Here is a 56,370-nt window from a genome sequence, read left to right on the forward strand (position 1 = left end):
TGAATCTGATTTGCCAACCAAGGGGAATCCCTAGGTCGATTAAATTGTCACTACGACCTAGACAATTCGGCTTCCTGATCCAATGGGCTGGCGGCGGTCGGTGTGGCTCATACCATAGGAGCGCTGGGTGATGTTTTTTGCTCGCAATCCTGATTGCCCGTCGGTACGATCAGAAACGGAGATTTCTCTTCTTGCTTATCCCCTCCCGCCGTCTTGACCCGCCTGTAGACGAGACACGCGACCATATCCTTGGCGCTTCCAACGCTCCAATTACGCTGGTCGAATACGGGAGTTACGCGTGTCCCCATTGCCGAGTGGCCAACGAGACCATCGCCTCACTGCGTGATCGCTTCGGCGACCGCATGCGGTACGTGTTTCGGCACCGTCCACTCGCAAACAACGACCTCGCCCGCCGAGCGGCGGAAATCGCCGAGCACGCAACGCCCGAGCAGTTCTGGAAAATTCACCTGGAACTGATGACGCGTTCGTCGGAATTGACCGAAGGCGATCTCGTCGCGGTCAAGACCGAACTCGATCTCGACTCTGCGGAAATCTCCGAGAAAGCGCGGGCGCGTGTTGATGAGGACGAACGCTCAGCCAATGCCAATGGCGTGCTTTTTACGCCGACGTTCTTCATTAACGGGCGGAGGTACGACGGGCCATGGGACGAAGTCACGCTCGGCGATGCAATGCTCGGTACGCTCGGCCATCGTGTCAGGGCAACGACGCTCGATTTTGCAAGCTGGGGTCCGTCTGCGGGTGTCCTTCTGCTCATTGCGACCGTGCTGGCACTCGCATTCTCGAACTCACCAGTTGGCGGTGCCTTCGCGGAATTCTGGCACCGGGAGCTCAGCTTCGATCTCGGCGGCTGGCACTTCGGTATGTCACTGCAGCACTGGGTCAACGACGGTCTGCTCACGATCTTTTTCCTGGTCGTCGGTCTCGAGATCAAGCGTGAATTTACCGTTGGCCACCTGGCGAATCGCCGCTCGGCGGCGCTCCCGATCGCGGCTGCGATCGGCGGGATGATCGTTCCAGCACTTTTGTATCTGCTGCTGACACCAACTGGTCCATTGTCACGTGGCTGGGGTGTGCCCATGGCAACCGATACAGCTTTCGCGATAGCGCTCGTAGCCATGATGGGCCGACGGGTACCAGTGGAATTGCGGGTCTTCCTGACGGCCGCCGCAATCGTCGATGACATCGGTGCGATTCTGGTCATTGCAGTGTTCTATGCGTCCGATCTCCACATCGGCTACCTTGTTGCCGCGGCGGCTGCATTGGTAATTCTGGCGCTTCTCAATCGCGCGCGAGTCTATCTGGTCCTGCCCTACATCCTGGTTGGTGTCGTGCTGTGGGCCTGCATCTATTCTGCAGGTCTGCACGCGACACTTGCCGGTGTGCTCCTGGCCTTGTTCATCCCGACACGCCCGCCGGCGAATCTGCACGCGCTTATGAGGCAGGCCGATGCCATTCTGCTGGAAGAAGCAAAGCGCGGCGGTGAGGTTCTCCGTCACGGGCCTTCTCTCCCCGCGCTGAACGCCCTTGATTTTATTCACGAGCTCCTCGAATCACCGGCAGACCGCCTGTTGCGACGCTCCGGCGCACGATCCAGCTATTTTGTGCTTCCGACCTTTGCGTTGGCGAATGCAGGCGTCGTCCTTTCCGCAGACGTCCTTGATGGCCGCGGTCCCCTTGTCCTGGCGATCATGGCGGGGCTGGTTCTTGGCAAGCCGCTCGGCCTCGTTGGGGCCTCCTGGATCGCGGTAAGGATCGGTATAGCCGAGAAACCAGAAGCCTATAGTTGGCGTCAGCTCGCGGGTGCCGGCGCGCTTGCGGGCATCGGCTTCACCATCTCGCTCTTCATCGCTGGTCGGGCTTTTCCGTTTGCCGACGATTTTGCGGCCGCCAAAGTCGCTATCCTTGCGGCATCGTTCTGTGCCGGAACCATCGGCACGATCATCCTCTGGAACGCAAAATCGCCGAGCGAAGCATAAAGGTGTTCGGGTGCCCCTGGGGCGGTTTCCGTCTCTCTGTAATGGCAACGGAGTCCGGCCGGGTCTGAAATAGCTGACCGACGTCGCTACCCCTCTTCACGCCGCTATCGAGGGCATCGATATGGCCGAGATCTGCATCACCAGTGGCATCGACATCCGAGCCGAGGAAGCGGCGTCCGGCGCTTTCGCACAGCAGAACGCCGAGCGCGTCGCCATCGATCTGCGCTCATGTTAGGAGCTCGTGGAACGATCCTTCGGCTGCGCTACGGACTCCGATGGCGGCAGCTCGGTATGACCGCCAAAGCCATGTCGCATCGCGGAAAGAACTTTCTCCGCGAAGGTGTGATCCCTGCGCGAGCGAAACCGTGCGTAGAGTGCAGCCGTGATCACATCCGCCGGGATGGCCTCCTCGATCGCCGCGTTGACAGTCCAGCGACCTTCACCGGAATCCTCGACAAATCCCGAATAACTTTCCAGCGCTTCGCTCCTGGCAAGAGCCGACGCGGTCAGATCGAGCAGCCACGAGCTGATGACGCTTCCCCGTCTCCACACCTCGGCAATGTCCGGGATATCGAGATCGAACCGATATTGTTCGGGCAGCGCCTCGACATTCGCGTTCTTCAGGATATCGAACCCTTCCCCGTAAGCCTGCATCAGGCCGTACTCGATACCATTATGGACCATCTTCACGAAATGGCCGGCGCCACTTGGCCCGGCATGGAAGTAGCCTTGCTCGACCCGGGGGTCGCGACCATCACGGCCCTCAGTTCGCGGAATCAGGCCGATGCCGGGCGCTAGCGTCGCGAAGATCGGGTCGAGGCGGTCGACGATCGCCTTGTCGCCGCCGATCATCATGCAGTAGCCGCGCTCAAGCCCCCATACACCGCCGCTGGTTCCGACATCGACGTAGTGGATGCTTTTCTTGCGCAGCTCTGCGGCTCGACGGATATCGTCCTGCCAGAATGTGTTGCCGCCATCGATGATGGTGTCGCCGGCGCCAAGCAGATCGCCGAGTTCGGACACATGATCCTCGGTGACTGTGCCGGCCGGCAGCATGAGCCAGATCGTCCGTGGCGCCGCGAGCCTGCCGACCAGGTCCTTGAGCGACGAGCCTGCCGTTGCGCCCTCTTGGTGGGGAGCTTCGACCGCGTCCGCGTTCCTGCCGTACACGACCAGGTCGTGCCGACCACGGGCGATGAGCCTGCGAGCGATGTTGCCGCCCATGCGGCCCAATCCGATCAATCCGATTTGCATCCGACAAGATCGGCGTCAGATCTCGAAGGCCTTGCCGATCTCCGGCACGAGCGCCTTCGTTCCGGAACCTTCCAGGCCGGCTACGAACTTGTCCGCCGTCTGATCGATGATCGGAAACGAACCGTAGTGACACGGGATCACGGTTTCGAAATTGAAGAATCGCCGGCAGGCGAGTGCTGCCACTGCGCCCCCCATGGTCAAGCGATCGCCGATCGGCACAATGCCGATGGCCGGCTTGTGCAATTCCTCGATCAGCGCCATGTCACCGAAAATGTCCGTGTCGCCCATATGGTAAAGCGTCTTGTCATCGGGGAAATTCAGGACCAGGCCGTTCGGATTGCCGAGATAGACATTCTGCCCGCCCTCCAGACCGAATGACGAGGAATGCAAGGCATTGACGAAAGATGCCGTGAAACCGCCGCCGTCCACCGTGCCGCCATGAAGGCCAGGATTAACCTTGTCGCCATTGGCGCCCTGCCCAGCCAAGTAGTTGCAGATCTCGAAATTGGCGACGAGCATGGCATCCGTCTTCTTCAGGATCGCCAGCGCATCCCCAAATGGTCGTTGTGACCATGCGTGATCAGAACATGCGTGACACCCTCCGCGGGTTCTTCCCACCCCTTGTCCCAGGACGGGTTGCCGGACAGGAACGGATCGATCAGGAGCTTGGCCGCGCCCACCTCGATGCGGAATGCGGAATGGCCGTACCAGGTCATTTTCATCTGAATGTCTCCTCGCTCGTTTGTCTCTTTGCCGGAAACGCAGCGCCGTCTCGCTGGTTGATCGATGCGGCCTTGCTCTCTGAGCTGCTCGAAAGCCTCTCGGCGTACTCAAGGGGATCGGCAGCCGTGATGCCGTGTTTTCGCAGCACGGGTCGGCGTTTTCCAATTGCCGGCAGGTATCGTTTTCATAGCGACTGGTAATTGGCCGGCGACGACGAAGGGAGCTAATGAAAGCGTCGAACTTCATGGTCGCGGTTGGCGCCGCAATCGCCCGTGTCCCGGATCGAACTTGGAGATGTGCGCGGCAACGCTGCTGAACGTCACCGCTCAAGCGGCTATCGCCTGGACAGGTCCGAACCACACGAACCGAAAAGAGATTCACGTGATCCGCTTCTATTTTCATCCAACGCCGAACCCCGCGAAAATCGCACTCTTCCTGGAAGAGGCTGGACTTGCCTATGAGGTCATCCCGGTTGACACCAGTAAGGGCGAGCAGCACTCGCCTTCGTTTCGGCTGATCAATCCGAATGGCAAGGTTCCGGCGATCGTCGACACCGACGGCCCGGGCGAACCCGAGGCGCGGGTTTTCGACTCCACCGCGATCCTCATTTATCTCGCTGAGAAGACCGGGAAGTTCCTGGGCACGCCCGAGGATCGACCTGAGTTGCTCTCCTGGCTGCTCTTCATCGCGTCTGGCCTCGGCCCGTTCTCCGGCCAGGCCGTGCACTTCCAGTTCGCCGCACCCGAAGGTCTCGACTACGCCGTCAACCGGTACCGCCGCGAGGCGGAACGCCACTATCAGGTCTTGAACGACCACCTTGAAGGTCGAAGGTTCATCGTCGGCGAGACCTATACAATCGCCGACATATCGGCCTGGGGCTGGCTCGACCGCGCCTCACGCGTAAGGAAGGGTGCCGAAGATCCGCTCGCGCCGTTTCCGAACGTCAAGCGCCTGTTCGAGACTGTTAACGCGCGCCCCGCCGCGGGGCGCGCCCGTGAGATCGGAAAAGACCATCCGTTTAAGCGTGTGAACGACGAGGAGACGAAGCGCGCGCTCTTTCCATCGAATTTTCCGCCGGCGGCCTGACCAGATTCCGCGAGGAGGGCGTTATGAGCGATAGCGGTGAATACATTCCCCCGAAGGTCTGGACCTGGGAGACGGCCAGCGGTGGCAAATTCGCCTCGATCAACCGTCCGATTGCCGGCCCGACCCCCGACAAACAACTACCCGTGGGTAAGCACCCAATGCAGCTCTATTCGCTCGGCACGCCGAACGGCCAGAAGGTCACGGTCATGCTCGAGGAGTTGCTGGCGCTTGGCTACAGCGGCGCCGAATATGATGCCTGGCTGATCAAGATCGGCGAAGGCGACCAGTTCGGCTCCGGCTTTGTCGAAATCAATCCCAACTCCAAGATCCCTGCGCTGATGGACCGCAGCGGGTCGATACCGATCCGAGTCTTCGAATCCGGCGCCATCCTGATGTACCTCGCTGAAAAGTTCGGCGCCTTCCTGCCGACGGATCGGCCGACCCGTGCCGAGACGCTCTCCTGGCTGTTCTGGCAGATGGGCTCGGCGCCCTTCCTCGGCGGTGGATTTGGCCACTTCTATGCCTATGCACCGACCAAGCAGGAATACCCGATCAACCGCTACGCCATGGAGGTGAAGCGCCAGCTCGATGTGCTCGATCGGCGTCTTGCCGACAACGAGTTCATCGCCGGCTCCGATTACACGATCGCCGACATGGCGATCTGGCCATGGTACGGCGGACTCGTTGAAGGCTGGTTGTACGACGCGGGCGAGTTCCTCTCCGTTCAGAATTACAAGAACGTCGTGCGCTGGGCCGATCAGCTCTTGGCACGCCCAGCCGTCGCCCGCGGCCGAAAGGTCAACCGCACGAGTGGCACCCCTTCGAGCCAGCTTCATGAACGACACGACGCCAGCGACTTCGATACGAGGACGCAGGACAAGCTCATGGGAGAGCGGGTATGAACATCGCCGGCAAGCGCGTCCTCATCACCGGCGGGTCGAGCGGCATAGGCTTATCTCTGACTCGGATCCTGTTGGCGAAGCACGCGAAAGTGGCCATCAGCGGACGCCGTGCTGAAGTTGTCGCCGAAGCCGTTCGTTCTCTGCAAACCGAAGGCGCTGAGATCCACGGCATAGCGGCTGATGTGGCCACGACCGAAGGGCGCGCCGCGACGCTCGAACAGGCTCTTGCTGCGCTGGGCGGCCTCGACGTCCTCGTGAACAACGCCGGAGGGGTGCGAGCCGGTCGCCTGGAAAACACGGACGAATCCGAGCTGCAGACCATGATCGACGTCGGTCTGACCGCCCCGGTCCTCCTCACGCGGGCGGCGTTGCCGGCCCTGCGCAAGAGTGGCGATGCTATGGTGGTGAACGTTTCCTCCGGCATCGCGCTGGTCGGTGTGCCGTTCTACGCGACCTACGCAGCGGTCAAGGCCGGGCTTGCTCGTTTCAGCGAAGCGCTGCGGCGCGAGTTGAAAGGAGAGGGTGTCCATATCCTGATCGTCTATCCCGGCGGCACGGACACGCCGATGATGAAGTCAAACCATGCCGGACCCGAACTTGGCTTCTCGCGTGAGTCCGTGACCGCCGTTGCCGACGCAATCGCTACGGGAATCGAAACGGGGGCATTCGAGGTGATCCGGGGCGGCGAGACCCGTGCGCAGATGATCGCACTCAATCGCGACGACCCGGCCGCAGTTGACGAGCGCTTTCTCGGATTGAAGCCGGCGCTGGAGGAAGCGGTGAAGGACCACTCCGCGCTCTGAGCGTGATCAGTCCAACGAGGACGCAATTGCAATGCGGCAAATGGCGACGCCTTTCCGTCCCTGCCGGACGGCGTTTCAGGACTCGTCGGCCACCTGAAATCTTCGGCGACAAACAGAGACAACAATCGTCTGGGCATTTGTAAATCAATTGGCACGCGCGCTCTGGAACTGGCGCGAACCAAGGCAACACGGGAGTATATCATGCGACTGACTAACAGGATTCTCGGGGCCCTTGCGGCGCTGGCAATGACGGCAACTACGGTTCAGGCCCAGGTCGTGGTTTCTTCTAAGATCGATACCGAAGGCAGCGTGCTGGGAAACATCATCCTGGAGGTCCTCACGGCCAACGAGATCCCCGTCACCGACAGGATCCAGCTCGGCGCCACCTCGGTCGTGCGCGAAGCCATCACTGCGGGTCAGATCGATATCTATCCGGAGTATACGGGCAACGGCGCATTCTTCTTTGACGAAGCCGACAAGCCCATTTGGAACGACGCGCAGCAGGGCTATGACGAGGTCAAGAAGCTCGACTACGACGCCAACAAGATCGTCTGGCTGTCGCCCGCTCCGGCCAACAATACCTGGGCCATCGCCCTGCGCGACGACGTGGCGGGGCCGAACAACCTCAAGACGCTCACCGATTTCGGCGAATGGGTCGCGGGCGGCGGCGAGGTCAAGCTCGCGGCCTCTGCGGAATTCGTGAACTCGCCAGCCGCACTTCCGGCGTTCCAGTCAACCTATGGCTTTGCCCTTGAGCCCGAACAGCTCATCACCCTTTCGGGTGGCGACACCGCCGCCACTATCGCGGCGGCTGCCCAGCAGACCTCCGGCGCCAATGCGGCCATGGTCTATGGCACCGATGGCGGCATCGCGCCCTCCAAGCTCACGGTGCTCGATGACGACGAAGGCGTGCAGCCGGTCTATGCACCTGCGCCCGTCGTCCGCGAAATCGTGCTCACGCAATATCCGCAGATCGCCGAGCTTCTGCAGCCCGTCTTCGCCAAGCTCGACCTCGAGACCTTGCAGGATCTCAATGGCCGGGTGCAGGTGGCGGGAGAACCGGCAAATGCCGTGGCGCTCGACTTCCTCAAGACCAACGGCTTCGTCAAGTAAGCTGGACGGCAGATAACCTCCGGTAGGGCGGGGCATTATCGTCCGGCCCTACCCATTGCCGCAATAGACCGTCAGGCGCGATCGAGCTGGTTTCTAATCGCGGCCCGGAGAGCGGGGAGCAGATCCGCATCGAACCAGGGATTGCGTTTCCGCCACCCGACACTGCGCCACGATGGATGTGGGGTCGGGAAGATCGCGGGAGCGAAGCGGTCGAAGCCGCGGACACGGTCGACGAGGGTTTTTCCAGCATCCTTGGGAAGATAGTATTGCTGGGCATAGGATCCGACGAGAAGCGTCAGACGGTCAGCCGGAAGGAGTTCGAGTATGAGATTGTGCCATCGCGGTGCGCACTCCGGCCGTGGTGGCGCGTCGCCGCCTGCCGCTTTTCCGGGGTAGCAAAATCCCATAGGCACCAGGGCTACCTTTGCGGGATCGTAGAATTCGTTCGGCTCGAGTCCAGTCCACTCACGAAGCCGATCACCGCTATCGTCCTGCCAGGGAATCCCACTCAAGTGCACCTTTGTTCCTGGCGCCTGGCCGATGATAAGGATCCGGGACGTCCTGCTGAATTGCAGGATCGGCCGAGGGCCGAGCGGCAGGAAGGGCGCACAGATCGTGCATCCCGAAATTTCGCGCAAAAATGCGGTGTCTGGTTGTGGCATGATTTGAGTTTAGCTCGTGGAGCCCCTCACTTGCAGCCCACGCTGGACTATCTGCCTTTCCCGAGACCTCACGGACGAACGCGGATGATCGTCTTCCCCTTGCGTCGCTCGGTCGGGTTGAATGCGGCAACAGCATCATCGAGGGACGAGATATTGCCGATGTTCGTGCGTAGCCGCCCGTCACGCACTCGCCGGATAATCTCACCGAGCTGTGCGCGGTCAGCCACGAGCACAAAATCGATCGCCAGTCCGCCTGCGGGCTTTGCTTCTGCTGGCCCAGCGATGGTCACGAGTGTTCCCCCGGCCCTGATCAGGCCTGCGGACCGTTTCCCGATGTCGCCCCCGATGACGTCGAACACCAGATCGATTTCGCCGAGGTCCTCGAGCATGTCGTTCTCAAGATCGAGGAAGTCCTGAGCACCAAAATCGAGCGCCTTTTGACGATCGGCGGCGCGTCCGGTGCCGATGACGTGAGCGCCGGCCTCACGCGCCAACTGCGTTACCATCGACCCTACAGCACCAGCCGCACCGTGGACGAGGAGGCTCTGTCCCGCCTGAAGACGACCATGCACGAAAAGTCCCTGCCACGCGGTCAGACCAGGCATCGCCACGCTCGCGCCGACCGTGAAATCGACGTCCCCCGGCAGTGGCGCGAGGTTGCGCGCCTCGATGGCGACGTACTCGGCAAGTGTGCCGGCACGATACGAATCCGAGAGGCCGAAAACCCGCTGACCTATCGACAGGCCCGTCGTGCCGTAGCCGAGAGTGGTAACAACGCCGGCTACCTCCTGCCCTGGAATCGATGGCGTTCGATCGCGATCGTGGCGATCTGTCCAGGTCGACGGCCAGGTCAGTTCGCCAGACGTAAAACCTGAGGCATGAACCTGAACAATGACGTCATTTATGGCAGCCGGCGGCTCGGGCTGATCCACCAGCTTCATTCCAGCCGTTCCCGCGGCTTGGTCCGTCACAACGATCGCTTTCATGAATCCCCCTCGGCTGGTTTGGTTGCTCGGGACCTAGTGCGAAAGAATCATTTGTGAGCTTCGGCGAGCTTCTCGCTGGTGGTGCTAGCAGATGTATCGCTGCCAGGATTTTGTGCCGCAACGAGCGTGAACAAGGTGGCGACGAGAGCAAAGCCGCCATATCCGAGAGCAATCTGCGGCAGCGAGAAGGTGTGGGAGAGTTCGCCGGAAATGAGGCTGGGGAAGGTAGCGCCGCTGTAGCAGATGAGATAGATCGCGCTGAAGATCGGTGCCCGATCCACGAGAGTGCTGCCGTTGAGTAGGCCACGGGTGGCGGCGCTGATAGCGATGCCCTGGCCTGCGCCGGCGAAAACTGTTGCGATGATGAACATTGTCAATGCCCCGGCATTGATCGCGGCGATGATGCCGACCATTCCCGCCAGGAAAGTGACCATGCCGATGCGTTGGGCCCCTGCTGGGGTGAACTGGCCTCCAATTGGAGCGCCGAGAACGCTGGGAGCCATATAGGCGGCAAACACCAGTCCGAGAATGAGCGGGCTATTGGTATGAAGCTGGTCCTCGACGAGGGCGGGCACAAAGGCTTGGTAGAATGCCCCTGTTGCCCAGGTGGCCAAAAACACTGCCGCCGCGACAGGAAGGAGATGCACGACACGCGCCGGTACGCTGACCCTCGGTCTTAACGACCGCCAGGCGCCCGGCGTCGGCGCAGCGGTTTCCGAACTGGTCATGATGAGTACGGCAGACAAGAGCAGCAAGCCGCAGCAAACCAGGTAGATGAGCTCGCGCGGCCAAGGCCCGAATTGAACCAGGCCGCCGGAGGCGATCGCTCCGACGGTAAGTCCGAGCATTGGCCCCTGGCTTGAAGCGACGGAGGCCAACCATTCTGGCTTGGCCGGTGCGGCATCGACGATGTACGACGTCAAACTGCTGCTAGCCAGCCCGGTACCGAGACCGACAAGGAGCCGAGCGGTCAGCAAGGTGCCGATGTCATGCACATTCAGCAGCAAGAGACAGCCTGCCAAAATCAATCCAAGACTGGCGATCGCTGTAATGCGACGGCCCAGGTGATTGGAGAGCCGTCCCAATATCAGCAATGCGGTCATGGTCCCGACGGAGTAGGTGACGATGGCCATGGAGATGCCGAAGTTGGTAAAGCCCTCCTCCGCTCGATAGATGTTGTATAGGGGAATCGGCGACGCAGCTGCGGCGAACGTGGCCACAAGGGCGAGCACGGCAGAAGAGAATGCGTGCCTGCGGCCGCCGCCATCGACCGGATTGATCACTTGAGCCACGCCTTGCATCCAGCGTCCCCTTCTTATGCGCAATTGCAGTGAGTTCCGCGCCAGGTTGCGCCGGGTGCTACTCGATAAATTCTGCGACCATGATGGCAATTGATCAGCGCCAGCTTGGATTTTCCAATAGTCGGCGCATATCGTATCCATAGCGGCGGGGAATAGTCGCGCGTCAGTCGTTTTCGCGTTTTCGTCATCGGTATGCCTGCCGTGACATCGAAGCCTTGTAGGACGCGCCCCGAAGCGGCTTTTCGCCCTCGCATCGAGGATTCCTACGTTGAACTTTCAGCTGGCTCGAACTGGGTGCTCCGCTTGGCTTCAGCCCGGTATTCGGATGGGTCGGTGCCATAGTGCCGGCGAAAGGTTCGCGTGAAACTGCTTCGGCTTTGGTACCCCGCCTGCATCGCCACCTGGTCTATCGAAATCGCGTTCGCAGCGAGCAAGCTGGCAGCGTGACGCATCCGTAGGCGCCTCAGGACAGCCATCGGCGACTCGCCAAACGCCGTAGTGAACCGGGCCATGAATGCGGAACGACTGAGAGCCACCGACTGGGAGAGAGAATGCACCGTGTGCTGGTCAGAGGGCCTATTCGCCATTTCGGCGAAGGCCCTCGCGATTGGTGGGTCATTAAGAATTGAGAACCGTTCGACCCACGGGTTCGTCGATATAAGGCATCGCCTCAGGAGTGACAGAAGCACAAGCTTCAACAGGGCTGCAGACATCGGCCCTCCTCCCACTTCCTGCGAAGCCAGTTCCGACATTGCGTAGTTCATCACCTGGTCCAACTGGTCGTGCGCATCGAACGTCTCGACGATCGGCACCGGCTGAGAGGCGAACAGGTCGAGCCCCGCGGCGTAGAGTGCGACGAACGACCCGCACACTACCCGCAGCACAGGTTCGGCTTCGCCGATTGTGTGACGCGGCGAGGCGCCGGGAACGAAAATGACTGCCTGCTCTCGACCCGGTGACCGTGTCAGGGCGCCACTGGCATCGGGCGCAATGATCGTCGTCGCCTTGCCTGCGGGAACGACGACGAGGGTGTGGGCGCAGAAATCGACCGGCGGCTCTCCCTCGACGAGGATTACGCCGGAACCGGCAAAACCGTAGTGGATCGTCGGGTGCTCACCCCGCGCGATTTCCAGGCGCGTACCCGCCGCCATCGCACACTCTGACAGCCTGACGTGGCTGACCTCCAACGTCGTCATCAGCCTGTCGAGATCGGCGCGCGAGATACGCCAAATGGGTTGAACCGTCACGTCCAGGAGCCTCGTGGTAGCGACCCCACATCAGCTCGGCGTTTGGGACAACGGAACTGGTCCCAGACTGCGCGGGCAACGCCGACAGTCCAGGATGAATGGCTCTTCCGCACTCCAACCTGGTGTGGTTGATCGTCAGTTCGTGTGTGCACTCGCCTTGACGGGACTGCCTTCAAACAATCACCCAGATGCGCGCGGCGGAGTAGCCCTTGGGGCCGAATTTGATAAATTCAGCCAGGACATGAATTCGCGAGAAAAACCGTCACGATATAACGTGAGATCCATGAATGGAGGCGTCGTCTGACACGACGAACGCAGAAGCGCACCGCCTGCCTTCCGAACTCTCCGAAACGTGCACTACCACCCGACCATCGACGCCAGCGAAAGCCCTGGCACCTACGTGGACGCAGTTGCAGGAGCCATCGAGATCGTCAGAGTAGGAGCGGCGAAGATGCTGCGAATCCACGATGGGTCTCCGTTCGTCCAGATACGGTTCGCCTTGGTGCTCGGAGCGAATAGGGGCGCAGACAGTTGAAACGCGCACCGATACGGTGGTTGACGCTCGTTCTATTGACGCTGTGGGAGGCACAGAATGGACGCCGAGATCATAGACAATCCAGAAAAGCACCGTTTCGAGCTGCCCCTCGACGGTGGTGCGCTCGCGGTCTCCTATTACAAGGAGGAAGACGGACGGGTGGTCCTGCTCCACACCGAGGTACCACAGGAGCTTTCGGGACAGGGGATTGGGTCGCGCCTCGCCCGCGGCGTATTCGAATCTCTGCGAGCCAAGGGACGCCGCGTGATCGCCAAGTGCCCATTCATGGCGGCATATGCTTCGCGGCACCGGGAATATCTCGCCATGCTCGACGGCTGACCGCTCAAGGAAGATCCACCAGGACATTGAGCCTGTAGCCTGGGCGAATTTCCAACGCGGGCTGGACTTTTAGGTTGCGCGTGACTGTTTGATCAGAGATCTGGCCGAACGTCTGGGCGAAAGCAACGAGGAAATCGGAAACGGCCACTGCCCGGTGTCCAGTTTTAGGCTTTTCAAGAGAAATGCTCGTGCTCAAGATCGGTGCGGTCGAAGGACAGGTCGATGTCCTCGGAAAAGCGCGCGATGATGCCGAAGGCCTTCGACAGAGAGGTTCCGCCCTTGAAGACCAGGCTGGCCGCGGCTCCGTCTTGAAGACCGAACAGGCGCTTCAAGGTCCAGCAGACCCAGAAGTCTTTTTCGATGATGGTATTGGCGACGCCACGACCGACGCCGGTCTCTCCGAAGAGCGCCGCCCTATCGCCAGCCGGGAGAAGAGCGACTTCATCCATCGGCCGAACTCGCGGCTGTACTGCCGATCGAGATCAGCGTGGGGCGCATCCAGGCCGGAGCCTGGATGGCACTGGAGGCGAGCACCTTCTTGTCGTTGGCCGACAACTGGCGTGCGGCAACCTTGACAACGTCGGCAGCACGCCCCGCACCCACGTGGCGAAGCGCCTGAACGACCGTGCCGGCCGGGCTACCCGGTGCGATCAGGTGCTTGGGGGAGGCGTGACGCAGATCGACCACGCGTTTGCCCAGCACGATCCGGCGCGAGGGTCCGTTCGTCAGATAGAGGCTCTTTGCCGGAACCTGGGTCGACAGGCCAAGCGCATTCGCAGCGTCCGCGCCCGCGATCTGGGCCTGCGAGCCGGTCTCGCGCGCTAGCGCTCTGGCAATGTCGTCGGGAGCCGGGGAAAGTGGGCCCAGCTTCGGATGGACTTTCGGGAAATCGTAGAGACCACGCGCCAGGCGACGCATCTTCCCGCTCTTGACCAGACGCGAAAGGGCCTGATCGACTGCGGCACGCCCCGCCACATCGAGGAAATCACTTGGCGTAAAGACGCCGCCGCGCCCGCCGGCGCGGGCACGCTGCATGATCCGATCGGGAACCGATGCCATCGTCGTTTTCATGTGTCAGAAAATGGTATATGTTTTTCTGACATTCAAGGCGCTTTGTTTCCCGTCAAACCGAGTCCCCCAAACCGCTCTCGAGGAAGCCATGTCTGGGCCGTCAGCCTCTCGGCGGGCAATTGACTGTTGATCAGACGGGTTCGCCGGCTTCAACCGGGGTCGCCCCTTGGGCGAGCTTGAGCCGCGTCCAGACATTCATATTGATGATCACCGCGGCGATCTCAGCGATTTCAACTTCGCTGAACTGCTTCGCCACCTCATCATGTGCAGCAGCAAACGTCGCCTGGTTGAAGATGGTCAGGGCTTCACAATAGGCAAGAGCGGCGCGCTCGGCATCGCTATAGAGCGTGCTTTCCCTCCAACTCGGCAGATTTGCGATGCGTTCGGGTTTGATGCCCTGGTCCGCCGCCACCCGGCTATGAAGGATGAGGCAATACGAGCAGGGGTTGAGTTGGGCTACTCGCAATCGCAGCAACTGCGCAAGCTGGCCGTCGATCTCCAGCTTTGCCGTGTAGCCGACCGAGGCCGCCATAGCCTTGGCATGCTGATGAAAGTCCACCAGGTCTGGGTTGAAGCGGCGATCCTCGAACCTGATCTCTGAACCCACGCTACATTCTCCGGATCGAAGATTTTCCACTGGCAACTGACCCTCGGCTCCGCCCTTGACGGGCGCCGCGACAGGAACGGCAACGCACGCTATAACGCAACAGGTCCGGTCGATTTAAGAGCGTCGAACGCCTTCATGATCCGATCACGCGTTTTCTTGTCCGACGCGATTTCCGACATAGCGAACAGGCTTTCCCTGGCGCCCGCCACGTCGTTGAATCCCAGTTGCAAACGCGCAAGTTTTTGCCAGGCATCGAGCACACGCGGCGCGACCTGCGTGATCCGCTGATACACTGTCAGCGCCCGGTGAGGGTCGTTTCCATCTTCCGCGCGAACAGCCTGGTTGTTCAACAGCCGGGCCAGTACGTCACGGTTGCTCATCCGAAGGACGCTGAGCGCGGAAGCGTCGCCTTCCTTGCCAAGGCAGGCCCGGGAGATCGCCGCTATCTTCTCTTCTGACATCAGGCCGCCACCCGCGAAGGGATCGCTCACCACGGGGCTCTTCTCGCCGACCTGGACCAGCACATGGCCCGGCAGATTGAGCACATAGGCGCTCCATCCCGCCCGGCGGGCTATCGCGACATAGAGGATCGACAGCGCAATCGGCAGGCCGCGCCTGCGATCGAGCACCTGGATGAAATCGGCGTTCTCCGATTCATCATAACTGTCGACGTCGCCGACAAAGCCAAGCTCTCCATGCAGGATGCGCGAAAGCACGACGGCTCGTTCTCTCGGAAGAACCGCGCTCCGACCTTCGTCGCACACCCGGTCCTCGATCTCTTCGAGCTTTTTGAGATATGGCGCGATATCAGTATTCTCGTGATCCAGGTGGCTCAGCGCAAGCGAAGCCAGGTCGAGCAGGATATCCTCATCGTCGATGAGGCCGATGGTAGCGACATCCATGATCAATTCTCCTTCCTAATCGAGCCAAGCTCAGCCACCAGCGCCGGCCAGCTCTGGCGAATATCCTGGCGATAGGTGTCGTCCCCGCTCGATCGCTGCAGCTCCGCATCGGCAAGCCATGCGGATTGCTGCGGGCTGAGCAGGCACGCGAGCCAATCGCGATAGGGCACAGCCAAATTGATCCGTGTACGCTGAGCCGGCGTTAGAGGCAGATGGCGGGCCACGTTTTTGCGCAGGTAATACTGTGGTTCACCGTCAAGCTCGAAACCGACAGCGTCGGTCGGGCTGAACAATTCCGCATGAGCATAGGAATCCAGATCGGACCGCGAGACCTCGCGCGGATCGAAATACACCTGCACCACTTCCTCACCATCGATCCAACCGGCGTCGGTCGTGATGACCGCCGGATGCTGGGCGAGGCTCGTTTCGCCAGACCAGAAGCATGGCGTTGTGTAGGTGACACATTTGCTGAGGCCATATTCGACCAGCAGATCGCGCCCCAGCAACCGGAAATAGCCGGGGACATCATCGCCGAGCATCTCGAGGACGGCGGTGATCTTTTCGTGGAGCCCCAGCGCATCGTAGCGATCGGCCAACTTCGGCAGGAGCTCGGCTCCATCAGGCCCGAGAAACCGCACGACGGGGTTGTTCCACGATGGCTCGTCGTAGCGGCGCAGAATCTCGGCGTCTGTACCGGGATGGTTGTTGAAGATTGCGACCGGCACGAACCGATCGGAGATCAGTTCCACCATCAGAGGATGCGTGAGGACGTCCTGCCCAAAGCGCACGCAGGTCGAACACCCGGGCACCTCCTGAAACAACAGCAGAACCGGTTTGCCCATTTCGGCCGCCAGGGCCAGGCCGCGATCGTGATCGCGCAGCCACGCAACGTCGCCGAGCTCACGATGCTCGCGAAAGGAGGTTACATTTTCTTGCATGCCCAAAATATGGTGAGCCCGGTTCGTGATCACAATAACGGTTGGCGGCTAGTGCACTCTCGGATCGCTGAGCGAAACGGGTTGACCCGATCTCACTTTCAGGTCCTGGGGCTCGACCGCCTTCCTCAACTACCCGACGGTGGCGGGCGCTTCATGATCAACAGGTCTCTCACATCGTGCAGATCTTCTGCCGACGAGATGGCAACTGTCAGCCATTTCCCGTCGATGTATGTTTTGGCCTCGTCGTAGAGCTTGACCAATTGCGGGCGCCAGACATAGCGCCTCTCTTCAAACTTCTCTCGTTCTGCCCCTCCCATGACCACCACGGTCGAAAACCGTCGATACTCGGGCACCAAGGTGGTGAACGCCTTGGTTTTCTTGTAGCGAAGGGACCAACCACGGCTCTTGCCGCCGTAGAGCCAATCAGGCGCGAAAACCCCAGGGTAGAATTCATCGATCCACTTGCGCAGCTCAGCCCAACGCTCGAATGCCTCGGGTCCGATCCAGCTGCGGATGGCGGTGTCGTCGGGCGGCGCTGTTTTGTCAGTGATCCTGTCGCCGATCCGGGGAACTGTCCCCTCGGCAGTACCAATGGATGAAATCATCGAAAAACCTTTTTCATGACCCGGGCGGACGCCGGAGGGTTACGATACGGGCGCCAACGACCTGCGGCGTGCGCACGAAGAGGCGACGACAGATCGAAGCTTGGGACTGCGACGGCGCAAAGGAAAATCACCTTTGGCCATAGGATCGATAGCCGAACGTTATGGGACCGGGGTCGGTCGGGCTGGTCGCATGAGCGAAGGATCACGGGCCACGCCCGCTTCTCGAAGCGCGGCAAAGATTTCGACCGGCAGCGAGCCCTCGGCGCGGCCGACTCGCCGGGGCGTGGATGCTCTTTCGCTTGCAGGCCGACCATAGACCGAAAGAAGGTCTTCCATAACGGTCAGGTCGATAGCAGCGAGAGCGTTCTCCCTCGCCACCGAAATCTGGTCCCGGTCGAGGAATGCAGTGGCCTGCAAGGGAAGGAACTGCAGGGTTTTCAATCCAATAGAGTTCAATGCCAGCGTCAAATAGGGTGTGAGAAAGTCCGGTTGGTTGGCTCGATCGCCGGCAAAGACACCGCCGGAGGTGACACCAATGAATACTGGACGGTCCTGCAACATTCCCACTTTCCCGGCCGGCGTCGACTTCATCGTCCGGCCGACGCGCAGGATCTGATCGATCCACGCTTTGAGTGTCGAGGGAATGGTGAAGTTGTACATCGGCGTTCCGATGACAATTACATCGGCCGCCTCGATTTCCCGAATGAGCGCTTCGGAAACATCGAGGGAGCCCGTGGGGGGCGCCGCTAATGTCGCCGGCGTCGATAGCGCAACAGCGTAGTCAGCCGGGGTGTGAGGCAAGGGGTCCATCCCCAAATCGCGCCGGATGGTGCTCGCCCCCGGGGCAACCTCGAGAAGCTTCTTAACGATCGCGGCCGAAAGCCCGCGGCTATGCGATTCCTGACGCGCACTACTGTCAATGTGGAGGATGTTCATCCGATCGTTCCCAATGGCTTCTGAGGTTTCGACGGGAGAGGGCTCAGATCGAGCCGGCCGGTGTCACGGCGGGAAAGTCCTTGTCGTGATCGAACACGTTGTTGAAGAAATTCGTCAGGGAGTACATGGCCACCAATGCGATGATCTCGATGATGTTCGCGTCGGTGTAGCCAACATCGCGGACGGCTTTGAGATCGGCATCACCGACGTGACCGCGCGTCTCGGTGACCTTGCGCGCAAACTGGACGGCAGCATCCCGTTTCTCATCAACGGCATGGCCTTTCCGGGCAAGAATGATGTCTTCAGCCGACAGCTTAGCCATATGTTGAGCCGTATAGCTGTGAACCGTCAGGCAATAGTTGCAGCCGTTTACTTCGGAGACAGTGAGGCCGATGCTGTCGCGAGTCTTTACGTCGAGCGCCTTGCTCAGGGAGCCCAGCAGGGTAGCCCACGAGTTGAACGCGATCGGGCTCTGCGCGAAGGCCGCCATCATGTTGGGGGTGAATCCGATGTCCTTGGTGAACGCATCGAGAGTCGGTTTCGATTCAGCCGGCACGTGTTCCGGCTTCAGGGCAGCAGTTCTTGCCATCATAGTCTCCATAAGTTCTCGTTTTCGTTTAGGATTAGGCAAAATCAAGCACATCGGCCACGGGCATGCGCGGCTTCTGCGGCCAGTTGCCGGCTCGTTCCGGTCCTACGGTCAGCAGCATCACCGGGATTTCGTCTTCCGCCAGGCCGAACTCGAGGTGCACAGGTTCGGCGTCGAAGCCGATCATCGGTGTCGAACCCCAGCCGAGTGAGCGCGCCGCATAAATGATCGCAGCAGCGCCGAAGGTGGCGGTGCGGACCGCCTCGTCGCGGTCCTGTTGTGGCTGATCGTCATAGATCCGGCGAGCGTTTATTTCCCATTCCGGCACCATGTGCGCCGGCATGATGCCGGCTTCCACCACCGGCGCCAGACGCGCGGGGACGGTGCTGGCGTCGGCCAACTTGCCGATGACAATGAAGGTAACGGCGGCGTCCGTGACCGCCGGCTGATCCCACGCGAGCGCCCGCAACCGGGCCTTCGCCTCAGGCGTACGGACGGCGATAAACCGCCAGTTCTGCAGGTGGAAGGATGTCGGCGCTGAAGTTCCGATCCGCACAAGGTCTCGGATCTGCTCGTCGCTCAGGACGGCATCGCGATCGTAGTATTTGGCGGCACTACGGCTCAGAAGGGTTTCGATGACGGCGTTCGTTGGAATTGAACGCATGGTTGGATTGGAAAATTGGCCGGCGAGAGCTTCCGCGCTCTTTTCGGCCACTGCGCAGATGTCCGCGATGGCACCGATTGCAGGATCGGTGGCGATTCTGGCGATGCAGTTCATTGGGTGGCTCCTTCATCAAGTGATTACGGAGCCCAATTTACCGCCGCCCATGCAAACATCGAGACTGGATCGGCTCGATATGATGCGCGAAAGGATCAATCTGAGCGCAAATGGGTACTAGGGAGGGGCTGGATACTCGCCCTTGTGCGACAGCCGGCGCCATTCCCCCGGGGTCATCCCCATCCTTTCGGCGAACACACGCCGGAATGCGGAAACCGATTGATACCCGACCGTCTCGGCCACGGCCTCGGTACTGATCGCCGGCTTCTTCAACTCGTTGGCGGCGAGGCTCATCCGGAGATCGGTCAACAGGTCGAGGGCGGAGCAGCCTAGCCTGTCTTGAAAGTGTCGCATGAATGTCGCGCGTGACATTCCGCACAAGTCCGCCAGATCAGGCAGTTTCCAAGGCTGCGTGGGATCGGCGAACATCGCGGCGATAGCCGGAGCCAACCGCGGATGGCCGGCCAGCGCCAACAAGCCTTTGGGGGCTTCCTCGGCTTCGCTCGCCGCGCGCAGCACCAGCGTGAACAATGCAGAAGAAAGCGCGTTGAGAATTGCCCGTCCTCCTGCTCGGTCGCGGGCGGACTCCATTCGCATCAGTCCCACCAGGTTGGCCAGTTGGCTGGAGGCGGAGCCAATGCCCTCTTCTCCATGAGCGTCCATAGCTCGAGCAATTAGATTGGCCGGCAAGTAATTACGGATTAATCGATCATGAGGTGGTGCAATGAAAAATCGTCCACACAACAGATCGAGTTGCTCGCCCTGGCCATCGTTCTCGCTAAGCATCCATCCGGCGGAGGCCCGACTTTCGTGAGTACGGATTGGCGTTCGGCCACTACCGTCGTGCAGAACATGCGCTGCACCGTGTGGCAGCAGAACGATATCTCCACGCAGCAGCTCTTGCGTTGTTCTCGTCTCCGGATCCTCGATAATGGCTCGGCCCTTGACTATCACGTGGTAGGGAATCTCGTTCTCCGCAGCCTGGCTCCAGGCAACTCGCCACGGGGCACCGTAGGCGCAGCGGAACTCGAGCTGACCCGTAACGGCGATGATTTGGAAGAGATGGCTTAGCCAATCGACTTCAGACATGGGACCTCGAAACGCTGTGGTATTTTATCGTATCGCACATTCGTCCACCAAGCTGCTGAACGATTGCCGACGGCAGAGATGATGAGATTAGGCACCGACTGCTGAAAGCCAGACGACCGGCATCACAATTCTTGCAACTCATCGCGGGTGAGATAACGCAAACTGGTTATTTAGCCGGGGGCAATGGTGTGACAGCGAGGATGTTTCTGGCCGGGGAACTGGTCCCATTGCCCGTTCGCCGGTCCCCTCCTGACCCAAACTGCCCTGAAGAAGGAAGCGCGCGCAACGCGCGGCTTCGCCGGCCAGAGCTGCTGAACTCCTCTACAACTACGATTTCGTCGACGAGGATTTCACCCAGCCGATCATGCGACTGAGGGGACACCTTCGCTCTGGCTGGTATCGACGCGCAAGTACACGAAGAAGTTCGGAAGGCGGCTGCGCCTTGGAGCTAAACGAGTCCCACGACGCGACAAGTTGGGATCTGTAGTCGGAAGCCTACCTGCCGATTAAGGAGCGGTGGCGTTTATTTGCCACCGCTCAACTAGTCTGACTGCTTCTTTCCCTTCCCAATCTAAGGGGGCGGCAGACGTCGTCGGATCAATCGCCGCGATAATTTGGTGTATCTGGGGCTGTTGCGCACCCGGTGAATGGTCATCAGCCGCCAAGCGTCTTCGCGGTCACAGCTCCGACTGGCGGGCAAACCTTTCGGTGACTGGGACCAAGGTGAACGGAAAAACAGATCGTGGCTCATCAGAGCGCAGATCCTCGCTCATTTCCATCCCAGAGAGACAGCCTAGGAGTTGGGGTACGGTGAGGCCGAGCCGGGCGTCGAACGCGCCGGGCCGATCCCGCTGAAGTTGCTGTAATAGATCCTTTGCCTTTCCGTAATGCCGGATCGCTGGTGAAACCTTTCCTTGGCGCAGCTTCACGCCAGTTGCCGACAGCAGGATGAGCGCCTTGTAGAACTGACGCTCTGGCGTTCGTTGGTTTGCCTTTTGCCACAGGCCCTCCCACGCTTCATGAGCTTCCCAGTAATAGCCGTGGTTAAACAAGTCGGCGCCCCATCGGAACTCCTCGTAGGGCGAGCCCGGTTTAGCCAGATCCTCCGTCTTGTAGCTGTGCCCGAGAGGATGACGAACCGGATGAGGGAAGCGTCCCGGCAAGTACGCATAGGGAGGGAAACGGCGTTCCGGCAGCAAACGAGCTCTAGTAGCTTGCCCATCGCCGGACTCATAGGTTGCAGTTGGCTGAGAAGATCGACACATCTTGCTATCCAACCCCCATAGCAACCTCCTGGAAAGCCGCTGTCAGCTCGTCAGCAGAATATTGAAGCGCTCCGGCCGTCCAACGCGCCGAGCTCGCCGAATGCGAGCACCGCAGCCCGCGAGCCCCACGATGCCTTTTTCTCTGGCGTATCCCAAGACAGGGGCGGCGTCGAATCTGGGCAAGTGCCAAGGATGGCATACATTGCTAGGATTCGGACGGTACGCTGATCGGCAAGATACTGATGCCCGAACGCACCGCCAACCTCGCCTTCGGCGGCTCCCAGCGCAACATCCTCTATATCTGCGCCACCACGTTCTGTTTGGCGTTCGAGTTGCTGTGAATGGATAGACGGCAATGGAACGGACCACCCGTTGCGCTTTCAGGTTTCTAAATCCGTCTCATTTGGCCCCAATTCGGGCAGACATCCCGCGTGCTTCCCGGCAATGTGTGCTCATTAGGAAGCAGCGAACTCACTTCAACGACCGACGTTAGGCGTAAGCCGCAATCATCACGCCGCAGTAGGAACGACCGCTTTGGAGCTTAGGACGATAGTTGTCACAGGCACCTAGAACGTGGTCCTTGTCGCCGTGCCGAAGTCGGTGGTGCCGGCTTCGGCACCTATCCTGTCGAGCGCGCGACGGCGTGGGAGCGTTCGATATGCACGCCGATATAGGCGCCGATCGGCAGATCGCCGACCTCGAGCGCGGCACGCTCGGCGCGGATCGTGCCCAGACCCGTGACGTCGAGATCAACCAAAACGGTCGTGCCTTGATAAATCTTGTCCAGAACCCGTCCTGCAAATTGTCCCTCACCTTCCTTATTCCAGGGGCGGAGGGCCAAGTGTTCCGGCCTGACGCAGAACCAGATTGTCGTTCCATCCTTGTCCAGATCGGCGGCGCAGGTAGTTATAGGCAGCGCCAGGTCGGCGCCTATACGCGCCTGCGCGGTGCCGCTGCTCATGTCCAGCGTGGCAGCAACCAGGTTATTGGCGCCGACGAATCGCGCTCCGAATTCCGTGGTCGGGGTGGCGTAGAGTTCATAGGGCGTACCGACCTGCTCCACCCCGCCCTTGTTCATCAGCACGATACGATCACTCATCACCAGGGCTTCGACCTGGTCGTGGGTGACGAAAATCGTGGTCTGGTTGGCCTCGCGCTGGATGTCGCGCAGGTCGAGCCGAACTTGCTCGCGCAGCTTGGCGTCCAGGTTGGAAAGCGGCTCGTCGAGCAGGACGAGATCCGGGTTGAAGGCCAGGGCCCGCGCCACGGCGACGCGCTGCTGCTGCCCACCGCTGAGCTGTTCCGGCTTGCGGCCGCCCAACCCTTCGAGCCGCACCAATTGCAGCAATTGGTCGACGCGCTTGTCCTTGGCGGCACGGCTCCAACCGCGCATGCGCAGGCCGAAGGCGATGTTCTCGGCGACGCTCATATGCGGAAATAGCGCGTAGTTCTGGAACACCAGGCCAATATTGCGTTTGTTGGGCGGCAGCATGTCGATGCGCTTGTGGCCGAAGCGGATTTCACCGCTGTCCTGCGGCAGGAGACCCGAGAGCATCTTGAGCGTCGTCGACTTGCCGCACCCGCTGGGGCCGAGAAAGGTGACGAATTCGCCGGCCGCGATATCGAGGCTCATCTCGCGCACAGCGACGAATTCGCCGAAGGTCTTGCGCACGCGGTCGATATGCACCGGCTGGGCGACGTTGTTGGACGTGTTCATCGGGATCAGCCTTTGCGAGTCATGACCGAGCCGGCCATATATTTGGGACCGAGAGAGACGGCGACCAGCGCGTAGAAGGCAATCGCCACATAGACGAGGATGCCGGCCATGGCCACCGCATAGGGGACGATCCCGCGGTCGATGATGTCGCTGAAGAGGCGAATGGAAATCGGCGTGGCACTCGGGCCGGAGATAAAGAACAAAAGCTCGAATGTGATGAGGTTCTGCATGAAGATGAAGAGCGCGGCGATGGCGATTCCAGGCGCGATCAGCGGCAGCACGACCAGGCGGAAGGTCGTGAGCTTGTTCGCACCCAGGGACTGGGCCGCCTGTTCATATTCGTCCGGCAGGCCCTCTAGCAGCGCTTCGGCGAAACGAAGGCCGGTCGATAGGCTCAGCGCCACCAGAGCCAGCATGACGCCGACAAAGTTGTTGGACAGGCGCAGCGGAATAAAGACCGTCAGCAGCGCGATGCCCAGGATCAGTTGCGGCACCACGTCGGGAATGAGCACTAGGTTGCTCATGGCCCGCCGCCCAGCCAGCTTGCCGCGGACCATGGCCCAGGCAGCGGGGATGGCGACGACGAGCGCTATGCCGGTGGCCAACAGGGCGGCACGGATGGTGAACCAGAAGGCCTCCCAATAGGAGGGCGGGATGGTTTTGTAGGCCTCCAGGTTGAACGGTGCCGAGAACGACACTTCCAGCGTGCCCTGGAAGGAGGCGAGCAGGATCAAAAGGACCGGAAAGGTCAGCCACAACACCATGATGAGAAGATAGACTATTAGCGCCGCGCGGCCGAAGAAGAGGCCAGGCGTCAGGCGTGAACGGGTGCTCATCTGTCGCCTCCCCTCTGGCCATAGCGTGAAAGGACAACCTGCCCGACTGTGGTGACGCCGATGGCCAGAACCGAGACGATGATCGCCTGCGCGTAGCAAGATTCTGCTGTTGCAGGGTCAAGAGATTGGCCGAGATCAACAGAGAGATCATATAGGGCACCCGTCCGTTGAGCATCACGGGGATGGCATAGGCGGTGACCACAGAGGTGAAAATAAGTGCGCTGGCCGCGATGATCCCTGGCGTTGCCAGCGGCACGGTGACCGAAAAGAATGCGCGCGGCCGGTTGGCACCCAGGCTGACGGCAGCGTCCTCCAACTGCGGATCGACCGACATCAAAACGCCTGTCAGAACGGCCGTCGCCACGACGATACCGTTATAGGCGAAGGCAATGGCTTGGCCCGGCCAGTCGAAGAGGATGAACGCCGGCTGCTGCAGGATACCGAGATGCATCAGCACACGATTGGCAACGCCGGTCATCGGTGCCAGCAGCAGGATCATGGCATAGCCGATGACCACGAAGGGCAGCATGCGCGGCACGGTAATGATCGGCATCACGATATTGCGCAGCACGGTGCGGCGCGCCAATAGGTAAGCCAGCGGCAGGGCCATGAGGATGGAGACCGCCGTCACGCCGCCCGCCATCATGATCGTGGTCGCGAGCGTCCGCAAGAAGAAGCCGTTACTCAGCGTATTCACGTAATTGTCGAGCGTGAACATACCAGAGCGTTGCTCACGGAAACTGCCGACGAACAGCAGCAGCAGCGGCACGATGGCGACCAGACCGATGATGGTCACGGCCGGCAAGGTAAGAAGGCGGTAAAACAGCTTTTCCCGTCTGTAGCGGCGGCGCGAAATGCGCCGCCCTTCGTCGTATTCATCCGGCGCGGAGCGGCCTGACGATTGTGTGGTCGTGATATCGGTCATCAGTGAAATTTCCGCGCCAGTTCCGGACTTACTGGCCCTGGATAACGATCCGATTGTACAAATCGAGCACATCCGCATTGTAGGCCGGGTCAAGCATCGCGGCTCGGAATTCGTCGATGAAGACGAAATTGGCCCCTGCTGCAAACTCGGTCCACTCCTGCGAGGCGACTTCGCCAGAGCGTGGCATGCGGCTGTGATAGTTGAGGGACTTCGCCGTCTCGGTCGCGACGGTGGAATGGAAGAACTTGACCCATTCGATCGCGGCGACCGGATTTTCGCTCGCAGACGAGACAACCGGACCGGCCTGCACAACGGCCATCACGCCTTCGGTCGGCTCGACCACATGAATGGGCGTGCCTTCAGCCTGCTCCAGAATCACGTTGTGCCACCACCAGGCCGAAGCCAGCGCCTCCCCACGACGCAGTAGCGGTACGATCGAGCCCGAGCCCTGGGTCAGGGTCAAGGCATTGTCGGCCCAAGACGAAACCAGCTCAAAGGCGGGGCGAGCGGCCTCTTCATTGAAGACTCCGTCGACGAACCAGGTCCGCCAATCGTCGCCGCGAATTGTCACTGCCGCCGCAATGGCATTGTAGCCGCTCGCGACCGAAAGCGCGGAGTCGAAGGTGATCCGACCGGCGAGTTCTGGCTTCGACAGATCCGCCAGTGACGTAACGACGCCATCGTCAAGCGAGTCCTGGACTGCCAGCACCCAGGCTGCGACCTCCATCGGGGCGGCATAGCCGTCGAGGTTCATCGCCGCTAGCGCATCGGTGTCGAAGGTCGCCCATTCTTCGGGCGTGTATTGCTCTTCAAGGTTAAGCCAATAACCTTGCTCGATGCCTTCCTGAACGTTCTGATTATAGAGCAGATAGACGTCGCCAGTAGGGTTCGGCCACTCGGTCTGCAGGGTCAGCCAGGATTGCGGAATTGCGCCCGGTACGGTGCGCACGTTCACCGGCACTCCGTACTTCTCGTCCATGTACTCAGCGAAAGGCTGGACCAAAGCATCGGCCAGGTCGGTCGGCAGGCCGGTGCCCGTATAGACGATCAGTTCCGGACCGACCTCGATGCTGGCGTCCTGTGCCACGGCTGGTGAAGCAAGACTCAGGGCAAGGGCAGCCACGCCTAAAATGCGGCAATATCTCATTTTTCTCCTCCAGAAGGGTTTGGCCGGCATCAGTACTGCTGACGCCGGATGTGATTCAGTCCTGAACGCGGAATCGCTCGAGCGCGGCGTGGTTAAGGTCGAAACCGAGACCGGGGCGGTTCGGCGCCGAAATCGTGCCGTCGGCATTGAGTTCAAGCTGCTGCTTGAACATGGCGTCCTTGAGCGTATTGAGGCTGTTGTCGTAGTACTCGACCAACAGCCCGTTGGGCACCGCCGCAACCAGGTGCACATGGATTTCCTGGTCACCATGCGGCGCGACCGGAACATGGTTGGCATCGGCGTAATGAGCGCATTTCTGCCATTCGGTGATGCCGCCCAGGATTTGTGCGTCGGCATTGAGTACGTCGGCGGCGCGTGCGCTGATCAACTCACGGAAGCCGGTGATCGTGTATTCGTTCTCGCCCAGGGCGATGGGCACGTCCGTGCGCTGCACCAATTCGGCTGCGCCGGCGTTGTCCTCGGGTGAAAGCGGCTCTTCGAACCAATAGATGTTCCGCTCCTCGAGATGACGCGCCATCTTGAGTGCGTCGAGACGCGAATAGGCATTGTTGGCATCAACCAAGACGTCTACGCCCGGCCCAACGGCCTCAAGCACGGCATCAATGCGGGCGACATCCTCTGCGATCGGCACAGCGCCGATCTTCATCTTGATCGCCTTGGCGCCAGTGGAAACTTTGGTGCCGACCTCCTTCTGCAGACCTTCGAGCCCCTTGCCTTTGCCGTAATAGCCGCCGGCCACGTAGGCCGGCACCTTGTCGCGGCACCCGCCGAGCAGCTGGTGTACGGAGCGGCCGGTTTCCTTACCGATGGCGTCCCAGACAGCGATGTCGACAGCGCTGATGGCACGGGTGGCCAGACCCCGGCGGCCGAAAATCTTCGGCCGGTAGATCATCCTCCAGATGCGCTCGGTGTTGAGCGGTTGCCCCACCACCACCTGGGCAACTTCCTTGGCCGCTTCATAGACGATGCGGCCGCCGTGGGTCCAGCCGACACCGGTGACGCCAGACGCCAGTTCCAGTTCGACCACGACGATCTCGGTATGGGTATAAGTATAAAGCCCGTTGGTGATGGGCTCATCGTAGGGTGCGCTATATGCGGTCACGCGCGCCGACTTGATGGTCAATTGGAGCCTCGTTGCTTGGCTGGGTGCTCAGTCGCCTTCGCCGTTGCGCGACATGCTAGCTTCCGAAGCGAGAGGCGGCGTGAAGACGCCGGCGCCGCGCGGCACCCAATTCTCCTCCTGCTTCGCACCGTCGGCATTGTCTTGCCACGTCTGCGACGGCTTCCTACTATTCGCAGACCGGCCGGCATGACCAATGCTGATTGCCGATACAATTATGCAAAGCAGGCTGATCTTATGGACGTCACCTGGCTGTCGGACTTCACCGTCCTGGCCAAGACCGGCAACTTCTCCCGCGCCGCCGAGGCACGAAATGTTACTCAGCCGGCTTTCAGCCGCCGCATCCGGCTGCTCGAGGACTGGGTGGGTACGCCGCTTGTCGACCGACGCTCGCATCCGGTGGCCCTGACCCCGGCAGGGCTGGCGTTTCAACCCTATGCCGAGGATATCCTCTCGCGCATCGAGAAAGGTCGGCAGGCCGCCCAGGACAGCGGCGCCGAGGAAAGCCAGACCCTGCGCTTTGCCACCACCCAGGTGCTTTCCCTCAGCTATTTCCCGATCTGGCTGCGCTCAACCGCCGGGCGTGTCTGGCTGGGAGCGGTCAATCTGGTATCCAACAGCCTGGTCGCCTGCGAACACATGATGCTGAACAGCCAAGCACATTTCCTTCTCTGCCATTACCGGCAAGGCATGCCTTGGCAGCTCGACGAAGATCAGTTTACCTCGATCCTCGTGCGCTCCGACCGCCTCATACCCGTTTCCATTCCCGACGAAAACGGTCGGCCCGTCTACGATATGGACGGTGATCCAGAGCAGGTTATTCCATTTCTGGCCTATGACGGCCCCGCTGGCCTCGGGCGGATCATGCGGTCGGCCTTTGATCCTGAGTCCGTGCGGCCCCAGCTCAAGCCGATCGCGGAATCGCACTTGGCCCTGCTGCTGGGGTTGGCGCTGGAAGGCCGCGGTGTCGCCTGGGTCCCGGAAAACGTAGTGCGCTCCGAACTCGACCAGAACCATATCTGCGAGGCGGGTGGCACGCGGTGGTCGATCCCCATGGAAATCAGACTGTTCCGATCGCGAAACGACCTGGGGCCGCGAGCAGAAGCCTTCTGGGACCTCGTATCATCCGAATGATGCTATCCGAATAACGGGCATCCAAAGGGTGCAAGTTGACGGTCATCGATGGTTGGCGGTCGTCGATGAACTACGCGCGGGTAAGTCAGTCCAATGAAGTGCGGATCGAGTTCAAAGCCACGCCGACCGAGGTAATCAACAACACCGAAGAGCTGATGCGATCGACACTGGCTCCGCTTTATGAGGTGTTCGAGCTCTATACGCCATCGATGGAGATGATTATTTCCGAAGCCGCTAAGCTAAAATCCGGGCGCGTCTGAAAGTAGTTCCAAGGGTGCGTTGCCCAAGACACTTGGCGGAGGTCTTGTCCATCGGCCATAATTAATTTGGCCATCGGTTCCTTCTGGGACAGCTCTGCCTCACTACAGATCAGTATTGGCAAGTGGCTGACGCCTAAGCCTGCGCGTCGGCGGCTAACGTGAGGGAGCCGCTTGTTTTGGCAAAACAGCTAGTTTGAGCTTCGCAGCCGCTTCTCTCCCGCTTCAATGCGGATAGGCAGCACGTTCCCGACAGGAGGCAGCGGGCAGACGGCGAATTCGGTGAAGGCGCAGGGTGGATTGATAGCCTTGTTGAAGTCGAGCACGATGGACTTTTCGGTCAGATCTTCGCCGAACACGAAGCGGCAGGCAGCATAGGTGTGGTCTTTTGCGGTTTGGTCGCGGAAAACGAATTGCGGCCGCTCTGGTGTCCCGTGTATTGCGAGCAGTTCATAGGTCACGCCATTGCGAGTAAACACCGCCTTGTGGGAGGCGACCACCTCCGTCGAGATGGACTTCGAGGTATCGATAGTGAGCTCCTTGGGTGCATCGAGCTTCACCCACTCGGCCAACACGCGCCAACTCGGGTCGAGAGGAAAGTATTCCAGCGGCTCCAGTTCATCCCCTTTTCGGGACGCCGTGTCGCGGACTCGTAGGGCATTCTCGCCGTTGAGTGTGGTCACCTCAAGCAGGAGGCTGCCCGCCGTGAACCGGGGCGGGGCGTACTTGGACAGCTCCAGAACAACAGGCGGTCCCCCTTCGGCGGGGGTGTAGGTGACAGCGCCTCTGGCGTCCTGCGTGAGCGTGCCGATTCGAGCAGGTCCGACGGGAAGCACTATGTCGTTGTCCGGGGCGCTTCCTACGGCGACGGTGCCTTCAGACAGCCATTCCCGGGCGATGATGTTCAGCCATCCATCGGGAGCCTTAAGCGCGGCGAGCCGGCGGGACCGCCACTCGGCGTGGTCGGCAGCGTACTCAGACATTTCAATGCTCCTCAAAGACTAGGCGCGGCACACTGCCAAGAAGGCGTTGCGTATAGGGATGCTGCGGATCGGCGAGTACGGCAGCTGTATCGCCCGCTTCAACGACGCGGCCGCTCTCCAGGATGACGATGCTTCTGCAAAGTGCCGCAACAACTCCGATATCGTGCGAAACGAAGAGAAGGCTCATATTCCGGCTAAGCTTGCTCATCAGGTCAACGATGCGGACGCGGGTTGTCAGGTCGAGTGCGCTGACCGCTTCATCTGCGAGCAGCAGCTTCGGACCGGCGACGATCGCACGGGCTATTGCGATCCGCTGGCGCTGACCGCCCGAAAACTGGTGCGGATAGCGCCCAGCGACGTTGGGGTCGAGTCCCACGGCTTCGAGGGCGTCGCTGATCATCCCGGCGTGGTCCCCCGCTATTCTGAGCGACCGCAGTGGCTCGGCTATGATCGCGGACACGTTCTGCCGCGGATCAAGGGAGGAATACGGATCCTGGAACACGATCTGCGCTTTCCGCCGGAAATCGCGCATGAAGGAGCGATTGCCTGGATCCAGGGGCGTGCCGTCGAAGAAGATCTTGCCACGATCTGGTCGCGCCAAACCCAGCAGCAGGCGGAGTAGGGTGGTCTTGCCCGAGCCCGACTCCCCTACCAGTCCGACGGTGTCCCCCGGACCGATCTCCAGAGAAACATCCTCGAGAACAGGCCGACCGCCCGCGTAGCCGAAGCTGACACGGTCAATGCGAACGAGGCTCATGTCCTTCCCTCCATCGCGGCGTCGAAGCGCTTTGCCGCGGCGACAAGGCTCTTGGTGTAATCGTGCTGGGGTCGATTGAAGACCTCTGAGACAGTGCCTGTCTCGACTGCTTCGCCTAAACGGAGGACCATAACGCGCTCGACGGTGTTCGCGACGACCGGCAGGTCATGACTGATAAACAGAAGCGCCATCTGCCTTTCTTGTACGAGACGGTCGATGAGGATCAGGATCTCGGCCTGAGTGGTCACGTCGAGTGCCGTCGTCGGCTCGTCAGCGATCAGCAAGTCGGGCTCGCAGGCTAGAGCCATGGCGATGGCGACCCGCTGGCGCTGTCCCCCCGAAAGCTCATGCGGATAAGCCCTAGCTATGCGCCGTTCATCGGGTAGAGCGACATCGTCGATGAGCTCAAGCACTGCCTCTTTGAGCCTGGTACCCGTAATCGGCGCGCCGTTGCGACGGGCACGACGAGCGAGTGGCTCAGCGATCTGCATACCCACCGTCATAAGTGGGTCGAGAGCGGACAAGGGCTCTTGGAACACTATGGCAGCGCCGGTACCGCGCACGCGATCAAGCACCTGGTCAGGAACCCCCACGACCTGTTGCCCGCCCAGCAACACGGAGCCTGACGCCGTTAAGCCTGAAGGCAAGAGGCCCGTTGCTGCCAAAGCCGTCAGCGACTTGCCTGAGCCGGACTCGCCGATCAGCCCGACTCGCTCCCCGCGGTCCAGCGTCATCGAGAGGTCTGACACCAGGATCTTCTCACCAGCCCGCACGCTGACCCTGTCCATCTCCAAAAGCATGGTCACCGGTCTCCCAGCCTGTCGTCGACACGCTCACGAAGACCGTCAGCTAGAAGGTTTACGCCAATCGCCAGGGATACCAGCGCGATCCCCGGAGCTATAGCGCCAAGCGGGGCGGTATAAACGGTTCCCTGCGCCTCCTGCAGTATCCGCCCCCAGGAGGCGTTAGGCGGTGGAGCGCCAAGACCAAGATAGGAGAGAGAGGCTTCAGCAATAACCGCCAGGCCGAACTGCAGGGCGAAATTGACCGAGAGGGTGGGCCAGATATTCGGCAGGACATGGATGAAGACAATCTTGGGCCAGGATGATCCTGACGTCCGGGCCGCGGTGATGTAGTCCATTACCAGCACGCGTTTGGCTAGGATGCGGGTTAGACGGGCAACAATCGCAGACAGAGCGATACCCAGGGCGAGGATCGCTGACCATAGGCTCGCCTGATCGCTGGCAGCCACCACGAGCATGGCGATGAGCAGTGTGGGGAAAGCGATCAGGATGTCGAGCGTTGCGGCAAGCGCGTCGTCGAGCCACTTGCTGGCGAAAGCAGCAAGGATACCGAGCGTCACACCGATGAACGCCCCGACCGCCACAGCACCAGTCCCCACCTGCAGGGCGATGCGGCTGCCGATCATCAGCTGCGTGAAGAGATCGCGTCCGAGCCGGTCTGTTCCCACCATATGCTGCAGGCTTGCGCCTTCGAGTCGCCCTCCGGTGAAAGCGTTGGGGTCGTAAGGCAGCCAAACTAGCGTCAGGAGCCCAACGAACACATGCATGCCAACAAGCAGAGCACCTGCCCTGAGGGCAACCGAGTGTCGACGCCCGCGGCTGGGCGAACCGACCTGGGTGATCGTCATGCCTGCACACTCGTCCGACGTAGGCGCGGATCGACTAGCCGCTGGGCGATATCGGCAGCAAAACCGATGAGGAGCACCAGCAGGGTAGAAACAAAGAGCACGCCCTGCACATTCGGATAGTCGCGTTGTTGAATGGCCAAGAGCAGCATAGAGCCGAGGCCCGGCAGGTTGAACACGCGTTCGATGACCACAGCACCAAGGAAGGTGGTGGCAAGTTCGATTCCCAGGATCGAAATGACCGGTACAGCGCCGTTGCGCAGCCCGTGACGCACCAACGCCTCGGGAAAGCTGCTGCCCAGCGCGCGGGCCGTTCGCAGGTAATCACTGCCCAGAACGTCGAGCGTTGATGCACGTACATAGCGGAGCAGTGAGGCGCCCATGACCAACCCGATCGTCAGGGCTGGCAGAACCATGCCTCTTGCGGCTTCGGAAAAATCGCTCCATCCGCGCAGGGGGAAGCCTCCCGACGGGAACCACCGCAGGTTGATCGAAAACAGCGTGACCAACAGGATGCCGACCCAAAAGACGGGAATGGCAATGCCAAGCTGAGAAACGACAGAGATGGCGCCGCCATACCAACTCTGGGCGCGTACCGCCGAGACGATACCCAATGGCACGGCCAGGGCAATCGCAAGAAAGAAACCCAACAGGGTCAGCGGCAGGGTGACTGACATCCGGTTGGCGATCTCTTCCAATACGGACGCGCGGCTGACGAACGAGGTCCCCAGATCTAGCCTGGCGAGACTGCCGATGAAGTAAACGAACTGCACATGCAGCGGCTGGTCGGAGCCAACCTGAGCGCGGGCAGCTTCGATCTGCTCGGATGTTGCGCCCACACCGAGCAGAGCATTGGCGGGGTCGCCAGGCAGCAGGCGAAGCAGGACGAAAAGCACCGCCGCCGCTATGAACAGCGAGGCGAAGAGGATCAGGGTGCGGCGAATGGTGTAGGCGAGAATGATGAGATTCCTTGCGGTAGCTAACATAGAGATAGCTGTAGCCGCGCAACTAGACCACCGGCCCCAGGGGAACTGGTGGCATGTCAACGTTGGATTAGTTCGACTTCCGGATATCGTACGCGAAGAATTGGGAGTTCAGGCCGTTGACGGGATAGCCGGTCACGTTGGCCGCTGAAACGACGATCTGCGGATAAAGATACAGCCAGATGCTGGCAGCGTCCTCGGCAATGATGCGATTGGCCTGGGTGAGCTTCTCCACCTGCTCAGCTTCGTTGGAGGCTGCCTCCGCGTCGGCGATCAGCTGCACCACTTCGGGGTTGTTGTAGCCCCAGTAGAAGTCCGGGTTGCCGTAGAACACGATGTCTCGATGGTTGACGTGCTCCTGCAGCGTGGCCTCGAAGTCCCGCTCCTGATAGATCTTGGTGTACCACTCGTTGGCGGTGATGATGTTGATATTCACCTTCACACCAATCTTGGCATATTCGGTCTGCAGGAACTGAGCGACGATCGGGTGCGGATCGTAGTCGGGCGTATCGAGTGTGAACTCGAAACCGTCCGGATATCCCGCTTCAGCCAATAGTTGCTTGGCGCTTTCCACGTCGTACGCATCGACATCCGTGAGATCGACATACCACGGATCCGTCGGCGGAACGAACGAGCCGATCAGCGTGCCGTACTCCCCCCAGATGGAGTTGAGAAGTCGAGCCTTATCTGTAGCACGGGCAAGCGCCTTCCGCACCTGCACGTTGTCGAAGGGCGCAACACGATCGTTGAACGCCAGGATTTCCTTGGTTGTCGAGGCGCCTTCAGTCACCACGAAAGACGGATTGTCGGCAAACTGCACGAGCAAGTCCGGGCTTTGCACCGAGGTTATGATGTCCACTGCGTTGGTGAGCAGGGCATTATTGAGCGCTGTGGCTTCGGTGAAATACTGGAAGACCACCTCGCCGTTGGTTGGCGCTTCGCCCCAATATTCTTCGAAGCGCGAGAGCGCTAGCGCTGACCCGCGGCGCCACTCTTCCAGTGTGTAAGGACCAGTACCATCTTCCATCGCGGTGATATTTGCCGCGGCATCATTGACGATCCACACATAGGAGAGATTGTACGGCAGCGAGATCGAGCGGTCTGAAAGCGTCACCACAACCGTACGGTCATCGGGGGCTTCTACGCTGCTGATGTTTGAGAGGCTTCTCTTTCGCGAGCTCTGAGAGCTTTCAGCGGTTACGCGCTCAATCGAGTGCTTCACGTCAGCGGCAGTCAGCGGGTCGCCCGAATGGAACGTCACTCCCTCGCGCAGGGTGAAGGTGTAGGTGAGGCCGTCGTCATTGACCGCATAGTCCTCGACCAATTTCGGCTCTACAGTGCCTGCATCGGTGAGCTGGAAGAGCGCTTCATAGACATTGCCGTTGAAGGCTTCATTGATGCCTTGGCCCGCACCCGCGGTATTGTCGAGATTTTGCGGCTCGTAGAGTGAGCCAATGCGGATTGTAGCATCAGGATCGTAGTCCTGCGCCAGGGTGATCGGTGCAAAGTTGGCACCAGCCAGCAGGACTGCGGCGAAGAGAGCTGAGTTACGCATGATTGCTCCACAAAAGGGTGGATGATTGTAGACCAGCAGTGGGAGTGACACTACCTTCCACTTGGGGATCAACCAACCACCCCCGCAAAGCGATCTGGTACAAAATTCTAAAAACGAGCACGTGCAGGAAGTGCCCTCAGTTTCTTGTTTGTCGGTAGAACACCGGCGTGATTCACCGTCGCCGAGGCGTGTCAGGAGGTCTCGCTATGCACCTAAAGAGAGACGACTTCTCTCGGTATTTCAGCGGCGTTGCGGCCATTTTGCACGCTCATGGCCTTTTTCGCGTGCGGTGGGATAGCATGCATCATGCCGCTCTGGCGGGCATGCATCTGTCTTGGCAAAAGCAGACAACACCTGCCCCGCGTCGGTGGCGCTCAACTGCAGGCGCGCCCGGGTCAGCATCCAGCCCAACCCAGAAAAGCCTGCATTCTGGCAGCTACGCGTAACGTTTCGGCCATTGGAGGACGTTGAGCGAAATCCAAAAGGCTGACAGTCCGCTCAGGCGGAAGGAGCAATCATGATGGGAGTTTGCCGACAGTCAGCTTTCAGCCCGCTTGGAAGAAAGGCAGAGATTGCAGTATAAAGCCAGGCAACGGGAATGGCGGTTGGCAGCCAGATTTCATTAGCGATCCGACCCCCGGGGCGTTATGCTGAAGGGGCGCAGCCGGCGTCGGCAGAGCGACTGCCCCCTATGCAGGATATACCGCTGTTGGGCCTCTCGCTGTGGAGCCTCAATCGGCCTGGCCTGTGACTTGGATATGCCAGGGTGCAATCACACGTTCCAGCCATTGGACAAAAGCATTTAGGATGATCGCAAAGGTCAGAAGCACGATGATGGGCGCGAACATTTCTGCGGTTTCGAAATTGTTGGCCGCCGTCAGGATGATGCCGCCCAGCCCGGAAAGTGCGGTGAAGAACTCGGCCACGATCATGGCGATGATGCCCTTGCCGACGGCCAGCCGGATGCCGGCCATGATGTAGGGTACGGAGGCCGGAAGCACGATCTTTTGGAGGATTGCCCTGCGTGATCCGACGAAGGATTCCCCCACCTCGATCAGCGATTTTGGGATGGATTTGACGCCCGACCAGGTGCTCATGCAGATGGGGAAGAACGACAGCGTGGCGATGATGGCGACCTTGACGGTAAAGCCGAGCCCGAACCACAGCATGAAGAGCGGCGTGATCGCGATCAGGGGCATGGCATTGCCCGCCGTGACATAGATGCCGAAGGCGGCCTCCATGAAGCGGAAGCGGCCGAGCAGCATGCCGATCGGAATGCCAAGGATGGCGGCGATGCTGAAGCCGACGACGAAGGGCTGCAAGCTTTGCAGGAAGGCGTTGGGCAGCCGGCCGCTGACAGTGAGGTCAACCATCGCGGCTGCAATTGCAGAGGGATAGGAGCCGAACAGCGGATTGACCTGCCGACCGAAGATTTCCCACAGTAGCAGCGCGATGGTGACGGAAGCGAAGGTGACGACCCGGCGGCCCATCAGAATCGTGGCAAGATCCATGCGAAGGCTGGAGGGCGCGGTAGCGTGATCGGTAGTCATTAGGCGGCCTTTCTCGCGTCGGCGTCCATTTCGGTCTTCAACAGCTTCCACAAGCGCAACCGCTTGTCGCCGAATTCGGGGTCGCCGCGAAGCGCGGCAAGGCTGGGACGCGGACGGGGCAGGCGAACATCCAGCATCTCGGCTACCCGCCCGCGGCTCATCACCACGACGCGGTCGGCGAGGAGCACGGCTTCATCGAGGTCGTGGGTGACGAGAATGATCGTCTGCTGCGTCTTGGCCTGGATGGCCAGGAGCTCGTTCTGAAGACCCTCGCGGGTTTGCGCGTCGAGCGCGCCGAACGGCTCGTCCATCAGCAGCACGTCGGGGCCGATGGCGAGCGCGCGGGCGATGCCGACGCGCTGCTTCATGCCGCCCGAGAGCTGGTGCGGCAGGCGCTCGGCGGCGTGGCCGAGGCCGACCAGGTCCAGATAACGCTGGGCCTCCGCCACGCGTGTCGGCTTGTCCATACCCTTGAGTTCAAGGCCGAAGGCGACGTTCTGCACGGCATTGCGCCAAGGCAGCAGCTCGGAATGCTGGAACACCATGCCGCGGTCGTAACCGCAGGCACTGACTTTCCTGCCGTTGACCACCACGGAGCCGCCGCTTGCCTGTTCGAGGCCCATGATTATGCGCAGCATTGTGGTCTTGCCGCAGCCGCTGGCTCCGGTGATAGCGACGATCTCGCCCCGTTCGAGGGAAAAGGAGACCCCGCTCAGCGCATGCACTTCGCCTCGGGCGCCAGCCATCATGGTTTTAAAGGTCTTGCTGACGTTCTGGATTTCGACAAGCGCCATTGCAGGTCTCCCTTCCTGTCGTTATTGGGCCGCCAGAAGCGCCTTGGCGTTCTCGAGCACGCTCGTATCGACGATCGCGGTTGGATCGTAGCCGGCATCCATGTTGCCCGTCTCGGCCAACAGGCCGCTCAGCCATTCCAGCTTGTCGATCTCGACGGTCATTTCGGGATTGACGGCATTGTTCTCGATCACCTCTTCATAGATCAGCACCGGCGCCTGGTCGGTTTCAGGCAGTTCGGCCTTTTCGTACGAAAGAGCCAGTGTCGCGTCCTTGTTCTCGAGCGCATAGCTGAAGCCCTTGATCTGTGCGGCGAGGAAGTTGGCGATATATTCGGGGCGGTCGCGCACGATGTCGCCGCGGGTCATGATGCAGAAGCGCACATATTCGGGAACGACGTCACGCGCATGCACCAACATGTGGAGACCGAGATCGGGTGCCTTGGCGTTGAATTCGCTCGAGCTCGGTGCTGCGGTGATGAGATCGGCCGAAACGGCGGCCACGCGTTCGGCGTCGCTCCCCGCCACGGTGAAGTTCACATCCTCGAGCGGAATGCCGGCCGACTTGACCACAGCGCGCGAGAACAGATCCGGCAGCGAACCGGGCGCCGAAACGCCGATCGTGCCGCCAACGAGCTGTTCGACCGAGGTGATGTCCGGCTTGGTGAACAGGGCATAGGTGAGGCCGGGCCACGGACAACCGATGATCTTGATATCCGCCCCCTTGCTGGCTGCGATCATCGGGCCGCCGGGATTGCCGATATAGGCGTCGAGTTCGCCGGCCAGCAGACCGCGCAGCAGGATGGAGTCCCCCTTGAACGACTGGACGTCGATATCGAGCCCGAAGCTGTCGTCGAACCCGTCCTCGGCCGCCATGTAGACGAAGCCGGCGTCGCCCTTAGTCGCGACAGTGCCGTAACGGAACGGCTCCAGCGACTGCGCATGGGCAAGGGCGGTTGTGGCGAGGACCGCCGTGACGGTCAGGCCTGCAAGCATTTTCATGTGATTCGCTTTCCTTGATGTGCGCCGGCCCCTGACCGCCGCGCTCCTCCATTCGAACCCGGTCGCCCCCAGTCCACTCTCTGGACAACCGGGTTACAAGATGACATAGTATCGTCATACAAGATGACGAACGTCAAGAGAGGCGATATGCGACCAGGTGCGGTACTTTTTTCCGAGATGATTCCGGACGCTACCTGGGAGGCTGACTTCCACGACTGGTACGACACCGAACACATTCCCATCCGGATGGCGGCCCCGGGCTTTCTTGGTGCGCAGCGCTATAGCCGCAATGACGGGCCGGGGTTTCTGGCCGTCTATGATATGGAATCGCCCGCGACGCTGCAGACCGATGCCTATAAGCGCATCAAGGGCGAGCCGAGCGAAAGAACCGCTCGCATGCTGCGAGATGTGTCCGGCTTCACGCGCTATACCGGCCAGCTTCTGAGCTGGCAGCAGCAGCAAAGCGTCACTGAATCGGAGATGCTGGAAAGCCAGGTGCTGTATTCGGTGTTCTTCACCGTGCCGCAGGATCGCCAGGGGGACTTCAACGACTGGTATACCCAGGATCATGTGCCCAGGCTTCTCGATGAACCGCAATGGCTCGGCGTTCGTCGCTACCAGATCGTCGACGGCACGCCTGAAGGCTACTCCCATCTCGCCCTGCACCACCTCGTATCCACCGACGCTTTGGAAAGCCCCGCACGTGCCGCCGCCCGCAACACGCCGTGGCGCGATCGCCTCGCCGCCGAAGGCTGGTTTCGCGGCACGTACATGGTATTCACCAGACGCCATCAGCGATTCCTGGCGCAACCTGCCGCCTAGATCTCGGAGATCGAACATGAATAAGGTATCGGGGCCTGCAGATCGGTTACGCACGGGAGAGGGGGCGTCGGCCATGCCAGATCTACGTATCGTTCAGCCTCGCGCCCTGTTGCGGGAACAGGTGCTGGACAAGCTGCGCAACGCCATCATCGAGGGCTGGTATCCGCCGGGCACGCGCCTCATTGAACGCGAACTTTGCGAAGCACTGGGGGTGAGCCGCACCTCGGTACGCGAAGTGCTGCGGCAGCTCGAAACCGAGCAGCTGATCACGGTCGAGCAGCGTCGCGGGCCGATCGTGGCCTCTATCAGCGTTGCCGAAGCCGAGGCCATCTACGAAACCCGCGCCATCTTCGAGACGGCCGTCGTCCGCGCCTTTATCGAACGCGCGCCTCAGGCCGAATTCGACCATCTGGTCGTGGCGGCACGGGAGTTCGGCGAGGCCGCCCAGGCCGAAGACCTTCATAAGCTCCTCGCCAGCATGAGCCTTTTTTACGACATCCTGCTGCGCGGCGCCGGCAATCCGGTATTGCATAGCGTGGTGCGGCAGCTGATGGCCCGGGTGGCCTTCCTGCGCAGCAAATCGCTCAGCGAGCCCGGCCGCCTCAAATTTAGCGTCGCCGAAATTCAGGAGCTGTCCGAAGCCATCATGGCACGGGATATCCCGCGCGCCGAAAAGGCTGCGGCCAGTCACGTGGCCATGGCGCGGGAAGCGGCCATGCGGCAGATGGTGCTGGAGAACAATGGCGACCGTCTGCGCGGGGCCAGTTGATCACCGCGTCCAGAAGCGGCTGAACTGCGTCGCGACGATTTCATCTTCCGTCAGCACCCTGTCGCTGAGGCCATTGGCCATGGCAAAGCGGTTCAGGCCCTGTAGCGCCTCCGGCCCGATGCCGGCATCGTAATAGGGGCTATCCCGCTCCACCAGAACCGGAATGAGTTCCGCCTGCTCGCTGGGGAATAACCCCTCGCCCACCTGTCGTGCCAGCGACGGGTCGGCGCGTAGCGCCTGCTGCGCCGCGACGGTGGCGCGTACCGCTGCAGCGGCGATTTCGGGCTCTTTCTCGATCAGGGCATCGGTGGCCGTCAACGCCGCAAAATTGTAATAGCGTGCCCCTTCCGGTCCATCGCCGCGCCTGAGGTCGAGATGCAGCTTGGCGAGCCCTGCCTTTTCCGCCAGCGCCAGACGCATACCATTGCCCCAGAAGGCATCTGCGTGGTTCGTCTCGATGGCGCGGATGCCGTCGAGACTGTGCCATTCCGACGTGGACGCCAGGCTCTCCACGATCTGGACGTCGTCCGGCGCCAATCCCGCCTCGGCAAACATGTGCCGCAGCGCTGTCCGCGGGAACTTGAACGAAGACGATACACGCAGCCCCTTGAGCGCCTGGATATCGCCCTGATCGATATCGATGTCCTTGCGGATGCCCATGAACCAGTAGGAATATTGCGACAGCGCGCAGAGGAGCTTCGCGCCGCGCCACATCGGAAAAGCCCGGGTCGCGGCAAAGGCCGGCCCGCCGAAGAAGTGAATGGTGCCGTCGCGCAGCTTTTCCGGCCCGCTCTTGGCGCCATACTCGGGCACGAACTCGACCTCGACACCCTCGGCCTTGAAAAAACCCAGCTTCACCGCCGCCGTGGCGACGAAATAGGACGGCGAATCCACATCGGCGACCATCAGCTTATACATCATGAACCTCCGTTAGCGCCGAATTCGAGCCGCCAGCGCGCCAGTCCCATCAGATCGGCGTCTCCGCCCATCTTGCCGATGAGCTGCAGGCCGAGCGGCAGGCCGCCATCGCTAAGGATGGGCAGCGAAAGGGCCGGCACGCCCAGTAGGGAAGCCGGCACGTTCATGGCGGGGCTGCCCGTCGTATCGTCGAGCCGCGGCGCCGCGCCTGTCGCGGCAAGGGTGACAAAACCGTCCACCCCCTCCGCGACACGGCCGTAGCTCTGCCGAATGGCGTGGCGCCGCGCCAGTGCCTCTTCATAGTCGTCGAGGCTCATCTCCAGCCCCACGGCCATCCGCGCCTGCATGATCGAGCTGAGCTGCGCATGCGGATAGCTGCGCAGCGGCCAGCAGAATTCCCAGGAGAGAATGCGCTCGGTCAGCGGCCAGGCCTCGCCCAAGGCTGTTTCCAGCGCCGCAAAGTCGGCGTCTTCCGCCTCGCTGACGATCTCCACTCCGGCGCTCCGCCACAGGTCGAGCTCCCGCTCCAACGCCTGTCTGGCGGTGGGCTCGAGCTGCGCCCAGCCGGCTGTCTTCAGCAGAGCCATGCGGCGCGGCGTCCGCGCGGGCGGCAGGTCCACGTCGCCCCGCAATGCCGGATGACCCGGATCGCCGCCCACGCGTTTGGCGATCGCCGCCGCAAGGGCCCAGGCGCCGCACAGGGTCGACGCGATTGTGCCCAGGCAGCTCTGGCTCAACTGGTCGTTGGCGCCGCCGCGATTGAGCGCGCCGAAGCTGGGCTTGAACCCCACCGCGCCGCAATAGCTCGCCGGCCGCAGGATCGATCCCACGACCTGCGTGCCGAGCGCCGCATCCAGCATGCCGCCGCCGACGGCGGCCGCCGAGCCGCTGCTCGAGCCGCCCGGCGTGCGTGCCGTGTCATGCGGATTGCGCGTATCGGCAAAGCTATGGCGCGTCGCAAATTCGGTGGTAGTGGTCTTGCCCAGCACCACGGCGCCGGCTTCGCGCAATGCCTGTACCGAGGCGGCGTCGCGTCGGGTTTCAAACCCTTCCCAGATGGGCGAACCCTGGCCGGTCGGCATATCGGCCGTCTCGATGACGTCCTTGATGCCGACCACCATGCCATCGACCGGCGACAGCGGCCTGCCCTCGGCCCAGCGGTGGGTCGATGCCGCGGCCGCGGCCGTCGCGCCTTCGCGATTAAGGGCCGTGAACGCCTTGATCTGACCCTCCCGCGCCGCAATGGCGGCAAGATATCCGTCCAGCACCCGGGTCGGCGTCGTCGCACCGCTCCGGTATCGCGCGCCGGGATCTTCCAGAAGGTTTCTCACCGCCCCGGCCTCGGTCATGCCGAGGTCGGCAAGTCTTCATAGCGTAGGCCGCCAACGCGGGCATTGATGCGGCCGCCGGTGCCCAGGCAGAAAATGATCGCCACTTCGTCGGGCATCGGCCCATCGGGGATGAGCAGCGTCATGCCGTCATAGTGCGAGCGCACATAGACGTCGTCCTTGCTGTTCATCGGCACGTCGATCACAGTGCCCGGCGCCGCGACCTTGGTCATCGACGAAATCCAGGCCTGGGCGCCGCCGATGGCCTCGCGGAACGGATTGGCGAACGTGGTGGTGAGCAGCGCATTGGCGTGCTCCTGCTCGCCCGACAAACCCACGACGCCGCCCTTGCCATAGCTTTGCACCGGCATGCCATCGAGCGCCTTGAGCGCCGTCTGGGCCATCTTCCGGCCCAGCCCTTCGCTGGCTTCGATCAGCGGCGAGAGGTCTTCCACATAGCGCCCGATATAGGGATTTTCGAGCAGATAGATCACCGCAACCTTGCGCAGCGGCGTCTCGGCACGCCGACCGGCCTCGACCCGCTTGTCGTCAATCAGTGTGAAGGTGCGGCGGATATTGAGGTCCATGAGTCTGCTCCAGAAAAGGGTGCTATTGTTTGTCATACAATATTATATCAGTCAATCTTATCTTGGAAAAACAAGGGCATCCCACAGCATTTTTGCGGCCAGCACCGCGAGCAGCAGCATGATCAGCCGGTCGAACGCCTGCCGTGACACCGTCCGGCTGATAGAGGCGCCGAACGACATGCCCACCAGCATCGGCAGCAGCGCCGCGCAGCTCAGCAAGAAGCCGCTGGGGGTCAGCACGCCGGCAAATGCCAACGCCGGGAGCTGCACCGCGACGAAGGTCACGAACAGCATGGACACCGTACTCATGAAGGTCAGCCGCTCGAGCTGCATGGCGTTGAGGAAGCTCAGCGATACCGGCGCCGAAATGCCTGCCGAGCCCTGGACCACCCCGCTCATGAATCCGAAGGGCGCGGCGAGCCGGAGAGCCAATGGCGTGCTGAGCTGCCAACTGGCCCTGGTCACCCGCAGAACGAGATAGAGCAGCACGGCGAGCGCCACGACGAGTGACAAGGTCCGCGAATCGAAGCGCACGAGCGCCCAAGTGCCCAGCACGACTCCGATGGCTGCCGACAGGAGGAAAGGGACGAGGAAGCTAGCCTGCAAGCGATGCTTACGGTTTTGCCAAGCCTGCAGGAGGTTGGTGATGAGATTTGGCACCGTCATGATGACGATGGCGAACCGCACATCATGGAAAGCCGCCATAGCCGGTATAGCCAGGATCGGCGCCCCGGCACCCGTAGCGCCTTTCAGAATCCCGCCGCAGGCCAGGCAGGTGAACACGACGGCCAGTTCGAACACGGGCAAGGCACACTCCCTCGATGAGGCTGTCAGGCGGCTGGAAACTCCAGGCCGCCCATGCAGACATATTTCACCTCGAGGTAGTCCTCGATACCGTGGCGCGAGCCCTCGCGGCCCGTTCCGGATTCCTTGACGCCGCCGAAAGGCGCGACCTCGGTGGTCACCAGGCCCTCATTGACCCCGACAATGCCGTAGTCCAGCGCCTCCGACACGCGGAAGGCGCGGCCCAGGTCGCGCGTATAGAAGTAGCAGGCGAGGCCATATTCAGTGTCATTGGCCAACCGGACAGCTTCGTCTTCGGTCTCGAAGCGGAACACCGGAGCCAGCGGCCCGAAGATTTCCTCGCGCGAAAACCGCATGCCCGCGCTCGCATCGGCGATGACGGTGGGCTCGAAGAAATTGCCGGCCAGAGCGTGCCGCTGGCCGCCGGTCACCACGCGGCCGCCCTTGTCGACAGCGTCGGTCAGCAGTTCTTCAACCTTTTCGACAGAGTTGGCATCGATCAGCGGGCCCAGCTCCACGCCGTCATCGACGCCGGCGCCGACGCGCAGCCGCTCGGTGGCGGCGGATAGCTTTTCCACGAATGCGTCATAGACCCCGGCCTGCACATAGAAGCGGTTGGTGCACACGCAGGTCTGGCCGGTATTGCGGAACTTGGCGTTGATCCCGCCTTCCACCGCCCTGTCGATATCGGCGTCGTCGAAGACGATGAACGGGGCATTGCCACCTAGTTCCATCGAGACCTTCTTCACCGTGCCGGCGGCCTGGCCAAGCAGCACCTTGCCGACCTCGGTCGAACCGGTGAAGGTGATCTTGCGCACCAGCGGATTGGCGGTGAGCTCGCCGCCGATCTCCCGCGCCGAGCCGGTGACGATATTGACCACACCGGCCGGAAAGCCCGCCTGGAGACAGAGCTCGCCCCAGGCGAGGCCCGAATAGGGCGTTTGCGTTGCCGGCTTGCAGACGATAGTGCAGCCCGCAGCCAGCGCCGGCGCGATCTTGCGTGCCAGCATCGAGGAGGGGAAATTCCACGGCGTGATGGCGCCAACGACCCCCACCGGCTGCCGCGTCGCCAGCAGCCGCCGATCGCGCCACGGCGAGGGAATGATTTCGCCATAGATGCGCCGGGCCTCCTCGGCGAACCACAGCACATAGGCCGCGCTCATGCCGACCTCGCCCCTGGCCTCGGCTAGCGGCTTGCCCTGCTCCATGGTGAGAATGCGCGCCAGCGCCTCGCGATTGTCGAGGATCAACTGGTGGAGGCGCCGCAGCATCTCGGCCCGTTCCGCGGCCGTGGTGCGGCTAAAGCTTCTGAAGGCTTCATGCGCCGCCTCGATCGCCTGCCGGGTTTCGGCGGCGCCGGCGTTGGGGATCTTGCCGATCACCTTACCGGTCGCCGGGTCCTCCACGTCCAGCGTCTTGCCGGAGCGGGCGTCGAGCCAGCCGCCGGCGATATGGAGCTGCTGGCGGAACAGGGAGCTGTCGCGAAAATCTTGCTGCACTTTGGTTTCCTTACCGGTCCAGGGCCTTAGGCCGCCTCGAGGTCGTTCACCTTGCGGTTGGCCTCGAGCATGGAGGCGCGCATGAGGTAGGCCTTGGCACTGACCGGATCGGCCGCGATGCGGCGCAGCTCGTCCAGATTGGCCTTTCGGGTTGCGGGGTCCCGGGCTTCGAGACGCTTCTTGTTCTGAATGGTCTGCGCCTGGACGAAATCGATCGTCAGTCCGCGGCGCTGCAGATCGTAGAGGTCGAGCAAACTGTCGGGAGCGCCGTGCCAAACCCGGGTCAGCTTCTCACTCAGGTTGACCGCGTCCTGGATGCCGCCATTCAGCCCCATGCCCCCGATGGGGTTGTTGACATGCGATGCATCGCCCGCCAGCAGAACCCGGCCCTGCCGGAAGGTTTTGGCCACACGCTGGTGCACGCGATACAGATTGCGATGCGCGATCTCGTAGTCCCCATCCTTGGGAAAGAACCGCTGGAGGCGGGCATGCACCGCCTCGTCGGAGAGAAGGTCGGCTTCGCTTTGCTCCGAGGAGGTCGGAAACACCGTGCGCCACAGGCCCGGCGGGCCGTCAGCCGCCACCTTGAAGCAATTGCACCATTCGTCGGGGTCGGCGAAATAGCTACGGTAGCTGTAGCCGCGATTGGCTTCGAAATCGAAGGGGGTGGTCAGCACGAGGAACTGCTCGGCCCAGGTGAAACCCTCGAACTCGATGTTGGCGCCCTTGCGCACTGTCGACCGCCCGCCATCCGCACCAACCAGATAACGCCCTTCAAAGCGGCGCTCCCCGTCCGGCGTCCCGGCCGTCACCTCGACGCGATCGTCATGGGCCACGAAACTCAGCACATCGTGGTCGAACAATACTTCGGCGAGGGGTTCAGCCTGCAGGTGCCGGAGCACGATCTGCGCCGTCTTGAATTGCTCGCACTGCACCACATAGGGATAGGCGGTCTCATCGGCGATCAGGGCATGATCGAACTCTGCCACCAGCTCGCCGCTGGGCCGATCCCAGAACTGGAAGATCGGCGCGACCAGCCCGGCCGCGCGCAGTTCCGGCTCGAGCCCGAGCGCACCCAGCAGTTCGAGCGTCGCAGGATGCGTTGTGGCCGCGCGCGGATCGTCCTGCAAGCGCGAAAAGCGTTCCAGCACCGTGACCGGCACGCCCTGCCGTGCCAGGCTCAGCGCACAGATAAGCCCCACCGGGCCGCCGCCACTGATGATCACGCGATTCTTGTCGGACACGACTCTCTCCTTGAAAATTTCTAGTGCGCGGCGCCGCCGAAGTCGCGCGGCAGGCGGTTCTCGGCGACGCGAACGGCGCGTTTGGGTGCGGGGGTGTTGCGGCTGCGCCCGACGAAACGCGGCACGCCATCGCTGAACACGGCCCCCACCGCCACCGGGTCGCCATGGCGCAAGGCGGCCAGCGCATTGTCCTGGGTGCCGCCCAGCGGCGCGTCGACCAGCACCAGGTCGGCATCCCTGCCGGGAGCGATGAGGCCGGAATTGCGACCATAGACGCGCGCATTATTGCCCGTCGCCGCGCCGATCACCATCTCCGGCGGCAGGTCGAGCAGGCTGGAAAGATGGGTGATCGTGTAGAACATGCCCAGCGGCATGATGCCCGAGCCGGTTGGTGTATCCGTGGCGATCAGCAGCCGGTCGAACTGGTCGTGCGCCAGCGCCTGGCGCGTGCACAACAATGCAGTTCTCAGATTGCCCGCCGTGCAGAGCTGCAGGGCCACCTGGCTTTCGGTCACCACCCGCTCGAAGTGTGCATCCGGCATCGCCACCGGCCCACCATTGATGTGGAACGAGACGTGCGGATCGATGGCAAGCACGTGCTCACCATTGATCGGCGATGAGCCAGGGATCGAGGCGCCGCCCGTATGCAGGGTAGTGATCATGCCATGCGCCCGCGCCATGGCGACCAGGGGCTTGTATTCCATCGGGTCGGCAAAGGCCCCGAACCCGGCCTTGGCGAGCCAGACACCGGCGGCGGCGAGTTCCGCGAAATCGGCTTCCGTCAGTCCCGGCTCGAGGATCACCGAACCCGCCCAGACCCGCATGCCACCGGGGCGATAGGTGGCAAAGCACCGCTGCGCTGCAATGGCGAGCGCCTTCACCCCCACAGGGTCGCTTGGCCGCCCGGGCACATGCACCTCCGAGGCGGAGATGGATGTGGTCACGCCCCCATGCAGATAGCTTTCCAGGTACCCCACCGCCTTCTGCCGCGGCGTGTAGTCGCCGAAGGTGATATGCACGTGGGAGTCAATCAGACCCGGCATGGCTGAGGCGCCACCAGCGTCAACCACCACGTCACAGGAGGCAATCGTCATTGCATCGCTGGTACCGACGCTCTCTATCAGCCCATCCTGCATAACCACGCTGTCGCCTTTGACCAATGGGGCGCGCCAATCGCCGCTCACGATGCACCCCAGATTGACCACAGCAACACGCATCTGAAACCCCATTCCCTTTTCGCCATCTTTGTATGACAAGATTATGATATGTCAAGATGTGATCGCGGGTGGACGCATGCTCGCGCCAGATGAGCGCAGCTCAAAAGAAGGTGCTCTGGATATCGAGATATCCAGCAAAGATGGAAGGCCTTCGTTCGGCCGCTGGCCTTCGACAGCTGCTTCTCACACCCGCCAAAGCTGCCGGTGCCGGCCCGTCGTTTGCCGGCAGCTACGCGCCCCTTTCCGGTTGTTCGGTCAGCTTCCACGAATTCCTAGAAGCAGACATTTGCCTTCACCGTTTTTGGGCCCGGCGTAGCGCCAAGTGGTTCAATAATCAACGAGCGGGCCTTTGCCCGCTCACAAGAGCCCATCGCTCTGCTCGGCGTGTTGCTTCCAAAAAATCACCTAGAGTCCGCATTTTCCTCCGGGGCCTCTTCGGCAACGCAGAGCATAGGCCGCGGCTCACTAGGTTGAATAGCAACGGCGAGTTCCTCGCATTGCACTCACCATTGAGTCGGAAAGGCGGCATCAGGCTAGCGCGACTGGAGCAGGAGCGGCCAACACAAGCGCTGAGGCAATCATCAATGGTTTAGCGAGGATCGGGGCTCTCCCATAAACGTGTCCAGGAGGGAGCAACTTGCCAGGGAAAGACTCCGTTCCCTTGGCGGCTTTGCTACAACACGTGTCTCGGCCTGCCTCTGCAGCTCGCGGAGAGGCTGCGAGGCAAAGGCAGAGCACTCATGCGTCACGGGCTTTGCCTGCCGCCAGACAGTGAACTGAAGTGCGGCGAGGATCGCCACTGCGATCGCCTGAGCGCTGACGAACGCGTAGCCGAGCGCGTTGGTAAGACGCCGCCATCGGGCATGAACAGGGTATCGTGCACGAAGGCTGCGTCTGCGATCAGGTGATCGAAGCGAGGTTATGCCCCGGCGAGTGTATGACCCTTGCCGGAATGCTGCCCACCTTGAACTCCTCGCCGTCGGCGAAGAGTTTGTCCCCCTTGGCTGCCGTCTTCTCGCGGTTCGGGCAGGTTGTAGATGCCCTGCCAGAGCGTTTGCACCGCGGTCACCTTCTCGCCAATGGCGGTCGGCGCGCCGGTTTTCTCCTTGAGGTATTGGGCGGCCGAGCAATGGTCGGCATGCGGGTGAGTATCGAGGATCCATTCGACCTCGTAGCCATTATCCGCGATGAAACGGAGTAGCTTGTCAGCCTCGACGGTGCGGATCGTGCCGGACTTCTCGTCAAAGTCGAGCACCGGATCGATGATGGCGCACCTATGCGTTCCAGGATCGGCCACGATGTACTGGATCGACCCGGTGCGCGGCTCGAAGAAGCCAGTGACTGCAGGTTTGGCTGCTGCTTGATGCAACTCACAATGCTGCATGTTTCGGGAGCGTATGTCTGCAACGACGGCGGCGCACCAGCAGTTTCACGCCGCTGCTCGCACCTCGAGGCCGGAAAGGCTCCATTCAATTCCGGAACCCTCAAGGACCGCTGCACCGTTACCAGATGGAGCGATGGAGAGAGCTATGACGCACGAAGCCGGCGACCACCCCCTTCGATCGGACGAGCTGGCGCTCATCGATCGCTACTGGCGGGCGGCCAACTACATCTCGGTCGGTCAGATCTACCTGCTCGACAACCCGCTGCTGCGCGAACCCCTGCAACCGGGGCACGTCAAGCCGCGGCTGCTCGGCCATTGGGGCACGACGCCGGGACTCAACTTCATCTACGCCCATCTCAATCGCGTCATCGCCCGGCGCGATCTCGACATGATCTATATCTGCGGACCCGGGCATGGCGGGCCTGGCATGGTCGCCAACACCTGGCTCGAAGGCAGCTACAGCGAAATCTATCCCGATGTACCGCTAAGCGAAGAGGGCCTGCGCCGCCTCTTCCGGCAGTTCTCGTTCCCAGGGGGTGTGCCGAGCCACGCGGCGCCGGAGACGCCGGGGTCCATCCACGAAGGCGGAGAACTCGGTTACGCGCTCATGCACGCATTCGGCGCCGCCTTCGATAATCCCGAACTGACTGTTGCCTGCGTTATTGGCGACGGCGAAGCCGAGACCGGCGCGCTTGCCGCCTCCTGGCATTCCAACAAGTTCCTCAACCCCGTTCATGACGGGGCGGTGCTGCCGATCCTCCACCTGAACGGCTACAAGATCGCCAATCCGACGGTGATGGGCCGCATGGCGGACGAGGATCTCGAACGCCTGTTCCTCGGTCTCGGCTGGGAGCCGCATTTCGTCTCGGGCGAGGATCCGGCAACGATGCACCGGCAGATGGCGGCAACCCTCGACAGCGTCGTCACGCGCATCCACACGATTCAGGACAGTGCCCGCGACAACCGCGATGCGCTGAATATGCCACGCTGGCCGATGATCGTCCTGCGCTCACCCAAGGGCTGGACGGGGCCGAAAGAGGTGGACGGCAAGAAGGTCGAAGGCTTTTGGCGCTCGCACCAGGTTCCGGTCGCCAATGCGCGCGCAGATGCCAGCCACCGCGAGCTGCTAGAGGACTGGATGCGCAGCTACCGCCCGCAAGAGCTCTTCGATGCGGACGGGCGCCCGCACGCCGACCTGCTGACATTGGCGCCGACCGGGCAACGGCGGATGGGACTAAATCCGCATGCCAATGGCGGACTGCTGAAACGCGAGCTGAAGCTGCCCGACTACAAGACTCTTGCCGTCGGCGTGCCAGCGCCGGGCGCACCTGTCGCCGAAGCGACACGGGTGATGGGCAAATACCTCGCCGAAGTCATACGGCTGAATGCCGATGCTCGCAATTTCCGCCTGATGGGACCCGACGAGACGGCCTCCAACCGGCTCGACGCTGTGTTCGAGGTCACCGACCGGGTGTGGATGCAAGACATCGAGCCGTTCGACACCAACCTCGCCGCCGACGGGCGGGTGATGGAAATCCTCAGCGAACACCTCTGCCAGGGCTGGCTCGAGGGGTATCTGCTGACCGGCCGGCACGGGTTCTTCTCGTGCTACGAGGCCTTCATCCACATCGTCGATTCGATGTTCAACCAGCACGCCAAGTGGCTCAAGGTCTCGCGCGAACTGGGCTGGCGCAAGCCCATCGCCTCTCTCAACTATCTGCTGACCTCCCATGTCTGGCGGCAGGACCACAACGGCTTCTCACACCAGGACCCGGGCTTCGTCGATCTCGTGGCCAACAAGAAGGCCGATATCGTGCGCATCTACCTGCCGCCGGATGCAAACTGCCTGCTCTGGGTTACCGACCACTGCCTCAGGACCTATGACCGCATCAACGTCATCGTTGCCGGCAAGCAACCCTCGGCGCAGTGGCTCGACATGGCGGCGGCCGCGCGCCACTGCGACGTCGGCATCGGCGCGTGGGATTGGGCGGGGACCGTTGCCGGCGACGAGGAGCCGGATATCGTCATGGCCTGCGCCGGCGACGTGCCGACACTCGAAACCCTGGCCGCCGTCGACCTGCTGCGGCTGGCCCTTCCGAGACTCAAGGTCCGCGTCGTCAATGTCGTCGACCTGATGACACTGCAATCCGAATACCAGCATCCGCACGGGCTGAGCGACGAGCACTTCGACGCGCTTTTTACCACCGACAAGCCTGTGGTCTTCGCCTATCACGGCTATCCCTATCTCATCCACCGGCTTGCCTACCAGCGGCGCAACCACGCCAATCTCCACGTCCACGGCTTTCAGGAGGAAGGCACCACCACGACCCCGTTCGACATGGCGGTCCTCAATAGCATCGACCGCTTCCATCTGGCGCTGGCGGCGCTGAAATGGCTGCCCGATACCGGGGCAGACGGCGCGGCGCTCGAGGCGAACCTGAACGCCAGGCTCGCGGCACATACCGCCTATGTGCGCGAGCACGGCGAGGACATGCCCGGGATCCGTGAGTGGAATTGGACCCATGGCAGGTGACGGGCGAGAGGTCGTCCTGGCGCTCAACGCCGGATCGTCGAGCCTCAAATTCGGCCTCTACGATGTCGCAGGCGATGTCGCCCGCCTCGCCCGCGGCAGCGTCACGCGTGCCGACGGCATCCGTGTCCGGACGGACGGCGCGGATGGAGAGACCATCGAGCATGATCTCTCCAGCATCCCTCTCGACGAGGCGGCGCTGATCGAGCGGCTGCTCCCCTGGCTCACCGAGACGTTCGACTGCGGCGAGCCGACGGCCATCGGTCACCGCATCGTGCATGGCGGCACGCGGTTCACCGGACCGGTCCTGCTTACCGCCGAAACCATCGAAGCGGTCGAGAGCCTGACCCCGCTCGCCCCGCTGCATCAGCCGCCGGCAATGGCGCTGATCCGCGCCGTCCGAAAGGCCCGCCCGCGTCTTACGCAGGTCGGCTGCTTCGACACCGCCTTCCACCATCGGCTTTCGCCGCCCGTCAGCCGCTACGCGATCCCGCGCGCCTATGAGCGCAAGGGCGTGCGCCGCTACGGCTTCCACGGGCTTTCCTACCAGTACATCGCCGGCGAACTCGCCGACCGCGCTGACAGGCGGATCGTCGTCGCGCATCTGGGCAATGGTGCGAGCCTTTGCGCCCTCTTCAACGGGGAAAGCCACGACACCACCATGGGTTTTTCCGCGCTCGACGGTCTGGTGATGAGCACCCGGCCCGGCCAGATCGATGCCGGCGTCCTGCTCTACCTCCTCCAGCAGGAGGGGCTGACGCCCGACGAACTGGAAACCCTGCTTTACCGCGAGAGCGGGCTCAAGGGTGTCTCCGGTCTCTCGGGAGACGTGCGCGAGCTGCTGGCCAGCGGCGCCCCCGAAGCGGCGGAGGCCATCGATCTCTTCGTCTTCCGCATCTGCCGCGAGACTGCCGCCATGGCCAATACGCTGGAAGGGCTCGACACCCTGGTGTTCACAGGCGGCATCGGCGAGCACTCGGCGCCCGTCCGCAAGGGCGTCGGCGAGCGTCTCGCCTGGCTCGGCGTTTCGCTCGACGAGGCCGCCAACAGCGCCGGAGCGCGCTGCATCTCGACGCGGTCGAGCCGCGTGGAGGTCCTCGTCATCCCGACCGACGAGGAAGTGGTGATCGCCCGGCAGATTGCGGCGCTTCTGGGCGCGCGCCAATAGCTCCACGCATCCGCATCGACCAAACGAACCTCTCGGCAGGTCAGGCGCTCTGGCCCATCTGCTCTCTCAGCCAGGCCGAAATCTGGGACGATTGCATGGCACCGGATACGCGGGCGACTTCCTTGCCGTCATGGAAGAGCAGCATGGTCGGAATGCCGCGGATGCCAAAGCGCGCGGCCATCCCCGGTTCGGCCTCGGAATCGAGCTTGAGGAACCGGAACTCGGGCTCGAGTCGGTGTGCCGCCGCTTCATATTGCGGCGCCATCATGCGGCAGGGGCCGCACCAGTCCGCCCAGACATCGACCACCACAGGAATGTCGCTGCGCGCGATCTGCTTTTCGAGCCCATCGCCCGTGACTTCGGCTGGATGTCCGGTGAAGAGGCCGGCGCCGCATTTGCCGCAGCGCCCCTCGCGCGCCGGTTTTCCCGCGGCAATCCGGTTGACGCTTCTGCACTCAGTGCAAACCACGTGCATGGTGCCGTTCATAAAAACATTCCTCGTTTTTGCTGCGCCAGCTCCGATAGGGTGGCAACCGGCTTCATCGGCATCAGACTGCCTGCAGCGAAGAATGACTGGGCGCTGTTCCCGTTCCCTGCGGGAGGTCCGGGAACGATCAAGACATCATCGTTGCTGCCGTACATCATCAGGCGATCGCGCAGGTGATAAGGGGTGACCACCTCACCGCGACTTCATGTAGACTGGCCGGCATCGAGGGTTCTCCTTCTGGCACGTATGTGACTGCTAGCGGTAGACGTGTCGTTCGGCTGTCGCAGGGAGACCACGTGTCGGCGGCCGAACGGTGAAGGATACGAGGGTGGCGGTATCTCATGGACTCCCTGATTACGGCGGCGGCACAGGCCCTTGCGGCCGGCGATCCTCTTGCGGCGCTGAAGCGCGTCGCCCTGCGTGACGATGCACCGGCGCTGGCGCTGCGCGGTATCGCCATGGCGCAGCTCGGCGACTTCGCCCGGGCAAAAGCCCTGCTGAAGAGTGCGGCACGGGCGTTTTCGCCGAGGGAAGCCATGGCTCGTGCACGTTGCGTCGTTGCCGAAGCGGAAATCGCCCTCGTCTCGCGCGATCTCGGCTGGCCCGCCAGGACGCTCGATGCGGCGCGCGCGACACTCGAGGCGCATGGCGATGCGGTCAACGCCGCGCATGCGCGCAACCTCGAGGCCCGGCGGCTGCTCCTCATCGGTCGGCTCGATGAAGCCGAACGACTGCTCGCGGGAACCGATCCAGCGCCGCTTCCGCCAGCGCTACGGGTTGCGCATGCCCTGATCGTTGCCGGCATCGCCATTCGCCGCGTGCAGACGAAGGCAGCACGCGGCGCGCTTGCCCAGGCGCAAGAGGCCGCGCACGCGGCTGGCATACCGGCTTTGGCGGCCGAGGTTGAAAGCGCGTCGCGGGTGATGGAAACAACCGCAGCGCGCGTGATCGTGCGGGGAGAGGAGCGCCCCGTCATGCTCGACGAGGTCGAGACACTGCTGGCGTCGGGAACGCTCGTTATCGATGCCTGCCGCAATGTGGTGCGGGACGACAGGAGTGTGGTGGGGCTGACAACGCGCCCGGTTCTCTTCGCATTGGCCCGCGCCCTTGCCGAAGCCTGGCCGGGAGACGCCTCGAGAAACACACTTCTCGCCCGCGCGTTCCGGGCGAGGCACGCCGACGAGTCGCATCGCGCGCGCCTGCGGGTCGAAATGGGGCGGCTCCGCGCGGAGCTGCGCGGACTAACCGACGTCAGCGCAACGAGGCACGGTTTCAAGCTCGTGCCGCGCCGGGCAAACGAGATCGCGGTGCTGGCGCCGCCGGTCGAAGAGCCGCATGCGGCGGTGCTTGCATTCCTCGCCGACGGCGAATCCTGGTCGAGCTCGGCCTTGGCGATCGCACTCGGCGCAAGCCCGCGCACCGTTCAGCGTGCGCTCGAGCAGCTTGCGGGTGAGGGAAAGGTGCAATCGTTCGGCCGCGGGCGAGCGCTCCGCTGGACGACCCCTTCGGTGCCCGGCTTTCCGACAACATTGTTACTCCCCGGACCGCTTCCCGGGGTGTTAGGGTGAGGCCATGAAAACAACTGTTGCCGAGATTTTGAGAGAATATGGACCCTTTGCGGGGGCCAAGAATGTGGCTGGCGTCACCTTCGACGGCCAGCGCGTCTGGTTCGCCTCGGGGGATAAGCTCAACGCACTTGACCCCGAGACTGGGGAGACGGTGCGTTCGATCGATGTCGCCGCGCATGCGGGGACGGCCTTTGACGGACAGCACCTCTATCAGATCGCCGAGGACCGCATCGACAAAATCGATCCGCAGACCGGCCAGGTGCTTGCCACGATCCCGGCACCGGGCGGTGGCGGCGATTCCGGACTTGCCTGGGCAGAAGGGTCGCTCTGGGTGGGACAGTATCGAGACCGCAAGATCCACCAGGTCGATCCCGAGACCGGGGCGGTCCTGCGCACCATCGAGTCCAATCGGTTCGTTACCGGAGTGACCTGGGTCGACGGCGAACTCTGGCACGCCACCTCCTCGGGAGACGGTCAGGGAGAGGTCCGGCGGATCAATGACGAAACCGGAGAGGTCCTGGAGCGACTCGAGATGCCGTATGGCGTGTCGGGGCTCGAATCCGACGGCGGTAACCGGTTCTTCTGCGGAGGCGGCGACAGCGGAAAGGTCAGCATCATACGGCGGCCGAAGCGGGCGGCATGATGGCGGGTGCGCGATGGCACCACGGAGTCGGTGTCAGTTGCAAACCCCGGTATTTATTCTGCCTTCTTGCCTTCCTCCTGCGCTCTCTTGAGATCCTCATCCGAAAGCATGCGCTGGTCCGGATCGGTGGTATCGCCGCCATTGGGGGTAAAGCGGAGCTTTTCCATATAGGGCGTCGGCTTCTTGCGCCGATAGTCAGCGAACTCCTTGGCGTAGTATTGGCGCGCCTCCTCGACGGTTTTGGCGCCGATGACGATGTCGTGCATCAGGTTGAGCGCCAGAAAGTTCGCCTGCTCGTCATGGCAACGCGCCGAAACCTCACCCGCGGTCCGTTCCACGATGACGCTGCCGTCGAAGGCGGCGAGATCTGAGAACTTTTCGGGCGGCACATGATAGTCGATGAAGGATTCGACCGAGTCGCTGTGGGGCGCCGGAAAGTTGTGGTTGAAGAAGGTCTTGCTCGCAACGATCCGCTTCCATGGACCGGCCTCGTGCCAGATGAATTGGCTTTCGCTCACCTCGTCCGGTTCGCCATAGGTATCGAGCACTAGTTTGGCCGCCTCCCGCGATTCCTGCGGCCAGGTTTTCATGACGTCTGCAGCAGCCATTTTCACCTCCTTTTGTGAGCAGAGGCCTATTCGGAGCCGCGCTCGGAGGCCTTGATCTCTTCTTCGACCTCCTTCTTGAGGCGAGCCCGCGGGTCGTCGGCCAGCTGCTTGCGCACACGTTCGACGTGCGCATCGTCAACATCGGGCGTACGGGAGCTGTCGTCGGGCAGGCCCGGCGCCGTCTGGGCGATCGACTCGTCGACCGGCCTGTCGTTGGCGCCGGTGCTGATCTTGGATTTTCTCGTGGACATGGCATCTCTCCGGTTTCCCGTTTCTAGCCCAACCGGGAAGACGGTTCGGGGTTGCACAATCTGATCTAAGCCAAGCGATGATCGGCATCGTGCGAGAGCCATATCGGCGCCGACCTCGCCTTCAATTTCCTTCCTTCAACGGCCGTAGAATCCGCCGGTGGCTTGACTCGGGTGGCGCCGGTATGGTTTATGACACCGATGTCATGACATCGGTGTCATAAACCGCTGCGGCATCCGGCCGACGAGACGGCCGACCAAGGGAGGTTCGGGTGGCCACGATCTACGATGTCGCCAAGGCGGCAGGCGTATCGCCGAAAACCGTCAGCCGCGTGCTCAATGGAGATGCGCCGGTCAACGAGAAGACCCGCGCGGCGGTGCACGCCGCCATA

56 protein-coding genes and 3 pseudogenes (1 of these 59 only partly in view) are annotated in these 56,370 nt (G+C 61.9%); 15 read left to right on the plus strand and 44 right to left on the minus strand.

All coding sequences use genetic code 11. The features are described 5' to 3' along the window. The first annotated feature begins 191 nt into the window (after nucleotides 1-191). On the plus strand, nucleotides 192-1,997 hold the full coding sequence (gene nhaA, locus QQK18_RS02725) for a Na+/H+ antiporter NhaA (RefSeq protein ID WP_284338749.1): 1,806 nt from the start codon (nucleotides 192-194) through the stop codon (nucleotides 1,995-1,997). A gap of 231 nt (nucleotides 1,998-2,228) precedes the next feature. Here nhaA and gnd read toward each other — a convergent pair whose 3' ends face one another. Further along, nucleotides 2,229-3,251: a phosphogluconate dehydrogenase (NAD(+)-dependent, decarboxylating) gene (gene gnd / locus QQK18_RS02730; RefSeq protein ID WP_284338750.1), complete on the minus strand. Its 1,023-nt coding sequence runs from the start codon at nucleotides 3,249-3,251 to the stop codon at nucleotides 2,229-2,231. A 15-nt stretch (nucleotides 3,252-3,266) separates the two neighbouring features. Further along, nucleotides 3,267-3,973 (minus strand): annotated as a pseudogene (locus QQK18_RS02735) (metal-dependent hydrolase). A 382-nt stretch (nucleotides 3,974-4,355) separates the two neighbouring features. Between QQK18_RS02735 and QQK18_RS02740 the strand changes: the two are divergent. From QQK18_RS02740 to osmF, 4 genes are all read left to right on the plus strand, one after another. Beyond that, nucleotides 4,356-5,060, plus strand: coding sequence for a glutathione S-transferase family protein (locus QQK18_RS02740; protein WP_284338751.1), 705 nt, complete (start codon nucleotides 4,356-4,358; stop codon nucleotides 5,058-5,060). 23 nt (nucleotides 5,061-5,083) lie between these two features. Continuing rightward, entirely contained in the window at nucleotides 5,084-5,962 is an 879-nt protein-coding gene (gene yghU / locus QQK18_RS02745) for a glutathione-dependent disulfide-bond oxidoreductase (RefSeq protein WP_284338752.1), read from the plus strand. Continuing rightward, a complete protein-coding gene (locus QQK18_RS02750) occupies nucleotides 5,959-6,765 on the plus strand; it encodes an SDR family NAD(P)-dependent oxidoreductase (RefSeq protein ID WP_284338753.1) in 807 nt (268 codons plus the stop codon). The genes yghU and QQK18_RS02750 overlap by 4 nt, the downstream gene beginning before the upstream one ends. Nucleotides 6,766-6,966: 201 nt before the next feature. Beyond that, a complete protein-coding gene (osmF, locus tag QQK18_RS02755; protein ID WP_284338754.1) occupies nucleotides 6,967-7,878 on the plus strand; it encodes a glycine betaine ABC transporter substrate-binding protein OsmF in 912 nt (303 codons plus the stop codon). Nucleotides 7,879-7,949: 71 nt separating this feature from the next. Here osmF and QQK18_RS02760 read toward each other — a convergent pair whose 3' ends face one another. The 4 genes from QQK18_RS02760 to QQK18_RS02775 form a co-directional block, all read right to left on the minus strand. Then, on the minus strand, nucleotides 7,950-8,540 hold the full coding sequence (locus tag QQK18_RS02760) for a uracil-DNA glycosylase family protein (protein WP_284338755.1): 591 nt from the start codon (nucleotides 8,538-8,540) through the stop codon (nucleotides 7,950-7,952). Between the two features lie 68 nt (nucleotides 8,541-8,608). Then, entirely contained in the window at nucleotides 8,609-9,526 is a 918-nt protein-coding gene (locus QQK18_RS02765) for an NADP-dependent oxidoreductase (protein ID WP_284338756.1), read from the minus strand. Between the two features lie 47 nt (nucleotides 9,527-9,573). Further along, the gene (locus tag QQK18_RS02770) at nucleotides 9,574-10,827 is read right to left on the minus strand and encodes an MFS transporter (RefSeq protein WP_379996295.1); all 1,254 of its coding nucleotides are present in this window, start codon (nucleotides 10,825-10,827) and stop codon (nucleotides 9,574-9,576) included. A gap of 263 nt (nucleotides 10,828-11,090) precedes the next feature. Then, nucleotides 11,091-12,074: an AraC family transcriptional regulator gene (locus QQK18_RS02775; protein ID WP_284338758.1), complete on the minus strand. Its 984-nt coding sequence runs from the start codon at nucleotides 12,072-12,074 to the stop codon at nucleotides 11,091-11,093. 592 nt (nucleotides 12,075-12,666) lie between these two features. On the opposite strand from QQK18_RS02775, the gene QQK18_RS02780 reads away from it, so the two are divergent. Beyond that, nucleotides 12,667-12,948: a GNAT family N-acetyltransferase gene (locus tag QQK18_RS02780; RefSeq protein WP_284338759.1), complete on the plus strand. Its 282-nt coding sequence runs from the start codon at nucleotides 12,667-12,669 to the stop codon at nucleotides 12,946-12,948. A 4-nt stretch (nucleotides 12,949-12,952) separates the two neighbouring features. Here the strand turns inward: QQK18_RS02780 and QQK18_RS02785 are convergent, their stop codons facing one another. The 17 genes and pseudogenes from QQK18_RS02785 to QQK18_RS02860 all read right to left on the minus strand — a co-directional run bounded on the left by QQK18_RS02785 (nucleotide 12,953) and on the right by QQK18_RS02860 (nucleotide 27,497). After that, entirely contained in the window at nucleotides 12,953-13,096 is a 144-nt protein-coding gene (locus QQK18_RS02785; RefSeq protein WP_284338910.1) for a hypothetical protein, read from the minus strand. A gap of 25 nt (nucleotides 13,097-13,121) precedes the next feature. Beyond that, complete coding sequence (locus QQK18_RS02790; protein ID WP_379996290.1) at nucleotides 13,122-13,397, minus strand: nucleotidyl transferase AbiEii/AbiGii toxin family protein; 276 nt, start codon at nucleotides 13,395-13,397, stop codon at nucleotides 13,122-13,124. Beyond that, the gene (locus QQK18_RS02795; RefSeq protein WP_379996287.1) at nucleotides 13,390-14,019 is read right to left on the minus strand and encodes a DUF6088 family protein; all 630 of its coding nucleotides are present in this window, start codon (nucleotides 14,017-14,019) and stop codon (nucleotides 13,390-13,392) included. The genes QQK18_RS02790 and QQK18_RS02795 overlap by 8 nt, the downstream gene beginning before the upstream one ends. A gap of 130 nt (nucleotides 14,020-14,149) precedes the next feature. Further along, nucleotides 14,150-14,626, minus strand: a complete 477-nt coding sequence (locus QQK18_RS02800) for a carboxymuconolactone decarboxylase family protein (RefSeq protein ID WP_284338760.1) — start codon at nucleotides 14,624-14,626, stop codon at nucleotides 14,150-14,152. 89 nt (nucleotides 14,627-14,715) lie between these two features. Continuing rightward, on the minus strand, nucleotides 14,716-15,528 hold the full coding sequence (locus tag QQK18_RS02805; RefSeq protein ID WP_284338761.1) for a transglutaminase family protein: 813 nt from the start codon (nucleotides 15,526-15,528) through the stop codon (nucleotides 14,716-14,718). 2 nt (nucleotides 15,529-15,530) lie between these two features. Further along, nucleotides 15,531-16,466 (minus strand): VPGUxxT family thioredoxin-like (seleno)protein, type 2, encoded by a 936-nt coding sequence (locus tag QQK18_RS02810; protein WP_284338762.1) that lies wholly within the window; start codon nucleotides 16,464-16,466, stop codon nucleotides 15,531-15,533. A 125-nt stretch (nucleotides 16,467-16,591) separates the two neighbouring features. Beyond that, nucleotides 16,592-17,071, minus strand: coding sequence for a DUF3788 domain-containing protein (locus tag QQK18_RS02815; protein ID WP_284338763.1), 480 nt, complete (start codon nucleotides 17,069-17,071; stop codon nucleotides 16,592-16,594). Between the two features lie 159 nt (nucleotides 17,072-17,230). Then, nucleotides 17,231-18,007: an FMN-dependent NADH-azoreductase gene (locus QQK18_RS02820; protein ID WP_284338764.1), complete on the minus strand. Its 777-nt coding sequence runs from the start codon at nucleotides 18,005-18,007 to the stop codon at nucleotides 17,231-17,233. A gap of 43 nt (nucleotides 18,008-18,050) precedes the next feature. Continuing rightward, nucleotides 18,051-18,596, minus strand: coding sequence for a carboxymuconolactone decarboxylase family protein (locus tag QQK18_RS02825; RefSeq protein WP_284338765.1), 546 nt, complete (start codon nucleotides 18,594-18,596; stop codon nucleotides 18,051-18,053). Nucleotides 18,597-18,630: 34 nt separating this feature from the next. Then, a complete protein-coding gene (locus QQK18_RS02830) occupies nucleotides 18,631-19,260 on the minus strand; it encodes a nitroreductase family protein (RefSeq protein WP_284338902.1) in 630 nt (209 codons plus the stop codon). Nucleotides 19,261-19,491: 231 nt separating this feature from the next. Next, complete coding sequence (locus tag QQK18_RS02835) at nucleotides 19,492-20,463, minus strand: AraC family transcriptional regulator (protein WP_284338766.1); 972 nt, start codon at nucleotides 20,461-20,463, stop codon at nucleotides 19,492-19,494. A 677-nt stretch (nucleotides 20,464-21,140) separates the two neighbouring features. Beyond that, nucleotides 21,141-21,740, minus strand: coding sequence for a DUF309 domain-containing protein (locus tag QQK18_RS02840; protein WP_284338767.1), 600 nt, complete (start codon nucleotides 21,738-21,740; stop codon nucleotides 21,141-21,143). A gap of 607 nt (nucleotides 21,741-22,347) precedes the next feature. Next, nucleotides 22,348-23,361, minus strand: a complete 1,014-nt coding sequence (locus tag QQK18_RS02845) for an ABC transporter ATP-binding protein (RefSeq protein WP_284338768.1) — start codon at nucleotides 23,359-23,361, stop codon at nucleotides 22,348-22,350. A gap of 89 nt (nucleotides 23,362-23,450) precedes the next feature. Next, nucleotides 23,451-24,281, minus strand: coding sequence for an ABC transporter permease (locus tag QQK18_RS02850; protein ID WP_284338769.1), 831 nt, complete (start codon nucleotides 24,279-24,281; stop codon nucleotides 23,451-23,453). A 139-nt stretch (nucleotides 24,282-24,420) separates the two neighbouring features. Further along, a pseudogene (locus QQK18_RS27495) lies at nucleotides 24,421-25,284 on the minus strand (ABC transporter permease); the annotation flags it as partial. Next, entirely contained in the window at nucleotides 25,235-26,383 is a 1,149-nt protein-coding gene (locus QQK18_RS02855) for a substrate-binding domain-containing protein (RefSeq protein WP_284338770.1), read from the minus strand. The pseudogene QQK18_RS27495 and the gene QQK18_RS02855, both read right to left, overlap by 50 nt. A gap of 25 nt (nucleotides 26,384-26,408) precedes the next feature. Further along, entirely contained in the window at nucleotides 26,409-27,497 is a 1,089-nt protein-coding gene (locus QQK18_RS02860; protein WP_284338771.1) for a mandelate racemase/muconate lactonizing enzyme family protein, read from the minus strand. A gap of 186 nt (nucleotides 27,498-27,683) precedes the next feature. Between QQK18_RS02860 and QQK18_RS02865 the strand changes: the two genes are divergently transcribed. Together QQK18_RS02865 and QQK18_RS02870 are read left to right on the plus strand one after the other, a co-directional pair. Continuing rightward, entirely contained in the window at nucleotides 27,684-28,628 is a 945-nt protein-coding gene (locus QQK18_RS02865; RefSeq protein WP_284338772.1) for a LysR family transcriptional regulator, read from the plus strand. A 35-nt stretch (nucleotides 28,629-28,663) separates the two neighbouring features. Further along, nucleotides 28,664-28,888 (plus strand): hypothetical protein, encoded by a 225-nt coding sequence (locus QQK18_RS02870; RefSeq protein WP_284338773.1) that lies wholly within the window; start codon nucleotides 28,664-28,666, stop codon nucleotides 28,886-28,888. Nucleotides 28,889-29,076: 188 nt separating this feature from the next. On the opposite strand, the gene QQK18_RS02875 is transcribed toward QQK18_RS02870, so the two are convergent. The 9 genes from QQK18_RS02875 to QQK18_RS02915 form a co-directional block, all read right to left on the minus strand. Then, nucleotides 29,077-29,868, minus strand: a complete 792-nt coding sequence (locus tag QQK18_RS02875; protein WP_284338774.1) for a DUF1684 domain-containing protein — start codon at nucleotides 29,866-29,868, stop codon at nucleotides 29,077-29,079. Nucleotide 29,869: 1 nt separating this feature from the next. Next, nucleotides 29,870-30,625, minus strand: a complete 756-nt coding sequence (locus tag QQK18_RS02880) for an ABC transporter ATP-binding protein (RefSeq protein ID WP_284338775.1) — start codon at nucleotides 30,623-30,625, stop codon at nucleotides 29,870-29,872. Further along, nucleotides 30,622-31,431: an ATP-binding cassette domain-containing protein gene (locus tag QQK18_RS02885; protein ID WP_284338776.1), complete on the minus strand. Its 810-nt coding sequence runs from the start codon at nucleotides 31,429-31,431 to the stop codon at nucleotides 30,622-30,624. The genes QQK18_RS02880 and QQK18_RS02885 overlap by 4 nt, the downstream gene beginning before the upstream one ends. After that, nucleotides 31,428-32,276 (minus strand): ABC transporter permease, encoded by an 849-nt coding sequence (locus tag QQK18_RS02890; protein ID WP_284338777.1) that lies wholly within the window; start codon nucleotides 32,274-32,276, stop codon nucleotides 31,428-31,430. The genes QQK18_RS02885 and QQK18_RS02890 overlap by 4 nt, the downstream gene beginning before the upstream one ends. Continuing rightward, complete coding sequence (locus QQK18_RS02895) at nucleotides 32,273-33,259, minus strand: ABC transporter permease (RefSeq protein ID WP_284338903.1); 987 nt, start codon at nucleotides 33,257-33,259, stop codon at nucleotides 32,273-32,275. Before QQK18_RS02895 ends, QQK18_RS02890 begins: the two co-directional genes overlap by 4 nt. Nucleotides 33,260-33,326: 67 nt before the next feature. Next, on the minus strand, nucleotides 33,327-34,811 hold the full coding sequence (locus QQK18_RS02900; protein WP_284338778.1) for an ABC transporter substrate-binding protein: 1,485 nt from the start codon (nucleotides 34,809-34,811) through the stop codon (nucleotides 33,327-33,329). 731 nt (nucleotides 34,812-35,542) lie between these two features. Next, complete coding sequence (locus QQK18_RS02905) at nucleotides 35,543-36,361, minus strand: ABC transporter permease (protein WP_284338779.1); 819 nt, start codon at nucleotides 36,359-36,361, stop codon at nucleotides 35,543-35,545. Then, the gene (locus QQK18_RS02910; protein WP_284338780.1) at nucleotides 36,361-37,155 is read right to left on the minus strand and encodes an ABC transporter ATP-binding protein; all 795 of its coding nucleotides are present in this window, start codon (nucleotides 37,153-37,155) and stop codon (nucleotides 36,361-36,363) included. Before QQK18_RS02910 ends, QQK18_RS02905 begins: the two co-directional genes overlap by 1 nt. Before the next feature lie 21 nt (nucleotides 37,156-37,176). Continuing rightward, on the minus strand, nucleotides 37,177-38,154 hold the full coding sequence (locus tag QQK18_RS02915; RefSeq protein ID WP_284338781.1) for an ABC transporter substrate-binding protein: 978 nt from the start codon (nucleotides 38,152-38,154) through the stop codon (nucleotides 37,177-37,179). Between the two features lie 123 nt (nucleotides 38,155-38,277). Between QQK18_RS02915 and QQK18_RS02920 the strand changes: the two genes are divergently transcribed. Together QQK18_RS02920 and QQK18_RS02925 are read left to right on the plus strand one after the other, a co-directional pair. Next, nucleotides 38,278-38,976: a DUF4286 family protein gene (locus QQK18_RS02920; protein ID WP_284338782.1), complete on the plus strand. Its 699-nt coding sequence runs from the start codon at nucleotides 38,278-38,280 to the stop codon at nucleotides 38,974-38,976. A 73-nt stretch (nucleotides 38,977-39,049) separates the two neighbouring features. After that, nucleotides 39,050-39,745, plus strand: a complete 696-nt coding sequence (locus tag QQK18_RS02925) for a GntR family transcriptional regulator (protein ID WP_284338783.1) — start codon at nucleotides 39,050-39,052, stop codon at nucleotides 39,743-39,745. On the opposite strand, the gene QQK18_RS02930 is transcribed toward QQK18_RS02925, so the two are convergent. The 8 genes and pseudogenes from QQK18_RS02930 to QQK18_RS02965 form a co-directional block, all read right to left on the minus strand. Beyond that, a complete protein-coding gene (locus QQK18_RS02930) occupies nucleotides 39,746-40,663 on the minus strand; it encodes an ABC transporter substrate-binding protein (RefSeq protein WP_284338784.1) in 918 nt (305 codons plus the stop codon). Continuing rightward, the gene (locus QQK18_RS02935; RefSeq protein ID WP_284338785.1) at nucleotides 40,663-42,012 is read right to left on the minus strand and encodes an amidase; all 1,350 of its coding nucleotides are present in this window, start codon (nucleotides 42,010-42,012) and stop codon (nucleotides 40,663-40,665) included. The genes QQK18_RS02930 and QQK18_RS02935 overlap by 1 nt, the downstream gene beginning before the upstream one ends. Continuing rightward, nucleotides 42,009-42,578, minus strand: coding sequence for an amino acid synthesis family protein (locus tag QQK18_RS02940; protein WP_284338786.1), 570 nt, complete (start codon nucleotides 42,576-42,578; stop codon nucleotides 42,009-42,011). The genes QQK18_RS02935 and QQK18_RS02940 overlap by 4 nt, the downstream gene beginning before the upstream one ends. A gap of 57 nt (nucleotides 42,579-42,635) precedes the next feature. Continuing rightward, the gene (locus tag QQK18_RS02945; protein ID WP_284338904.1) at nucleotides 42,636-43,379 is read right to left on the minus strand and encodes a sulfite exporter TauE/SafE family protein; all 744 of its coding nucleotides are present in this window, start codon (nucleotides 43,377-43,379) and stop codon (nucleotides 42,636-42,638) included. Nucleotides 43,380-43,408: 29 nt separating this feature from the next. Next, nucleotides 43,409-44,854 carry an NAD-dependent succinate-semialdehyde dehydrogenase gene (locus QQK18_RS02950; protein WP_284338905.1) on the minus strand — a complete coding sequence of 482 codons (1,446 nt, stop codon included), beginning with the start codon at nucleotides 44,852-44,854 and terminating at the stop codon, nucleotides 43,409-43,411. 53 nt (nucleotides 44,855-44,907) lie between these two features. Continuing rightward, nucleotides 44,908-46,125 (minus strand): FAD-dependent oxidoreductase, encoded by a 1,218-nt coding sequence (locus tag QQK18_RS02955; RefSeq protein WP_284338787.1) that lies wholly within the window; start codon nucleotides 46,123-46,125, stop codon nucleotides 44,908-44,910. Nucleotides 46,126-46,145: 20 nt separating this feature from the next. Continuing rightward, nucleotides 46,146-47,342, minus strand: coding sequence for an amidohydrolase family protein (locus QQK18_RS02960; RefSeq protein ID WP_284338788.1), 1,197 nt, complete (start codon nucleotides 47,340-47,342; stop codon nucleotides 46,146-46,148). 790 nt (nucleotides 47,343-48,132) lie between these two features. Further along, nucleotides 48,133-48,702, minus strand: a pseudogene (locus QQK18_RS02965) (MBL fold metallo-hydrolase); the annotation flags it as partial. A gap of 169 nt (nucleotides 48,703-48,871) precedes the next feature. On the opposite strand from QQK18_RS02965, the gene QQK18_RS02970 reads away from it, so the two are divergent. Together QQK18_RS02970 and QQK18_RS02975 are read left to right on the plus strand one after the other, a co-directional pair. Next, nucleotides 48,872-51,259 (plus strand): phosphoketolase family protein, encoded by a 2,388-nt coding sequence (locus QQK18_RS02970; protein WP_284338789.1) that lies wholly within the window; start codon nucleotides 48,872-48,874, stop codon nucleotides 51,257-51,259. Further along, nucleotides 51,249-52,424: an acetate/propionate family kinase gene (locus tag QQK18_RS02975; protein WP_284338790.1), complete on the plus strand. Its 1,176-nt coding sequence runs from the start codon at nucleotides 51,249-51,251 to the stop codon at nucleotides 52,422-52,424. The genes QQK18_RS02970 and QQK18_RS02975 overlap by 11 nt, the downstream gene beginning before the upstream one ends. Nucleotides 52,425-52,464: 40 nt before the next feature. On the opposite strand, the gene trxC is transcribed toward QQK18_RS02975, so the two are convergent. Together trxC and QQK18_RS02985 are read right to left on the minus strand one after the other, a co-directional pair. Further along, nucleotides 52,465-52,911, minus strand: a complete 447-nt coding sequence (gene trxC, locus QQK18_RS02980; protein WP_284338791.1) for a thioredoxin TrxC — start codon at nucleotides 52,909-52,911, stop codon at nucleotides 52,465-52,467. Further along, nucleotides 52,908-53,102: a hypothetical protein gene (locus QQK18_RS02985; RefSeq protein ID WP_284338792.1), complete on the minus strand. Its 195-nt coding sequence runs from the start codon at nucleotides 53,100-53,102 to the stop codon at nucleotides 52,908-52,910. The genes trxC and QQK18_RS02985 overlap by 4 nt, the downstream gene beginning before the upstream one ends. Nucleotides 53,103-53,252: 150 nt before the next feature. Between QQK18_RS02985 and QQK18_RS02990 the strand changes: the two genes are divergently transcribed. Both QQK18_RS02990 and QQK18_RS02995 read left to right on the plus strand, forming a co-directional pair. Then, nucleotides 53,253-54,479, plus strand: a complete 1,227-nt coding sequence (locus QQK18_RS02990) for a helix-turn-helix domain-containing protein (RefSeq protein WP_284338793.1) — start codon at nucleotides 53,253-53,255, stop codon at nucleotides 54,477-54,479. Nucleotides 54,480-54,483: 4 nt separating this feature from the next. Next, nucleotides 54,484-55,122 (plus strand): Vgb family protein, encoded by a 639-nt coding sequence (locus QQK18_RS02995; RefSeq protein WP_284338794.1) that lies wholly within the window; start codon nucleotides 54,484-54,486, stop codon nucleotides 55,120-55,122. Between the two features lie 53 nt (nucleotides 55,123-55,175). On the opposite strand, the gene QQK18_RS03000 is transcribed toward QQK18_RS02995, so the two are convergent. Together QQK18_RS03000 and QQK18_RS03005 are read right to left on the minus strand one after the other, a co-directional pair. After that, entirely contained in the window at nucleotides 55,176-55,730 is a 555-nt protein-coding gene (locus QQK18_RS03000) for a hypothetical protein (protein WP_284338795.1), read from the minus strand. Nucleotides 55,731-55,756: 26 nt separating this feature from the next. Then, nucleotides 55,757-55,981: a hypothetical protein gene (locus QQK18_RS03005; protein ID WP_284338796.1), complete on the minus strand. Its 225-nt coding sequence runs from the start codon at nucleotides 55,979-55,981 to the stop codon at nucleotides 55,757-55,759. A gap of 269 nt (nucleotides 55,982-56,250) precedes the next feature. On the opposite strand from QQK18_RS03005, the gene QQK18_RS03010 reads away from it, so the two are divergent. Continuing rightward, on the plus strand, nucleotides 56,251-56,370 hold the start of the coding sequence (locus QQK18_RS03010) for a LacI family DNA-binding transcriptional regulator (protein WP_284338797.1). Its footprint extends 963 nt past the window's final position; the window shows 120 of its 1,083 coding nt (coding positions 1-120); it begins with the start codon at nucleotides 56,251-56,253; its stop codon lies beyond the right edge, outside the window.

Source organism: Devosia nitrariae (assembly GCF_030160115.1).
Lineage (GTDB): Bacteria > Pseudomonadota > Alphaproteobacteria > Rhizobiales > Devosiaceae > Devosia > Devosia nitrariae.

Bases quoted from the DNA above. Each gene is read 5' to 3' on its own strand.
- gnd (WP_284338750.1), bottom strand. From the start codon at position 3,251: ATGCAAATCGGATTGATCGGATTGGGCCGCATGGGCGGCAACATCGCT.
- yghU (WP_284338752.1), top strand. From the start codon at position 5,084: ATGAGCGATAGCGGTGAATACATTCCCCCGAAGGTCTGGACCTGGGAG.
- QQK18_RS02750 (WP_284338753.1), top strand. From the start codon at position 5,959: ATGAACATCGCCGGCAAGCGCGTCCTCATCACCGGCGGGTCGAGCGGC.
- osmF (WP_284338754.1), top strand. From the start codon at position 6,967: ATGCGACTGACTAACAGGATTCTCGGGGCCCTTGCGGCGCTGGCAATG.
- QQK18_RS02760 (WP_284338755.1), bottom strand. From the start codon at position 8,540: ATGCCACAACCAGACACCGCATTTTTGCGCGAAATTTCGGGATGCACG.
- QQK18_RS02765 (WP_284338756.1), bottom strand. From the start codon at position 9,526: ATGAAAGCGATCGTTGTGACGGACCAAGCCGCGGGAACGGCTGGAATG.
- QQK18_RS02770 (WP_379996295.1), bottom strand. From the start codon at position 10,827: ATGCAAGGCGTGGCTCAAGTGATCAATCCGGTCGATGGCGGCGGCCGC.
- QQK18_RS02780 (WP_284338759.1), top strand. From the start codon at position 12,667: ATGGACGCCGAGATCATAGACAATCCAGAAAAGCACCGTTTCGAGCTG.
- QQK18_RS02790 (WP_379996290.1), bottom strand. From the start codon at position 13,397: ATGGATGAAGTCGCTCTTCTCCCGGCTGGCGATAGGGCGGCGCTCTTC.
- QQK18_RS02795 (WP_379996287.1), bottom strand. From the start codon at position 14,019: ATGAAAACGACGATGGCATCGGTTCCCGATCGGATCATGCAGCGTGCC.
- QQK18_RS02805 (WP_284338761.1), bottom strand. From the start codon at position 15,528: ATGGATGTCGCTACCATCGGCCTCATCGACGATGAGGATATCCTGCTC.
- QQK18_RS02810 (WP_284338762.1), bottom strand. From the start codon at position 16,466: ATGCAAGAAAATGTAACCTCCTTTCGCGAGCATCGTGAGCTCGGCGAC.
- QQK18_RS02815 (WP_284338763.1), bottom strand. From the start codon at position 17,071: ATGATTTCATCCATTGGTACTGCCGAGGGGACAGTTCCCCGGATCGGC.
- QQK18_RS02820 (WP_284338764.1), bottom strand. From the start codon at position 18,007: ATGAACATCCTCCACATTGACAGTAGTGCGCGTCAGGAATCGCATAGC.
- QQK18_RS02825 (WP_284338765.1), bottom strand. From the start codon at position 18,596: ATGGCAAGAACTGCTGCCCTGAAGCCGGAACACGTGCCGGCTGAATCG.
- QQK18_RS02830 (WP_284338902.1), bottom strand. From the start codon at position 19,260: ATGCGTTCAATTCCAACGAACGCCGTCATCGAAACCCTTCTGAGCCGT.
- QQK18_RS02835 (WP_284338766.1), bottom strand. From the start codon at position 20,463: ATGTCTGAAGTCGATTGGCTAAGCCATCTCTTCCAAATCATCGCCGTT.
- QQK18_RS02845 (WP_284338768.1), bottom strand. From the start codon at position 23,361: ATGAGCCTCGATATCGCGGCCGGCGAATTCGTCACCTTTCTCGGCCCC.
- QQK18_RS02850 (WP_284338769.1), bottom strand. From the start codon at position 24,281: ATGAGCACCCGTTCACGCCTGACGCCTGGCCTCTTCTTCGGCCGCGCG.
- QQK18_RS02855 (WP_284338770.1), bottom strand. From the start codon at position 26,383: ATGCCGGCCAAACCCTTCTGGAGGAGAAAAATGAGATATTGCCGCATT.
- QQK18_RS02865 (WP_284338772.1), top strand. From the start codon at position 27,684: ATGACCAATGCTGATTGCCGATACAATTATGCAAAGCAGGCTGATCTT.
- QQK18_RS02875 (WP_284338774.1), bottom strand. From the start codon at position 29,868: ATGTCTGAGTACGCTGCCGACCACGCCGAGTGGCGGTCCCGCCGGCTC.
- QQK18_RS02880 (WP_284338775.1), bottom strand. From the start codon at position 30,625: ATGAGCCTCGTTCGCATTGACCGTGTCAGCTTCGGCTACGCGGGCGGT.
- QQK18_RS02890 (WP_284338777.1), bottom strand. From the start codon at position 32,276: ATGACGATCACCCAGGTCGGTTCGCCCAGCCGCGGGCGTCGACACTCG.
- QQK18_RS02895 (WP_284338903.1), bottom strand. From the start codon at position 33,259: ATGTTAGCTACCGCAAGGAATCTCATCATTCTCGCCTACACCATTCGC.
- QQK18_RS02900 (WP_284338778.1), bottom strand. From the start codon at position 34,811: ATGCGTAACTCAGCTCTCTTCGCCGCAGTCCTGCTGGCTGGTGCCAAC.
- QQK18_RS02905 (WP_284338779.1), bottom strand. From the start codon at position 36,361: ATGACTACCGATCACGCTACCGCGCCCTCCAGCCTTCGCATGGATCTT.
- QQK18_RS02910 (WP_284338780.1), bottom strand. From the start codon at position 37,155: ATGGCGCTTGTCGAAATCCAGAACGTCAGCAAGACCTTTAAAACCATG.
- QQK18_RS02915 (WP_284338781.1), bottom strand. From the start codon at position 38,154: ATGAAAATGCTTGCAGGCCTGACCGTCACGGCGGTCCTCGCCACAACC.
- QQK18_RS02920 (WP_284338782.1), top strand. From the start codon at position 38,278: ATGACGAACGTCAAGAGAGGCGATATGCGACCAGGTGCGGTACTTTTT.
- QQK18_RS02925 (WP_284338783.1), top strand. From the start codon at position 39,050: ATGCCAGATCTACGTATCGTTCAGCCTCGCGCCCTGTTGCGGGAACAG.
- QQK18_RS02930 (WP_284338784.1), bottom strand. From the start codon at position 40,663: ATGTATAAGCTGATGGTCGCCGATGTGGATTCGCCGTCCTATTTCGTC.
- QQK18_RS02935 (WP_284338785.1), bottom strand. From the start codon at position 42,012: ATGACCGAGGCCGGGGCGGTGAGAAACCTTCTGGAAGATCCCGGCGCG.
- QQK18_RS02940 (WP_284338786.1), bottom strand. From the start codon at position 42,578: ATGGACCTCAATATCCGCCGCACCTTCACACTGATTGACGACAAGCGG.
- QQK18_RS02960 (WP_284338788.1), bottom strand. From the start codon at position 47,342: ATGCGTGTTGCTGTGGTCAATCTGGGGTGCATCGTGAGCGGCGATTGG.
- QQK18_RS02970 (WP_284338789.1), top strand. From the start codon at position 48,872: ATGACGCACGAAGCCGGCGACCACCCCCTTCGATCGGACGAGCTGGCG.
- QQK18_RS02975 (WP_284338790.1), top strand. From the start codon at position 51,249: ATGGCAGGTGACGGGCGAGAGGTCGTCCTGGCGCTCAACGCCGGATCG.
- trxC (WP_284338791.1), bottom strand. From the start codon at position 52,911: ATGAACGGCACCATGCACGTGGTTTGCACTGAGTGCAGAAGCGTCAAC.
- QQK18_RS02990 (WP_284338793.1), top strand. From the start codon at position 53,253: ATGGACTCCCTGATTACGGCGGCGGCACAGGCCCTTGCGGCCGGCGAT.
- QQK18_RS02995 (WP_284338794.1), top strand. From the start codon at position 54,484: ATGAAAACAACTGTTGCCGAGATTTTGAGAGAATATGGACCCTTTGCG.
- QQK18_RS03000 (WP_284338795.1), bottom strand. From the start codon at position 55,730: ATGGCTGCTGCAGACGTCATGAAAACCTGGCCGCAGGAATCGCGGGAG.
- QQK18_RS03005 (WP_284338796.1), bottom strand. From the start codon at position 55,981: ATGTCCACGAGAAAATCCAAGATCAGCACCGGCGCCAACGACAGGCCG.